This is a genomic window from Streptomyces gobitricini, assembly GCF_039532985.1.
GTDB lineage: Bacteria > Actinomycetota > Actinomycetes > Streptomycetales > Streptomycetaceae > Streptomyces > Streptomyces gobitricini.
This window is the reverse complement of sequence record NZ_BAAASR010000002.1, coordinates 527,655-584,392: the sequence shown is the minus strand read 5'-3', so window position 1 is coordinate 584,392 and position 56,738 is coordinate 527,655. Positions and strand designations below refer to the sequence as shown.

Genomic DNA, 56,738 nt, shown 5'->3' with positions numbered 1-56,738 from the left:
GTGGTCGCCCTGCAGACCACCCCGCCCACCCCGCGGCAGCGCCTGCGCGGAGCCCTCCTGTACGCGGGCCCCGACACCCTCCTCACCGGCCCGGCCGCCCTCGCTCTGTACGGCGTGGCCTCCCTGCCCACCACCCCGAAGGCCGACGTCCTGGTCCCCCACCGCGCCGGCCCGCGCGGCCACGCCTACGTCCGCGTCCACCCCACCGTCCGCCCCGCGCGCCGCGTCCCGGTCGAGGGGCTGGCCTGCGCGCCGCTGCCGCGAGCGGTCATGGACACGGTCCCGTACCTCGAAACCGAGGCCGCGGCCACCGCCCTGCTCACGGAGATCACCGAACGGGGCCTGTGCCACCCCGACGAACTGGCGGCGGAGGCCGCGCAACTGCCAAGCGGCCCGTGGGCGCTCGCGCTCCTAAGCGGTGTGGCAGACCGCTGAAGTGCCCCTGCTCAGACCTCGATGGAGCGCCCGCTCTCCTGAGACCACCCGAGGAAGACACGCCACGCCTCACCCGACACCGCCACGGACGGGCCACCTCGGCCCTTGGAGTCACGCACGAGCATCCCGTGACCGGTGCGTGCGCACTCCACGCACTCGCCCCCGGAGCCATTGCTGTACGAGGACGTGAACCACCGCGAGTCTGCTGTGGTTATCGGGTGAGAACTGCTCATCTCGCGTATTCCTTCACCACGGACTTGATCAACTGGGCGGAGTGCCGAGGGCTCGCCGCTGCGGCCCTCAGCTTGTCGAACGCTCGTGCGTACTCACGCACATCGTCCTCCCCCTCCAGGTAGATGGCATCGGTGATGCCGTCCCGGTACACGATGTCCGGGTCTTCGGGATCGGGAAAGCCCAACATGGTGAAGGAACCCGTCGCGGGATACGAACCGGCGTTGAACGGCAGCACTTGAAGCGTCACGGTGGGCAGCTCCATGGAGTCCAGCATCCGTTCCAACTGCTCCCGCATCAATGCCTCGTCACCGATGACGTTGCGCAGGGTGCTCTCGTGCACGATGAACCAGGCGTCCGGAGCGTCCGGACGGGCGAGCATCGCCTGGCGCTCCATCCGTACCCGCACGGCCCGCTCGACGTCCTCGGCCGACAGCTGATTGGTCGCGTGATGCAGTTCGGCGGCGTAGGCGAAGGTCTGCATCAGGCCGGGCAGAAACTCGCACTGGTACTGCCGGAACGTGGAGATGTCCTGCTCCAGCCCGATGTAGACGGAGAACCACGACGGCACGCCGGTGCCGGGGACCTGCCACCATCCGCGAGTCTTGGCCTGCCGGGCCAGCGTCTTCAGGAACTCGCGCAGTTCGTCGTCGGTCTTGTAGAACCGGCACAGGGCGTCGACGTCCGACGGCTGCACACGCCCCTGGCCCGTCTCCATACGGTTGACCTTGGATCCGCTCCAGTCCAGCGCCTCACCCACCTGCGCGCAGGTGAACCCGTGGCCCTCGCGGAGCTTCTTCAGCTCGATGGACAGGCGGCGACGCCGAGCTGTGGGGGACCCTGCCATCTCAACCCTCTTCTCCGTAGCCGGCGTTCAGTCTGGGCGCCAGACCGCCCCGTTGCCAATCACTCATTGGTGGGAATCCCTCGGTGCACATTGCAGGACGGGATGGGTAGGGCCTCATCCTGGTCACTGTGACGCACCGCCTGCTGTGTGCGGAGGCGCGCTGTGAAAGGGGCCGGACATGATTCACCAAGCCTGCATGTCGAGGAAGCCGTGGGAGTTGCCCTTCTTGGCCGAGCCACAGGAGACGGCTGGGATTCGGAACGTCATCAGAACCCACTTGCGAGCGTGGGGACTTGGCGAGCAAGTGGAAGCGGCACAGCTGTGTGCCAGCGAGCTGGTCGCGAATGTGATCAACCACGTCGGCGTCGGCACGCCCACCACGCTGGCGGTGTCCATGAGTGGCACATACCTGCGCATCGAGGTACACGACCCCGACACCCGGGCGCTGCCCACCCTCCTCCAGGCCGGCCCGGACTCCGAGGGTGGTCGAGGAATGGCGCTCGTGGACGCCGTGGCCGATCGTTGGGGCGTGCAACTCCGTGCTGACCGCAAGGTGACCTGGTGCGAGATCGCGACCGGGCTCATGTCCGCGGATGGACACAGTGGTGGCCCTCGGGTAACCCGGGCCGAGGCGATGCTTGCCCTGTACGAAGCAGCCAGGCTGCCTCGGGCGGCTACTCCCAGCCTGCTGAGTGTGGCCATGGCGGAGGAGGTGGCCATCGACGTGATCGCCGATCTCCTCCACTGGCTACGGGCCCACGGCCGCGACGCTGACGAGGTGTTGGACCAGGCGCAGACGCACTTCGAGGCTGAGACCGAGACCGAGGTCTACGCCTAACTCGCAGCGATCGCCGCGTAGCTGTACACGTCGGCCGGGATCTGATGCTGGAGCCGCCACGTGACGGCCATCGGCTTGCTGCCTTTGTGCTCCACGTACGTGGCCGGTCCGAGCAGCATCCACGGCTGGGCTCCGCCTATGTCCGTGCTTTTGTAGCGGCGGACGAAGAGGAGCACATGGCTACCGTCGGCGGCGTGACGTTGGTAGCGCAGGCCGGTAGGTGACGTGTCGGAAGTTTGGTTCTGTGACTCCCAGTGGAAGAGCGACTCGCTCAAGGCATAGTCGTGATAGCGCGTCTGTGGGGAGAAGTCCTTTTCATCCTTCTCTAGGGTGATGAGCAGCGCGTCGGTCTTGATGGAGTCGCACCACTTCACGCCCTCACGGAAGTCGCCTGGCATAAATCCGCCAATGAAGGATTGGCCAAGAGCAGGCAGGATCTCCTCGCGACTGTACGACGCATGCACAGTCAACGGGAGAGCGGCGTGATCACCCGCGAGCGAGATGGGGAGGTGCTCTGTGCGTGTCGAGTTGTACGCCAGAACCTGTCGCAGTTCCTTCCGGAAGGCATGCTGATCCCGGAGGGCGGTGAAACCCTCGTCGTAGGTCGCGAAGCCCTTACGGGTGATTCCGCCCAGCGGCCACAGCTGGAAGAACAGCATGCGGGCGTACGCCTGCCCCAGTGCGTCAAGTTCGCCGAACTGTGGTGCGTCGTCTTCAAGGAGGCGGGTGTAGGCAGCGACTCGGATTGGGTCGTCGACGTGTAGGAACGACGGTACGCGCCTGAGCAGTGCGGCCTCCCCCTCCGGGGCGTCAGACTTCAGCAATCCGGCCCGCCGGAGCAGCCCGGTCCAAGAGTTCCCGTCACCCCGGTAGAGCTCCTTGAGCTCGCGGCCGCTCTCTGTGAGGTAGTGGCTGAGCTCGGGGATGGCGTAGTCGGCCACCTCCCGGGCCAGCGCGGTGACGTTGACGCCGATCTGTTCTTTGATGTTCGCGATGATCGTCTTCTTGGCCTTCTCCTCCAGGAGGATCTGACATCCGGATGGCAACTGGGGGAAGTCGTGCTCGATGTTGGCCAAGAGCCGTTTACGCGTGAGATTCGTCAGCGCCCGGAATTGGTTCTCGAATCGGAACTCTTTGCGGTGCTGGCCGATGAAGTCCAGTACCGTCAGCACGGCCTTGTCCTCGCTGCGCCGCAGGCCACGCCCTAGTTGCTGGAGGAAGACGGTGGCGCTGGAGGTAGGGCGCAGGAGAAGCAAGGTGTCCACGTCTGGGATGTCGAGCCCTTCATTGAAGAGATCGACCGAGAAGATCACTTGAAGGGTGCCGGCCCTGAGGTCAGCCAAGGCTTGGTTGCGCTGCTCCGCGGGTGTCTCACCGGATAGTGCGGCAGCGTTCAGGCCGGCGGCGCGGAAGAACTCAGCCATGAAGTGTGCGTGGGCGACGGTCACACAGAAGCCGAGAGCCCGCATCGTGGACGGATTGGCGACCTTCTCCCTCACGGCCTTCACGACGAGTCGTGCGCGGGCGTGGTTACCGGTGAACACGTTACCGAGGTCGGTCGCGTCGTAACCTCCACGCTTCCATCGCAGGGTGCTTAGGTCCGTGTTGTCGGTTATGCCGAAGTAGTGGAAGGGGCTTAGGAGGTCGTTCTCCAGGGCTTCCCAGAGGCGCATCTCAGCGGCGATATACCCATCGAAGAACTCGTCCTGGATATTCTTACCGTCCATCCGCTCTGGGGTGGCCGTCAGGCCGAGCAGCTCGCTCGGCTCGAAATGATCGATGATCTTTCGGTATGTGGGTGACGTGCCGTGGTGGAACTCATCAATCACGATCACGTCAAAATGGTCGCGCGCTAGTTGGTCGAGAGCTCGGGTGCTCAGGGATTGTACGCTGGCGAACACGTGCGTCCAGCGCTTTGGGATATCACCGCTATGCAGGTGCTCTCCAAAGTTCGCATCAGTTAGCACGTCTTGATACGTCCGCATGGACTGTTGCAAGATTTCCCGCCGATGTGCGACGAAGAGCAGCCGAAGGTCCCGCCCGTGCCGCTTACGGAGCTGCTTGTAGTCGAGGGCGGCCATCACCGTCTTTCCCGTCCCCGTCGCGGCTACGAGGAGATTGTGGTGACGGCCGTGAACAGTCCTCTCCACCTCGAGACGCTCCAGCATGTCGCGCTGGTGGGGGTACGGCCGTACCTCCAGACCGGAGAGCGTGATGTGACGGGACGAGGAGGCCGGCGAGGGACCACCCGCGATGGTGAGAGCCTCATCGAGGCGGCTCCCGTCCCGCTCTGGGTCGTACGACTCGAAGGACGGGTCACTCCAGTACGCGTCAAAGGTGCCCTCGAACTTTCGGAGGACGTCTGGCGTTGCCACGGATGAGAGGCGGACATTCCACTCCACTCCGTCCAGCAGCGCCGCTTTGGAAAGGTTCGAGCTACCCACGTACGCCGTGTCGTACCCGGTGTCCCGGCGGAACAGCCAGGCTTTGGCGTGGAGGCGGGTGGAGCGAGTCTCGTAGTTGACCTTCACCTCCGCGCCGAACTCCTCGACCAGCCGGTCGAGCGCTCGTCGTTCCGTCGCACCGATGTATGTGGTCGTGATGACCCGTATCGGCACCCCCCGCTCAACGGCGGTCTTGAGGGACTGCTCGATGATGCGCAGTCCATGCCACTTCACGAAGGCGCAGAGAAGGTCGACGCGGTCGGCGGTGGCGATCTCGGAGCGGAGTTCGAAGCCAAGGTTCGGGTCATCGGGCGCGTTGGTGATGAGCGCGGTGTCCGAGAGGGGGGTCGCTGGACGAATCGCGTACACACCGGGAGCTTCCTGCCTGGCAAGCGCGAGCAGTTCGCGTGGTCCGTCAGCCACCAGATCCACCCACTCCCGAGCACCCTCCAGTGTGCTGATGGACTCCAGGATGTGGTTCGCGGCGTGGACCCGCTCTTCGGCGGGGAGGCCGTGAAGTACGCGACGCACCGTCTCGGCGACGTGCCTCGCCAGAACGTGAGGGACCGACTCCGACCCAATGGCGTCACTGATCTGATGCCAGCCCTGTTCGGTGATCTCTGTCAGCCGCTGCTGGAGGCGCATGGTGATGAGCTGCTCGTACAGCCCCGCTGGCAGGGCGGATGAATCGCTGCCGATCTGAGGCATGGCTCGCTCCCGGTGTACGTGATCGTTGGGGTTCGTTCTACCAAGGGCCGCCGACAGCGCGGTTCCTTACGGTTGGATCAAGCCTCAAGACATGGTTGAAGCGATCAGAAGTTGACAATTGGGTGGCTCAAGATGATCGATTCGAGCTAGTTTCTGTGAATGTCTCTTCGTGACCTGCTGATACGTGTCGCCAGGACCTATGAACCCGATGGCATGGCGACCAGCGAGCTGCCTGGGCACGCTCTGCTATGGGCGGTGGAAGATCGAACGGACCTTCCTTGGCCCACGGGGTGCTTCGCGATCGGCTACGGAGGCCAGGGCAAGGCGAGTTTGACCCCCTGGATCGGCGTCTTCGACCGGACTATCAATGGGAACCCGCATGATGGCCTCTACGTCGCCTACATCTTCGACTACCCCCGTACCACCGTCACCCTGACGCTGCAACAGGGTGTGACCAAGCTCAGCAAGACGTACGGGAAGGGCGGCAAGCTTCACCGCTATCTAACGGCCCAGGCGAAGACGCTGCGAGGAGCGCTGCGGCCGGAGCTGGCCGAGCAGTGGCGGGACTCGATGGATCTGCTCGTCGGCCCACAACACTGGCGCCCACGCTCGTACGAGAAGTCCAATGTGGCAGCCCGACGGTACCGGGTGGAGGACCTGCCGACGGATGAAGCGCTGGCCAGTGACCTGGAGGAGGCTGTGCAACTCCTCAGGGACGCCGCCGCGGTGGATCGGTTCTGGCTCCAGGCGCCGAAGGGCGACGACCCCGTCTTCGAGTACCCAGACCGTGAGCATGGCGAAGACCCGATGAGCGGGTTCCGGGCCAAGAGCAGCGAAAGTTACTACGTCGACGTCCAGGGCGGCAGGCAAGAACGAACCAAGGAACACGAGGCACTACTGCTGCGGTTCGCCCAGCATGCCGTCGCCTGCGGGTACATCCCGATCACCGAGGGAATGCACCCGCGCGACGTCGTCCTACGCCACCCCCGTTCTCCTCACCGGGAGTGGCTGGTTGAGGGCAAGACGGTGCAGCCTGGGAAGGAGTACCGAGCCGTACGTGAAGCCGTGGGCCAGTTGTACGAGTATCGGTACTTCTACTACGAGAAGAAGGAGCGGCAAGCTCCGCATCTCGTAGCCCTTTTCACCCATGACATCGGGGACTACGCCGACTACCTGGCCACGCTCGGCATCGTGGCCATGTGGGAGCACCCCGGTGGCTGGGGCGGCTCCCAGCAAGCCATCGACCTGCGGCTGGCCGACTGAAGTCGCGAAGCGGGCTTAGCCGTTGTCGCAGCCGACGCCGTCGTTGTCGCGGTCGAGGTGGCGGGCGTAGCCGGGGTCGCCTCGGTGGACGGGGGCGGCGCCGGCGGCGCGGGCGGCGGAGCAGTTGGCGTAGTAGACGCTGCCACCGCCGGTGTCCGCATCGTCGTTGGCCGAGTCGTCGTTGGCCGCAGCCGGGGCGGCCTGGCGGGTGACCGTAGCCGTGGCCGTGATGGTTTCGGTGACCGTGACCGTGACCGCCGGGGCCGGGGCCGGGGCGGCGGCGGCGGTCGCGGTGGCTGTGGCGGTGGCTGTGGCGGTCACGGTGACGGCCGGGGCGGCTTTGGCCACGGGCTTGGGGGCGTCCTCGGAGCCGAGCGCCCCGCAGCCCGTGCCGATCGTCAGGAGCAGCAGGCCGCCCGCCCAGACGCGCTTCATGCGGTACAGGGGGCGGGCGGCGGACGGCTGCTGGTACGCGTTGCTCACGGGCACACGTCTCCCTCACACAGGGACTGGGACTGTGTGGGGGAACAGGGCGCCAGTCGACGGCAGTAGTCAATCGTGAAAATACTGCACGGGTCAGGTGAAGAGGAGGGGAACGATCCAATTCCCGGACGGTCAGATACGCGCGGTCCCGTGGCACTCCCCGTACGCCGTGCCCGAGCCGCACCAGCACGGGGCCGTGCGGGCCGGGGGCCAGGGAGTGGCGCGGCCGCGGGCGGCGAGGGTGGTGGCGTACTGGGGGAGGAGCGAGGCGTTGGAGGGGGCGGTCGACTCCGAGGCGGCGAAGGCCTCGTAGGAGGGGACCGTGCCCTGGACGATGCCCAGGTTCGGGGTGCCCGCGGAGGCGAGTTCGCGCAGGGAGGCCTCCAGGTCGGTGAGGTGGGCCTCGTGCGTGGGGTACTCCGACTCCAGCTCCGGATAGGCCGCGAGCAGCTCGGTCAGCTCGTCGGCCGGCCAGAGCAGGACCGCGACCGGGAAGGGGCGGGAGAGGGCCGTGCGGTAGGAGCCGAGCTCGCTGCGCAGGCGGGTGATCTCCGCCTGGAGCTCGGCCGGGTCGGAGGAGCCGAGGGACCACAGGCGCTTCGGGTCGTGCAGCTCGTCCAGCGGGACGGAGCCGGTGTGGAGGCGGTCCGCCAGGACGTCCCAGTCGTCGTGGCGCAGCCCCAGCAGGCGGCGCACGCGGTGCCGGCCCATGAGGAGCGACTGGGCCGGGTACGGGACCTCGTCGTCGGGTGAGGGGACGAGGGCCGTCACCGCCGCGGTGAAGGCCGCCTCGGAGGGCTCCAGCTCGTCGTGGGCCTCCAGCGTCTCCGCGACGATCTCCCACGCGGCGGCGTCCGACGGGGGCGTCGCGCGGATACCGTCGATGATGATCCGGGCCTCGGCCTCGTGGCCGTACTCCCACAGGTTGGCCGCCTTCAGGGCCTTGACCAGCTGCGGGTGCTCCGGGGGCGGTGTCGCGGCCAGGAGGTCGTCGTACAGCGTCGTCGCGCGCGTGCGGGCGCCGGCCAGCTCCAGATGGGCGGCCGCCCGGAGGAGCAGCGGTTCGCGGTCCTCGGGGTACTGCGCCGCGGTGCGCAGCAGACGCTCGGCTTCGGTGATGTGATCGGCAGGCGTGTCGGGGCGCATGGGGGACACCGTACTGCCGTGCGGCGGGTCCGGTGGGGTCACGGGTCGGCACCCATTGTGCCGTCGTACGCGAGCCGAACCGGGGGTGGTGCGGCGGTGGTGGGGCCGGTGACGCGTGGTGGTCTCTGGCCGTGCGGCTGCTCCTCGCCGTCCGCCGGCTCCGGTGGGCCCCAGCAGGCCCGTTCCGGCACAGCGGCGGGCCCACGCGCCGGAACGGTGCCGGACCGGCGGGGCGGCCGGGAGGCAGCCCCCGCCCGGAAGTCCGGTGGCGCTTCCCGGCGGCCGCCGAGCACCGGAAGCCGCCGGAGCCCCCCGGCGCCGCCCGCCGGCAACCGCGTCACCCCGCCGTACGGCAGGAACCCGCGTAGGCCGACCGTCATGCCCGCGCGGGCCCCGCCGCGACGACACCCCCGAGTACAGTTCTGCCTACCGGCTCGTCCCGTGGGGCAACCCCGTTCGACGCGGCCGCGTCAGCAGGGGAGGAGGGGGGCGAGCATGAACGGTCTTGTCGCGCGGCTGGCGCGCTGTGGTCTGCTCGGCTTCCTGCTGTTCCTCTTCTCCGAGGGCCTGTACGCCGAGGGCGGCGCCCTCTCCGCGGCCGTGGCGCTCGCCGCCGTCGGCTCCAGGCTCGTCGCGTGCGCGGTCGTCGCCGCGCGCTGCGCGCCCGCCGTACCGCCGACACGGGTCCGCACGGCCATCCGCGACCGCGAGCAACGCACGGCGTTCCTGCCCCAGCGCGATCCCGACGCCTCCGGGCGCCGGCGACCCCGAGCGCCCGGCCGTCTCCTTCCGACGGCCGCGTAGGGGCCCGCACGACTCCGGGTACGCCCCGTGCCCCGGGCACGCCCCGTACCCGGAGCACGCCCGGTACGCCCGGTACTCCCGGTACTCCCGGTGCTCCCGGTGGTGCTCCAGGGGTTCCTCTCTGCGCGGTTCCGTCATGCCGAGATCCAGTCTTCCGGTACGACGAGACCCTCGGAGGGTTCCTTCCCATGTCCGTTTTCGCCTCGCTGGTCGAGCAGCTCGCCGGCCTGCTCCAACCTCTGTTCCACGGCTCGGCCACCGCCGCCGCCATCGTCGTGTTCACCCTGTGCGTACGGCTCGCCGTGCACCCGCTGTCCCGGGCCGCCGCACGCGGGCAGAAGGCGCGTACGCGGCTGGCGCCGCAGGTCGCGAAGTTGCGCGAGAAGCACGGCGAGGACCCCGAGCGACTGCGGCGGGCCGTGCTGGAGCTGCACGCCGAGGAGAAGGTGTCACCGCTGGCCGGCTGCCTGCCGAGCCTGCTGCAGGCACCCGCCTTCTTGCTGATGTACCACCTGTTCTCGGGCGGGACGATGGAGGGGCACTCCCTGCTCGCCGCGCCCCTCGTCGGGCGCTGGACGGACGCCCTGGCGGACGGTGGCGTCTTCGGGGCCGCCGGGCTGGTGTACGTGGCGCTGTTCGTGATCGTCGCCGCCGTCGCCACGTACACCTACCGGCGTACGAAGGGGCAGATGGCGGAGATGGGCGACGGCATGGCGGGGGGCCTGGGCGCCGGCGTGGGCAAGGTGGTGCCGCTGCTGTCCTTCGCCACCCTCGTCACCGTCGCCGTCGTGCCGCTCGCCGCCGCGCTCTATGTGGTCACGAGCACGGCGTGGACCGCCGCCGAGCGCGCGTACCTGTACCGCGAGCCGTCCACGGTGTGAACGGGGTCTTGCGGGGTGATCCGATGTCTTGGAGGATCGACCAATCCTCCGATGGCCGCACTCCATCGGCCGGGGCCTACCTCGACCACAAGGAGAAGACCATGAAGCTGCTGCGCGTCGGTACGGCGGGCGCCGAGCGCCCCGCGCTGCTCGACCAGGACGGCACCCTGCGTGACCTGTCCGCGATCGTTCCGGACATCGACGGGGGCCTGCTCTCCGACGCGTCCGCGCTCGACCGGGTCCGGGCCGCGGCCGGCGCCGGTGTGCTGCCCGCGCTGGACCCGACGGGGCTGCGGATAGGCCCCCCGGTCGGGCGGATAGGCAAGGTCGTGTGCATCGGGCTGAACTACCACGGCCACGCCGCCGAGACGGGCCAGGCGACCCCCACCGAGCCGGTCGTCTTCCTCAAGGCGGCCGACACGGTCGTCGGGCCGGACGACACCGTGCTCGTACCGCGCCGCAGCCGCAAGACCGACTGGGAGGTCGAGCTCGCGGTAGTCATCGGACGTACCGCCCGCTATGTGGACACCGCCGAGGCCGCGCTGACGCACGTCGCCGGGTACGCGGTCGCCCACGACGTCTCCGAGCGCGAGTTCCAGATCGAGCGCGGCGGCACCTGGGACAAGGGCAAGAACTGCGAGACGTTCAACCCGCTGGGCCCCTGGCTCGTGACGGCCGACGAGGTGCCGGACCCGCAGGCACTGTCGCTGAAGCTCTGGGTCAACGGCGAGCTGAAGCAGGACGGCTCCACGTCCGACCAGATCTTCCCTGTGGGAGAGGTGGTCCGGTACGTCAGCCAGTTCATGACCCTGCACCCCGGCGACGTCATCAACACCGGTACGCCGGCGGGCGTGGCCATGGGACAGCCGGAGCCGAAACCGTTCCTGCGCGCCGGGGACGTCGTCGAGCTGGAGGTCGAGGGCCTCGGGAGGCAGCGGCAGGAGCTCAAGGACGCCTGACGCCTCCCGGCGCCGGGGGAAGGCGGGCCACCCCCCGGGGGAAAGGGGCGGCCCGCCGGCTCATGCGGTGGCGACGAGGCGCTCCAGGGCCTCCACCACCAGTGCGTGGTCCTCCAGCTGCGGCAGGCCCGAGACGGTGACCGAGCCGATGACGCCCGCGCCCGTGACCGTGATCGGGAACGAACCGCCGTGCGCCGCGTAGACGTCCGGGTCCAGGCGGGAATCGGTGTCGAAGGACTTGCCCTTGGCGCGGAACCGGGTGCCGACCAGCAGGGAGCTCTCGGCGTACCGCTCGACGACCCGGCGCTTGCGGTCGATCCAGGCGTCGTTGTCCGCGCTCGAACCGGGCAGTGCGGCGTGGAAGAGCTGCTGGCCGCCGCGCCGGATGTCGACGGCCACCGGGGCGTTCCGCTCGCGGGCCAGGCCGACCAGCAGGGTGCCGAGCGTCCAGGCGTCGTCGTACGTGAAGCGGGGGAGGGCGAGGCGGATCTGCTGCTCCTCCAGCTCCGCGACGGCGGGGGCGGTGGGCGCGGGCGGCGAGACGGTCTCGGGGCTGTCGGGGCTGTCGGGGCTCTTGGGGCTCTCGGTGGTCGCGGGGGTCTTGGCGGTCTCGGTGGTCCTGGCGGTCACAGGGTCACCGCCACACCGTCGCGGGCCGAGCGGCGCGCCGCCTCCAGGACGTCCAGCGCCGCCGCCGCCTCCCGGGCGGTGACCGGTGGGGGCGTGCCGTCGCGCAGGGCGGTGGCGATCAAGGCGTAGTAGGCCGGGTAGTCACCCGGGAGGGACGGCACCGGGGTGCCGCCGCCCGTCAGCGGCGACTCGCCGGCGCCGAGCGCACCCCACATGCCCTCCGGCTCGACGCCCCACCCGGGGCCGGGGCGCTCGCCCTCGCGGAGGGCGGCCTCCTGCGGGTCCAGGCCGTACTTGACGTACCCGGCCCGCGAGCCCAGCACCCGGAAGCGGGGGCCCAGCTGGGCGGCGGTGGCGCTGACGTACAGGTGGGAGCGGACGCCCCCGGCGTGCGTGATCGCGATGAACGTGTCGTCGTCGGCCTCGGCGCCCTCACGGCGTACGTCGGCCTCGGCGTACACCCGCGTGGCGGGGCCGAACAGCACCAGCGCCTGGTCGACGACGTGGCTGCCCAGGTCGTACAGCAGCCCGCCGAACTCCTCCGGCGCGCCCGACTCGCGCCATCCGCCCTTGAGCCGCGGCCGCCAGCGCTCGAAGCGGGACTCGAAGCGCTGTACGTCGCCGAGCTCGCCGCGCTCGATCAGCGAGCGGAGGGTGCGGAAGTCGTTGTCCCAGCGGCGGTTCTGGAAGACGGAGAGGAGCAGGCCGCGCTCCTCCGCGAGAGCGGCGAGGCCGCGAGCCTCCGCCGCCGTCCCGGCGACCGGCTTGTCGACGACGACCGGCAGACCGGCGTCGAGCGCGGCGGTCGCGAGCGGCACATGCGTCTTGTTGGGGGAGGCGATCACGATCAGGTCCAGCTCGCCGGCCCGGGCCCACAGCTCGTCCGGGGAGGCGGCGCAACGGACGTCCGGGAACGCGTCGCGGGCCTGCTGCTGCCGCTCCGGGTCGGAGGTGACGACCGTGTCGAGGACCAAGCCCTCGGTCGCGGCGATCAGCGGGGCGTGGAAGGCGGAGCCCGCCAGGCCGTAGCCGACGAGTCCGACGCGCAGCGATCCAGTCATGCCCGCCACTTAAGCAACGCTGTTGCCAAAGTGCAAGCGGGCGCGACAATGGGGCGGTGAACAGCGATACGGGTGTGAACCTGCCGGCCCTCCGCAACCACAACGCGGCGCTCGTGCTCGAGCTGCTCCGTACGGCCGGCGAGGACGGGGCCAGCCGGCTGGAGCTGGCGGAGCGGACCGGCCTCACCCCGCAGGCGGTCAGCAAGATCACCGCCCGGCTCCGGGAGGAGGGGCTCGCGGCCGACGCGGGGCGCCGCGCGTCCACGGGCGGCAAGCCGCGCACCGTCCTGCGGCTCGTCCCCGGCGCCGCCCACGCCGTGGGCCTGTACCTGGACCGGGACGAGCTCACCGCGGTCCTGGTCGACCTGTCGGGCGTGGTCGTGGCGGCGAACGTCGTCCCGCTGGACCTGGGGGCCGGGACCGAGGTGGTCATGGAGGTGGCCGCCGGCGAGGTCGCCGCGCTCCCCTCGCGGCCGCTGCTCGGGGTCGGCGTCGCCATGCCGGGGCCGCTCGACCACGCGGCGGGCGTCCCGCACCGGGTGACCGGCTTCCCCGAGTGGGACGGCTTCCCGCTGCGCGACGCGCTCGCGCGGCGGCTCGGGCTGCCCGTGGTGCTCGACAAGGACACGAACGCGGCGGCGCTGAGCATCGCCCTGAGCGGGGCGGGCGGCGACTCGTTCGGGTACCTCCATCTCGGTACGGGGCTGGGCGCGGGGTTGGTCCTCGGCGGTGCCGTGTACCGGGGCGCGCGGACGGGGGCGGGGGAGTTCGGCCACCAGACCGTCCAGCTGGACGGCCCGGCCTGCGGGTGCGGCGGGCGCGGGTGCCTGGAGGCGCTGTGCCTGGCGGCCGTCGCGCGCGGCGACCTCGACGAAGCGGCCAGGGTGCTGGGCGCCGGGGCCGCGAACCTGGCCAAGCTGCTCGACATCGACCGCGTGCTGCTCGGCGGCCGGGTGGTGACCGGCACGGCGGAACCGTTCGTACGGGGCGTCCGCGCCGTACTGGAGGAGCGGGCCCGGCGCGCGGGCGAACCGCCCGTGCCGGTCACCCTCGCCGACGGCTCCGCCCACCCGGTGGCCGAAGGCGCGGCGCAGCTGGTGCTGGCCCCGGTGTTCGGCCGCTGACCGCCGCTGGTGGTGCTCGTGACGCTGGTGGTGCTCGTGGTGCCGGCGGGGCCGCCCGAGCGCCCACCGCGGAGGTGGCTCAGCGTGCCGGTCCCCTGGCCCCCGGACCCTCGGGGGCGGGGTTCCTGACCCACCCGGCCACCGCGACGGCCGGCGCCCGAGCGCGGTGCGGTGCCCGCCGACGGGTGGTGGGGCGCGCACATGGCCGGGCACCCGGAGCCACCCGCCCCCACCGGTCCGGCGGCCACCGCGCCCCACCGGTCCGGCGCCCGAACGCCTGCGCCCCGTACGGCCCGGCTGTCAGGAACCGTTCCGCGCACCGAAGCGGCCCGGCTCCGGGCGCCCGTCACCGTTGCGCCGAACGGGCGCTTGTGCGCCCCCGTACGGCGGGAGGTCACCGGCCCGCCGGTGCGTCGGCGTGCCCGCGTGGGAGCTTCTCGGGGCACGACTGTCCACCGGCCGCCGAAGGTTTCCCATGCGACTGCGCAACGTCACCGCCCTGGGCGCCACCGCCGCCGTCGCCGTGCTCACGCTCACCGCGGCGGCACCGGCGGCACCGGCGGCACCGGCGGCACCTGCGGACGGCACCGCGGCCTTCGAGGCCGCCGCTCCCGACCGGCAGCCCACCTGCGGCACCCCCTCGGCCGCCGACTTCCCCATCCGCACGCGCATCAGCGGCGGCCCCACCGCCTACCGGCCCGGCGGCGGCTTCCACACCTGGACCGTGGAGCTGACCAACACCACCGCCGAGCCCTGCGGCAACATCCACCCCGTCATCGTCTTCACCGACCGCACCCGCGCTCTGAAGCCCGGTCAGATCCAGCTGGAGTTCTACGAGGGCGACGGTGGCGGGGACGGCAGCGGCCGCCGCCAGCACCCCGTCACCATCGAGAAGACCGACGAGAGCGAACTCGTCGGCGTCCTCGACGACGGCGCGGGGGGCGACCCCGGAGGCGGTGACGGTGACGGCGACGGCGACCGTTTCCGCGGCTTCGTCGTCCCGCCCGGCCGGACCATCACGGTGCCCGTCCGTCTCGCCTTCACCTCGGACGCCCGGCCCGACACGATCACCGTGAACGCCGCGATCGTCCAGCGCAGGGGTGGTGACGGCGACTGGGTGGGCGAGTCCGCCGACTACCGGTTCGTCCTCGTGGACGAGGAACCGGCCAGCGAGTTCGCCGAGGAGCTGCCCCGGACCGGCCGGAACGTCCTGATCGTCGCCGGTGCCTCGGTCCTCGCCTTCCTCCTCGGCGCCGGGACGCTCACCCTGGCGGGCCGGCTGCGGGACCGCCGGGGCTGACGGGCCGCACGGCACGCCGCCCACCCGGCCACCGCCGCGAGCCGGCCGCCGCCGCGACGTCGGGAACCGAGAGGCCGGCGCCCGCGCCCAAGACGCACATCGCCGTCCCGGCGCACGCCGTCCCGGGCGTACACCGGCACCCCCGCGTACACCGGCACCCCCGCGTACAACACCCGCCGCGTACACCCCCACCGCGTACAACACTCGCGCCGTGTACGGCGGTCCGGCGGCGGGCGGTCTGGGCGAGGGGCTCTCCGGAGACGGCGTCGGCTTCCGCCGCACCGGGTCCGGCACCGGTACCGGACGATCGACCGGGTGAAGATCGCCGCCTCCTGATTAGGCTGGGGGCGTCGCCACAGCGCTGTCGCGGCGTCCCCAGCACGCATGCACGTATCTGTACGGCAGGAGTCCCGCCCCATGGCAGAGCGCAAGCCGATCGAATCCTGGCTGACCGACATGGACGGCGTCCTCATCCACGAGGGCGTTCCCATCCCCGGCGCCGACGCCTTCATCAAGAAGCTGCGGGATACGGAGAGGCCCTTCCTGGTCCTCACCAACAACTCCATCTACACCGCTCGCGACCTGCACGCCCGTCTCGCCCGCATGGGGCTGGACGTGCCCGTGGAGAACATCTGGACCTCCGCCCTGGCCACCGCCCGGTTCCTCGACGACCAGCGGCCCGGCGGCACGGCGTACGTCATCGGCGAGGCGGGGCTCACCACCGCGCTGCACGACATCGGCTACATCCTCACCGACCACGACCCCGACTACGTGGTCCTCGGCGAGACCCGCACGTACAGTTTCGAGTCCCTCACCAAGGCGATCCGGCTCATCAACGGTGGCGCCCGGTTCATCTGCACCAACCCCGACGAGACCGGCCCCTCCGCCGAGGGCCCACTGCCCGCCACCGGCTCGGTCGCCGCGTTGATCACCAAGGCCACCGGCAAGGACCCGTACTTCGCGGGCAAGCCGAACCCGCTGATGATGCGCACCGGCCTGAACGCCATCGGCGCCCACTCGGAGTCCAGCGCCATGATCGGTGACCGGATGGACACCGACGTGCTCGCCGGGCTGGAAGCGGGTATGGAGACGTTCCTGGTCCTGACCGGACTCACCACCCCGGCCGACGTGGACCGCTACCCCTTCCGGCCCTCGACCGTCGTCGACTCGATCGCCGATCTGGTGGAGCGCGTCTGACCTACTTGGGGGTGCCATCGGGCCAGGTCAGCGACGTCCGACCGGGTGAACGCCGTTTCCCTGCGGATGCGGAAGCCGCCGAACGGGGTGAATCTTCAGTGCAGGAGGTTCACGATGCGTTCAGCTCTGTTTGCTCTCCGTGCCGCGGGGACGGTCACCGTCCTGGCGCTGGCGGCGGGGCCCGCGTACGCCGGTGACGGCGAGGAGCACCGGGACGGCGAGAAGCCCCGGGAGAAGGTGACGGCCCTGGTCGTCCCGGCCACCACCAAGCCCGGCGAGGACGTGGACATCCAGGTCCACGGCTGCCGCGGCAAGCACGGCACGGTGAGGTCCAAGGCGTTCGTCGCGGACGCCGAGCTGTCCGGCCGCGAGGGCAAGGGCGGGCCGCTGTACGGCGACACCACCGTCAAGTCCCACCTGGACACCGGTACGTACCCGCTCACCGTCCACTGCGACGGGCGGGACCACCATGACGCCGGCACCCTCCACGTCACCCACCGCACCCCGCCCAGCCCCGTCGCGCCGGTCAGGGCCGGCGGCGGGGGAGCGGCGCTGCTGGCCGCCGACGCGCCCCGGGGCGGCGTCGAGGAGCAGGGGCCCGGTACCCCGCACACCGTGATCGGCCTGGTGCTGGCGGGCGTCGCGGCGGTGGCCGTCGCGCTGCGCAGCAGCACGCGCCGCCGTCGCCGTACCCGCGCGGACTGACCGTGTCCTCGGCACCGCACCCCGCCGGACACGGCCGGCTGCTCACCGGCGTGGCCTGGGCCCTGTTGCTGCTGGGCCTGTGGCTGTGGGGCAAGGACATCACGGCCGGCCCCGGCGGCCTGTCCGCCCCCACCACAGGTGACGTCGCCGCCGTCGGCCGCCCCCTGGGCGTCCCGCTGCCGCCGGCCCGCCCGCCGATGGAGCCCGCCGTGCCCGAGAGCCTGGCGGTCCCGTCGCTCGGGATCACCGCCCCGGTCGCCCCCCGGGGCCTGGACGGGGCCGGCGCGATAGATCCGCCCCCGTACCAGGAGGCCCACACCGTCGGCTGGTTCGGCGGCGGGGCGAAGCCGGGCACGGACGGGGCCGCGCTCTTCGTCGGCCACGTCGACACCGAGACGAAGCCGGCCGTCTTCTACGGTCTGAGCTCCGCCCGCCCCGGCGAGCGGGTCGAGGTGACCCGGACGGACGGCTCGGTCGCCGAGTTCACCATCGACGACGTGCGGGTCTTCGCCCGGCACGAGTTCGACCCCAAGAAGGCGTACGGGCAGCGGCAGCCGGGCCGCGCCGAACTGCGCCTGATCACCTGCGGTGGCACCTTCGACCGCGCGGCGGGTGTGTACACGGCGAACGTCGTCGTCTCCGCCTACCTGACGGGCGGCCGTGCCGCACCGGGCGCGTGACGGGCCGCCCGGACCGGCCGACGGGCCTTCCCCCCCGGCGCTACCGGGACTTCTCCCCCCACGGGCCGTCGACGGGACCGCTCCTCGCCCGCGAGTCACAGAGCCGCGAGTCACAGAGCCGCGCGTTTCAGGGCCGCGCGTTCCTGGCCTGTGCGTTTCTGGGCCGCGCGATCCCAGGCCGCGTTCCTGGCCCGTGTGTTCCTGGCCCCTGCGTTCCTCGTCCGCGCGAGGAGCCCGGCGTCGGGCGGGAGGCCGGGACCGGTCCGGCGGCTTCCCCTTCACGGTGGGACGCGGCCGGGGCCCGGTCCAGGTGCCGTCCGGCACGGCGTCGCGACCGGGGCGGGGTGGCTGGGGCCCGGGTGGCGGGGGCCCGGCGGGGCGGATGGCCGCCCTCGTGGCTGTCCGGGCCCGTGTGTCAGGATGGATTGGACCGGGTTGTCCGGGAGGGGCGCCTGGGGGGCGGCCCCGCGCAGAGTGCACCCGAGGGGGAGTGGATGTACGGCAGTTGCACCGGGCGGGCCCGCGTGAGGGCGACCGCGATGGGGGCGGTGGGCGCCGTGGCGGCATTGCTGCTGGCGGGCTGTAGCTCCCCCGACGCCGGCGCCGGCGGGGGCAAGGAGCCGGAGACCGCGCCGGTCGTGAGCCAGCAGCCGAAGGCGACCGATCCCTTCTGGGTCAATCCCGGCAGCAAGGCGGCCCAGCAGGTGGCCAGTTACCTGCGCGACGGCAAGAAGGAAGACGCCGAGCTCATCAAGAGGATCGCCTCCCAGCCGGTGGGCGAGTGGGTCGGCACGGAGCAGCCCGAGGAGGACGCCCGCAGCATCACCGAGGCCGCCGCGAAGGCGGACCGGGACGCCGTGCTGGTCCTCTACAACATCCCGCACCGCGATTGCGGCCAGCACTCCGCGGGCGGCGCCGCCGACGGTGACGCGTACCGCGCGTGGCTGGACAAGGTCGCCAAGGGCATCGGTGACCGGCGGGCCACGGTGATCGTGGAGCCCGACGCCGTGATGCACATGGTGGACGGCTGCACCGAGGAGCAGTACCACGAGGAGCGGTACGACCTGCTGAAGGGCGCGGTCAAGCGCCTGAAGCAGCTGCCGGGCACCAAGGTGTACCTGGACGCGGGCAACGCGGGCTGGGGCAAGCCGGACCAGATCTTCGAGCCGCTGAAGTGGGCGGGCGTCGCCGAGGCGGACGGCTTCGCGGTGAACGTGGCCAACTTCCAGACGACCGCCGCCAGCAAGGAGTACGGCAGGAAGGTCTCGAAGAAGGTCGGCGGCAAGCCGTTCGTCATCGACACCAGCCGCAACGGCAACGGTCCCTACACCGGGGGCGACCCCGCCGAGAACTGGTGCAACCCGCCGGGCCGCGCTCTCGGTGAGACGCCCACCACCGAGACGGGCGACCCGCTGGTCGACGCCTACCTGTGGATCAAGCGTCCGGGAGAGTCGGACGGCGACTGCAAGGGCGGCCCCAAGGCGGGCGACTGGTTCCCGGAGTACGCCCTCGACCTGGCCCGCAACACCGAGTAGGACCCCGCGACACGCGTGAGGGGCGCCCCCGCCGGGGGGCGCCCCTTCGTCGTCGTACCGCTTGGCCGTACCGCGTCGTGGCCGTACCGCCCCCGTCGCGCACCGTCCCCGTCGCGTACCGCGTCCTCGCCGTACCGCGGGACCTACGGGACCTCGACCCACACCGCTTCGGACGGTGTGCCCTTGTCGTCGGTGACGAAGAGCATGTACCAGCCGGAGGGGACCAGGGCGCGGTTCTTCGGGACGGTGACCTGGACGCCGTCGGCGGTCTTCTTCATCTCCAGGGCGATCGAGCGCTGGTCGACGTCGGTGACGTGGGTGACGGCACTGGGCCGCAGCAGCTTCGCCGTCTTGATCCTCGCGGCGTCCGGCGTCCTGAAGACACCGCTCCCGCCGCGCTCGATCTTCTCCGGGCCGCCGGTGACCTCGGGCCTGGAGTCCCGGAAGAGGTAGGGCGGGGTGTAGATCTCGATGCGCTGCTCGAAGACGCCAGGCTTGGTGTTGGCCTTGTCGGCGAAGAGCGAGTCCGATCCGAAGATCATGACGCGGCCGTCGGGCAGGAGCACCGAGCCGGAGTGGTAGTTGCGCCCCACCTTCGGGTCGGCGACGCGGGTGAACGTGCCGGTCTTCGGATCGTACGTCCGCGCCTCCAGCACGTTGGAGTCGCTGCGGCCCCGGTAGTCCTCGGAGCCTCCGGTGACCAGGACGGTGTCGTCCGGCATCAGTGAGGCGCTCGGGTAGCGGGTGCCCTTGTCGAGGGAGGCGCCGTCCTCGAAGCGGGGGCTGGGGTCCTTCAGGTCGACCAGCCGGGACTTCTCGCTGGACTCCTGGGACTCGCCGACCCCGCCGCCGCCGATGACCATGAACCTCTGGTCCTGGGCGGGCGGCAGCATGACGGTCGCGGACGTCTCCATCCGGTCCGCGTCGCTCAGGCCCGGTATCTTCTCGAACTTGTTGGTCTCCAGGTCCCAGACGCCCGGGTCGCGGCCGACGTCGGCGGGCCCGTACCCGGCGTTGGAGCCGGAGTAGAACAGCTTGCCGTTGTCCATCAGGAAGATGGCCGGGTACGTCGGGAAGCGCCGCTCGATCCCGGTGTACTTCCACGTCTTGGTCTTGGGATCGTAGATCTCGTCCTTGCCGGGGACGATCTGCCCGATCTCGTCGAGGCCGGACAGGGCGAGGACCTTGCCGTCCTTCAGCGTGGTCAGCGTGGGGTACCAGCGCGCCTCGTTCATCGGGTCGACCTTGATGTACTTCTCGGCGACCGGATCGAACTCGAAGGCGTCCTTGATGCCCTGGAAGTCCTTCTTGTCGAGGGCGAGCTTCTGCGCCATGCCGTAGATGTTGCGGGCGTCGGTGCCCTTGAGACCCTCGACCTCGTAGTTGTCCTCGGTGCCGGTCTCGAACTCCTTGCCCGACTCCTCGGCCTCGACGTAGATCCGGCCCAGCCCCGGCTGGGTGCGCAGGAAGCGGCCGGTGGTCTTGTCGAAGATCTTCTCGGCCTTCTCCACCAGGATGGGGTCCTTGGAGACGAACGTCTTCCCGTTGGCCCTGCCGGTGAACTTCGTCCCGGCGGGCAGGGTGATGGGCTTGTCCGGGTCCTCGTTGTGAACGATCATCAGGCCACCGGCCTTGGTGACGTCGCCCTTGAGCTTCTCGTACCGTTTCGTGCCGCCGGCGATCAGCAGTTTCCCGTCGGGCAGCTGCGTGTGCCCGGCGCAGAACATGTCCTTCGGCGTGGGGATCATCTTGAACTTGTTCGTCTTCGGGTCCCACAGGACCGACTCGAACTTGTTCGCGTCGAAGTTCTTCTGGTTGTTGCCGGAGCCCGCGACCAGCAGCACCTTTCCGGTGTGGAGCAGCGCCGCGTGGATGGTGTTGATCCGGAACTCGGACGGGACGTCGAGGAAGTCCCAGTGGCCGTTGGCGGCCTTGTACTCCGGCTTGTTGATCTCGTAGTCGTGGTACTTCTCCGAGCCGTACCGGTACAGGGCCGGCCCGTTGAACCCGGCGACCACAGCAACCACCGCCGTGCCTATCAGGATGCGACGGGCGCGGTTCCTCCGGTGGTTCGGCCGGACGGGCAGGCTGCTCATTTGTTACGTCCCCCAAGGGCGATCTGCATGGTGTCGTTCTGCTCGGCCCAGCTCGGCCCGGTCTGCGGCGCCCGCTCCACGGCCGGCGCGGGCGGCTGCGGCGACTGCGGCGGCTGTCCGTGCCTGCCGGGGCGTTTCTTCTTCTCCTGCCGCAGCATGTGCCGCCAGACGAGGATCGGCGTCGCGGTGATCAGCGTGGCGAACGACGCCCAGATGATCATCGCGGGGTGGGAGTTCCCCAGGACGAGACCGGCGACCATGGAACCGCCGAAGATCCCGATGAAATACCAGTGGTACCGGAAGGTGCCGAACCACCTGTCCGGGCTCGCCGAGTCGCCCTTGGGGGTGACCACGAACTTGCTCTTGCGGCGCAGGGCGGAGTCGATCAGCGCCTTGGCGTAGAGCGGCGCCGAGAGCGCGGACATGAGCATGCCGGCCACACCGCCGGAGCCCTCCGGCTCGTGCGGGGAGACGTTGTGGCGGCGGTTCCAGACGTAGAGGCCGATCTGCAGCGCGGAGGCGTTGCCGTAGAGCATCAGCCACACCGTCGGGTCGATGTTCACGCCCGAGGCACCCAGGCCCAGGAACAGCGCGCAACTCAGCGCCGCGAGGATCCAGTTCAGGGCGGACATCGGATAGAAGATGATCATCATCGTGTAGTTGAAGAGCTTGCTCGGCGGAAGCGAGTACCAGCCCTTCCAGTACTGCTTGAGGATCGTCTCGTAGGTGCCGCGCGACCAGCGCATCTGCTGGGTGAAGAAGTCCGTCCAGGCGCTGGGGCCCTCACCGACGGCGAGTACGTCCGGGGTGTAGACCGAGCGCCACTTGTTCCCCGTCACCGGGTTCTTGTGGCGGTGGATCTCGAAGCCGGTCGCCATGTCCTCGGTGATCGAGTCGTACAGGCCGCCGATCTGCTTGAGCGCCCTGATGCGCACGGCGTTCGAGGTGCCGACGAACATCGGCGCGCCGTAGCGGTTGCCGGCGCGCTGGATCAGCGCGTGGAAGAGGAACTGCTGCGATTCGGCGGCCTTGGTGACGAAGTTGTCGTAGTTGCCGTAGACCTGCGGACCGATGACGAAGCCGACGTCGGGGTCCCGGAAATAGCCGAGCATGCGCTCCAGGTAGTTCTGGAGCGGCACGTGGTCGGTGTCGACGGAGGCGAAGAAGTCGTAGTTGTCGCCGTGCGCGTCCAGCCAGGCGTTGTAGTTGCCGTGCTTGGTCTTGGCGCGGTGGGCACCGGTGGGCTGGTTCCACTTCGCGATGCCCTTGCGGGAGAAGTGGCGCACGCCCAGGCGCTCGCAGACGGCCTTGACCTCGGGGTCGTCGCCCTCGTCGAGCAGCCAGACGTGCATCAGGCCCCGGTGCCGGATCCTGACGGCCGCCTCCAGCGTCTTCGTCACCATCTCCAGGGGCTCCTTGCCCGGGACGAAGGAGGTGAGGAAGGCGACGCGGGTGCCGGACTCCGGCACGACCGGGACCGGGTCGCGGGCGACCAGGGTCGCGTGGGCGTTCGACAGCACGTTCATGCAGCGGAAGAGCTCGATCAGACCGATCGAGACGAGCATCACGATGTCGAGGGCCGGCAGCCAGCCGAACGCGGGGTAGTCACGCTCGGTCCAGTGCGACGGCTGCAGCAGCCACACCAGCAGCACCAGCGACAGCACCGGGGCGGCGGCGAGCATCAGCGCGACCCGGATGCGGTGCGGCTCCTGCGAGAGCAGGGAGCGGTACTGAACCCGGTACGGCTTGTCGGCGGAAGGCTGGGTGAGGGGGCCGGCGAGCCTGCTGTAGTGCTCGTAGTCGTAGCGCGGCAGCGGCTTGGCGGCGCCACGCTGCCGGGGCCCGCCGGTCCGCAGCTGCGGGGGTATCCGCAGCTGGGTGGTCCGGGATGGGTCGTTGTCCTGCCCGCCGCCGGTCGGCGTCGACGTCATGAGTCATCCCCCCGCACGCATGCTGGCTGCGTGATTGGTCGTGTTCGTATCCGTCCGGAGCGCGCGGTCTCCCCCAAGACCGGCGTGCCCCGGCACATCAGTGGCCGGCCACCATCCCCGAAGACAGGGAAATCGACCTTCCGGTTGCATGATGCCTGTCACCGCGTTCCCGCCCGCACGGGGCCCCCACCCCGTGGTTCCAGGAACCGGGGCACCCCCCGAAACTGCCGCCCATCGCACGAACCCGTGTCCCGTGAGGGACACCGGCACCAGGATAGGGTCTTCGGCCGTCTCATTTGATCGCAAGGGCGAAACGGATCGTTTATCGGGCATACGCGTGCTTTGGGGGTGACTCGGGAGCGGTGCCATGACTGAGGCCCCCTCACCGGTGGTGAGAGGGCCTCGGCCTCGCGTGCGCCGCCAGGGACTCGAACCCCGGACCCGCTGATTAAGAGTCAGCTGCTCTAACCAACTGAGCTAGCGGCGCCTGCTGACCTGCACAACTCTACCCGATGCGCGGTGGTGGTCCGGACCGGCGGGGGTGCCGCGTGCCGATGAATGGGGCGGCCCCGGCCTGTCGGCTGGCCGATTTTTCCCTTTCAACCGTCAAAATGCGATATGTCGGGTCAGTTGAGACACTGACGCCCGTACCGCAGCACCGGAAGAACGTGGAGGGGAAGCGTATGGCCGCCGTACCGGTCTTCGAGGAGTACGAGCCCGCCCCCGACTGCCCCTGCGCCGGCTGCCGCCGGCACCGGCGCGAGACTGCCCTCCGTCCGGCCGTACGGGCCGGCGGCCACCCCGCCGCCCACGGCGCGCGGCGCGCCCTGGTCCTGTTCACCGCCGCCGGGGTCGCCCTCGGCGGCGGGGCCGGGGCGGGCGGCGCGGCCACCCCCGCCCACCCGGCGGGCCCCGCGGGCCCGGGCCGCGCGAAGGACGACCCGGACGTCTCCACCCCGCAGGGCGGCGCCGGCCCACTGCACGGGCGGCCGCACGCGGGGCCGACCGGCGGGCACGTCTCCGTGTCCTCGCTGCGCCGGTCCACCCGCGCCGAGATCATCAACCGGGCCAAGCGGTGGGTCGCCGCGAAGGTGCCGTACTCCATGGAGAAGTACTGGACGGACGGCTACCGCCAGGACTGCTCGGGTTTCGTCTCGATGGCCTGGAACCTCGCCGGCAACGAATGGACCGGCTCCCTCGACCGGTTCGGCACCCGGCTCGACCGCTCCGAGCTCCAGCCCGGCGACATCCTGCTCTTCCACAACCCCACCGACCCGAACCGGGGCTCGCACGTCACCATCTTCGGTGGCTGGACCGACTACACGCACACCTCCTACACGGCCTACGAGCAGACCAGGCCGCACGCCCGCAGGCAGGCCACCCCGATGGCGTACTGGGACAACTCCAGCCGCTACGTCGCCTACCGCTACAAGGGGCTGAGCGGTGGGACCCCCGGCAACCCCGGCGGCCCGGGCACCTCCGCCGCCTACCCGGGCCCGTCGTCCTTCGGGCCGGGCGCGAACAACCGCCACGTCACCCGGCTCGGGCGGATGCTCGTGGAGCGGGGCGGCAAGCGGTTCTACCGCTCCGGGCCCGGGCCGCGCTGGGGCGAGGCGGACCGGCGGGCGACGCAGGCGTTCCAGCGGGCGCAGGGCTGGAGCGGGCGGGAGGCGGACGGGCTGCCGGGGCCGGACACCTGGCGGCTGCTCGTCAACGGCCAGGGCCGCGACATCCGCTCCGGCTCCGGTACGGCCACCTCGACGCCCCCGTTCCCCGGCCGCGCGTACTTCCGGCCCGGCCAGTCCAACAAGCACGTCGAGCAGCTCGGGCACCGGCTGGTCCGGCGCGGCTTCGGCGACCACTACCGCTCCGGGCCGGGGCCGCGCTGGGGCGAGGCGGACCGGCGCAACGTCGAGGCGTTCCAGCGCGCGCAGGGATGGCGGGGCGCCGCCGCCAACGGCTACCCGGGTCCCGAGACCTGGCGGCGGCTGTTCCGATGACCGACCACGAGGAGGCAGGGTTGAGCACGGCGATGCCGGAGGGCGGCGGGACGGCGAGTGGCCGGCGGGTCCCCGTCATCGGGAACGAGACCACCGGGTCGATCCCGGTGCACCTGCTGTTCCGGGACGACGAGAAGACCGGTCCGGGGTCGGTGGCCACCGGACCGGTCACGGTCGTCCCGGAGCGGGCGGCCGGCGGTGCGCGTCCCACCGGACCGGCCGCACCGCCACCGGCCGCGACGGGCGTCGGCGTGCCCGCCCCGGCGCGGCGGACCGTGCCGGCCGGCCTCGAACCGGCGGAGCGGCCCGGCCCGGTGCTGCCCGGCTGGGCCGGTGCGGTGGCCGGGGTGGCCGCGCTGGCCGGGTGCGCCGCGCCGCTGTGGTGGACCGGGGCGGTGCCGCCGTCGGTCACCGGCATGCTCGGGCTGCCGTCCCGCCCGTACCACGGCATCGGGATCGGCGTCTGGGCGGTGCTGACGCTGGGTGTGCTGATGGTGCTCTTCAGCTTCGGCGGGCTGTGCCGGGGGAGGGTCGGATACGCGTGGGTCCTCACTCTCTTCGGTGACTACCGGGGCAGCGTGCGGCGCACGGGGCTGATGTGGGTGAGCCCGCTGCTGCTGCGGCGCCGTGTCGACGTACGGCTGCGGCACTGGCGCAGCGAGCCGCTCCCGGCCGTCGACGCGAACGGCACCGCGCTGCGGGTGGTGGTGCTGGTGGTGTGGCGGATGCGGGACACGGCGCGGGCCGTCCTGGGGGTGGCGGACCACGAGCAGTACCTGCGGGAGCAGGTGGAGTCGGCGATGGCCCGGGTGCTGTCGCGGCTGCCCGCCGACGCTCCTTCTGCCTTCGGCCGGGCGACGCCCCTCCATGAGGACGCCCTGACCCTGCGGGACGCGGAGGTGGTGGGGGAGTCGCTGACGCGGCTGCTGTCGGCGGAGTGCGCCCCGGTCGGCATCGACGTCTTCTCGGCGCAGCCGACCCGGATCGAGTACGCGCCGGAGATCGCGGCCGCCATGCAGCGGCGCCGGGTCGCGGCGATCGACGCCAGGCACCGGGACGCGGTGCTCACGTCCGTGGTGGACGCGGTCGACGACATGGTCCACCGGCTGACCACGCGTGGTCTGGTCGAGCTGGACGACTACGACCGCAAGGCGCTGGTCAAGGACCTGACGGTGGCCTTCTACACGGGCCGGAGTGGTCCGGTCGAAGGCCCGTGATTGGTATGGACATGTTCAACTAACGTCCATACATTGGAACTTGGTCTAGACCGGATCGCCAGCACTGGCACCACCCGTACCACCCCCGCACGCGTGCAGCACGGCTCATCGAACTCCCCCACGTTCTGTCAGGAGCGACAGCATGCGACACAAGATAGGCGCGGCCGTGGTGGCCCTCGGCGTCGCCGGGGTCTCCCTCGTGGCCACCGGCAGCGCCAGCAGCCACGGCTACACCGACTCACCCATCAGCCGCCAGAAGCTCTGCGCCAACGGCACCGTGACGAACTGCGGCAACATCCAGTGGGAGCCGCAGTCGGTCGAGGGGCCCAAGGGCTTCCCGGCCGGTGGCCCCGCCGACGGCCTGATCTGCGCCGGTGGCAACGGGCAGTTCGCCCAGCTCGACGACCCCCGGGGGGGAAACTGGCCCGCGACCAGGGTGACCGGCGGTCAGAGCTTCAGCTTCCGCTGGCAGTTCACCGCCCGGCACCGCACCACCGACTTCAAGTACTACATCACCAAGAACGGCTGGAACCGGAGCGCGCCGCTCACCCGTGCGGCCCTGGACCCCCAGCCGTTCCTGACCGTCCCCTACAACGCGCAGCAGCCGCCGTCCACGCTCAGCCACCAGGGCACCATTCCGAGCGGGAAGACCGGAAAGCACCTGATCCTGGCCGTCTGGACGGTCGCGGACACGACGAACGCCTTCTACGCCTGTTCCGACGTGCAGTTCTGACGGCCGCCGGCGGACCGTCGCCGCGCGGGTGGCAGGGCCTGCCGCACCCCGCGTACACCCGCGGGGGCCATGACGGCGCCGTGAGCCCGGCGCCCACCGTGGTCCCATGGATCCCCGTACGCCCCGGCACGCCCTGACCAGCGGTGACCGCCCGCGCGGCGGCGGCTCCGGCGGTCCGTCGTGTCCGTCGTGTCCGCCGTGTCCGTCGAGCGGCGTGCTCGTCGGACGGCCCCCGGTCGGCCGTCGCGCTGACGGCCGCCTTCCCGCCGGGGGCCCGTCGGCGTACCGCCGCTGCTCGTCGGCTCGCCGGCTCGCCGTCGACGGCGTCGAGCGGCGGCGGCTCGTCGGCGCCGGGCCGGCCACGGGTCGCACCGGGTACCGGCCGGGCCAAGGAGTTCCCGGACGGTCCGACCGGGGTCTGCGCGGGCGGCGTGGCCGTCATCCCCGCATGAGCGCGGGGACGGGCCGCGGGCACGAAAAAGCCCCTCGCTTCCGCGAGGGGCTTTTTCCGTCTGTGCGCCGCCAGGGACTCGAACCCCGGACCCGCTGATTAAGAGTCAGCTGCTCTAACCAACTGAGCTAGCGGCGCCTGCTGACAGCGTTAATACTACCTGGTCCGAGGGGTGCCCCTGACCAATTGGCTGTGAGCTGGATCACAATCGGACGCCGGAAGGTTTAGAGCGCCAGCGAGAGCACCACCGGTGCGGCCTTGCGGTTCAGTGCGTCCGCCGCCGAGCGGAGCCGGTGCGCGTGCTCGATGGGGAGCGAGAGGGCGAGGCAGCCGACCGCCGATCCGGCCGTCAGCGGCACCGCAGCGCAGACCGTGCCCACGGCGTACTCCTGGAGGTCCAGGACCGGGACGGTCGGCGGCTGGCTGTCCAGCTTGGAGAAGAGGACCTTCTCGCTGGTGATCGTCCGCGAGGTGAGCCGCGCGATCTTGTGGCGGGAGAGGTGGTCCCGGCGGCCGTTCTGGTCGAGCTGGGTGAGCAGGCACTTGCCGACCGCGCTGGCGTGGGCCGCCGAGCGGAAGTCGACCCATTCGTTGACCTTGGGTGTGTGCGGCCCGTCCGCCATCTGCGTGATCTTGACCTCGCCGTCGATGTACCGGCTGATGTAGACGGCGGCGCCGACCGAGTCGCGCAGCTCGGTGAGGGTCTCCTGAAGCTTGCTCTCCAGGGCCTCGCGCCGGGTGGCGCCGGAGCCCAGCAGGACCAGGGAGTCGCCCACCACATAGGCACCGTCGCTGACCTGCTCGACGTATCCCTCACGGCGCAGCATGAGCAGCAGCGGGGTCAGGTGGCCGGCCGGGAGCCCCGTCTCGCGTGCGATCTGGACGTCGGTCACCCCGCCGCCGTGCCTGGAGATCGTTTCGAGCACACGCAGGGCGTACTGCACCGAGTGGAACGGCGCGGTCGGCTCGGGCTTCAGCGCCACGGTTTCCCCCTACCAGGTTGTGACCGCAAGCTTCCGTACCACGATAGCGGCCAAGAGCCGTTTCGTGGGCTCCTGTTGACAAGAATCTGTCCCGCCCCACGCGCATACGCTGGGGCGGGACATGCTGGCATATGACGGCAGCACGCGTACGGCCGGTAAGGGAAGGTCAGAGCACCGCGCCGAGGAAGTCGCGGGTCCGCTCGTGCTCCGGCGCGGAGAAGATTTTCTCCGGTGAGCCGGACTCGATCACCTTCCCGGCGTCGAACATGAGCACCTCGTCGGAGATGTCTCGGGCGAAGTTCATCTCGTGGGTGACGCAGAGCATGGTGACGTCCGTGCTCCCGGCGATGTCCCGCAGCAGGTCCAGCACCCCGGCGACCAGCTCCGGATCGAGCGCGGAGGTCACCTCGTCCAGCAGCAGCACCCGCGGCCGCATCGCCAGCGCACGGGCGATCGCCACCCGCTGCTGCTGCCCGCCCGACAGCTGGGCCGGTCTGGCGTCGCGCTTCTCGGTCAGCCCCACCAGTTCCAGCAGGTCGCGGGCGCGCTGTTCGGCCTCGTCCTTGTCCAGGCCCAGGACGCGCACCGGGGCCTCCGTGAGGTTGCGCAGCACGGACATGTTCGGGAACAGGTTGAACTGCTGGAAGACCATCCCGATCTGCTTGCGCACCTCGCGCCGCTGCTTCTCGTCGGCCGGGAAGAGCCGGCCGCCGCCGACCTGGATGGTTCCCGAGTCGGGGCGTTCCAGGGTCATCAGCATGCGCAGGATCGTGGTCTTGCCCGACCCGGACGGCCCGATGAGCGTGACGTGCTTGCCCTCCTCGACCGAGAAGCACAGGTCGTCCAGGACGGTGTTCTCGCCGTAGCGCTTGCTGACGTTCTCGAAACGGATCAGTTCACTTGACAAGGCGGCGCTCCAGGGACCGTACGAACAGGGAAGCCGGGTAGGCGATGAGGATGAAGGCGACACCGACGACCGTGAGCGGCTCGGTGTACTGGAAGGTCGACGCGCTCTCCAGCCGGGACTGCTGGAGCAGCTCCAGCACGCTGATTCCGGCCAGCAGCGGCGTGTCCTTCAGCATCGCGATGACGTAGTTGCCGAGCGCGGGCGCGATCCGGCGCAGCGCCTGCGGCAGGATCACCGCGAACCAGGTCCGGTGGGCGGGCAGGCTCAGCGCGGTGGCCGCCTCCCACTGCCCGACGGGTACGGCGTCGATGCCGGCCCGGTAGACCTGCGCGGTGTACGTCGAGTAGTGCAGCCCGATCGCGACCGTGCCGGTGGTGAGGGCCGAGAACTGCACCCCCCACTCCGGCAGGACGAAGAAGAGGAAGAACAACTGCACCAGCAGCGGCGTGTTGCGGATGAACTCGGTCACCACGTTGACCGGCCACCGCACGAAGCGGCTCGGCGCCCGGAAACCGGCCGCCCACACGAGCCCCAGGGTGAAGGAGATCAGCGAGCCGAGCACCAGCACCTGGAGGGTGACGAGCAGCCCGTCCCAGAAGCGCGGCATGAAGTCCACGACCGCGGACCAGTCCCAGTTCACTTGACCATCACCCCCAGGTTCGCCTTGGTCCTGCGCTCGAGGGCCTTCATGGAGCGGGTGATGACGAATGCGATCACGAAGTAGATCACCAGGATGAGGGAGTAGATCTGCGCGCTCTCCTGGGTGGCCAGGCGCACCAGATACGCGGCGAAGGACACGTCGCCGACACCCAGCAGGGACACCAGCGCCGTGCCCTTGAGCAGTTCGACGAGCAGGTTGCAGAAGCTCGGGATCATCTCGGGCACCGCCTGCGGCAGTACCACCAGCCGCATCCGCTGCCAGGGCGTGAAGCTGAGCGCGATGCCCGCCTCCCGCTGTGCCTTCGGTACGGAGTTGAGGGCGCCGCGCACGATCTCGGCGCCGTACGCCCCGTACGACAGGCCCAGCGCGAGTACCGCCGCCCACATCGGTACCAGCTGCCAGCCCAGCAGCGGCGGCAGCACGAAGAACAGCCAGAACATCAGGATCAGCGCCGACGTGCCGCGGAAGATCTCCGTGTACGCGCCCGCGACGAAGCGGACGAACAGGGAGCGGTGGGTGCGGGCCATGCCCACGGTGAAGGCGACCAGCGCACCGAGCGCGGCGCTGTAGACGAGGAGCTGGATGGTGATCCAGATGCCGGGGAGCACCCAGTTCTGCCAGAGTCCGGCGGTCATCGGCACAGCTCCTCGGCGGTGAGGGTGGTCATCTCGGCCTTCGTGAAGCCGAAGGGCCGCAGGATGCGGAAGAGCTCACCGCTCTTCTTCATCTTGTGGATCTCGGCGTTGAAGGCGTCGCGGAGGTCGGTGTCGGTGGGGCGGAAGGCGAAGCCACCACCGTCGATCTTCCTCTCACCGTCGACGATCGCGGCGAAGGGCGGGGTCGCCTCGGCCTTGCCGCTCTTCTTCACGACCTCACGGACCGTCAGGGCCGTGCCGGCGAAGACGTCGACACGCCCCGACTCGACGGCGTTCAGCCCGGCCACCTGATCCTGGAGAATGACGATGTCCTTCTCGGGGTACCCGGCGGCTATGGCGTAGTCGATCTCCGCGTACCCGGTGCCGGTGGCGAACCTGGCCTTGGTGCGCACCACGTCCTCGTACGACCGGAGGTTCTTGGGGTTGCCCTTGCGGACGATGAAGGAGTCGAGCATCTGGTACTCGGGGTCGGAGAAGATGACCTGCTCGCAGCGCTCCTTGTTGATGTACATCCCGGCCGAGACGACGTCGAACTGCTGGGAGTTCAGGCCCGGGATCAGGGAGGCGAAGTCGGTGGCGACCGGCTGGACGCTTCCGACGCCGAGCCGCTGGAAGACCACTTTGGCCAGTTCGGGCGCCTCGCCGGTGAATTCGCCCTGGGCGTCGACGTACCCGTAGGGCACTTCCCCGGCGATGCCGAGGCGGACGGTGCCCTGGGATCTGAGTCGGTCGAGCGCGTTGCCGGAGGCGACCCGGCTGCATCCGGTGGCCGCGGTGGCGCCCAGGGCGGCCGCGGCCGAGCCGAGCAGCAGGGCACGCCGCCGTAGGGGGCCTGTTCTGTATCGATGAGCTGTTCGAGCCATGGGCGCGCCGCTACCCGAGTCCCGGCCGGGTATGCCTGGGGGGTGGCCGACCGATACCTGACCGTGTCCCTGGAGGGGCGCGCGGTGCGACGGGCCGCGAAACCGCTGGGCGGGCAGGCGCCGTTGGGCCGTGCGGCCGGGTGCGGGCGGGACGGCGCTGTCACTGGGCGGCGCCGGGGCGGGCCGTGCGGACCGCGTCCGAGGTGAAGCCCTCCACCGGACGGACGCCGGCGGCTCGGCGGCTCGGCGGTCGGCGGCTCGGTGCGGGGGCGCCCTCGTCGGCGTACCGGACGGGGATCCGGTCGGCCGGTCGGTCGGCCGGGGAGGGCAATCGGCGGCCACGGTGGCACCCGGACCGGCGGTCGTCAGCGGGGCCCCGCCCCGTCTCCCAGGTCCCGCACCCGAGGGTTTCGCATCCCGTGGGCGTCCACCGGCCTCGAGCCGTACGGCGGGTAATGCATGGGGGCGGCGGGCGGCGGAGGACTATCCGCGGCATGTGGGGGCAGCCGTGACGAGGTGGGCCGACCTTGGGCGCCGGCCCTGGGCGCGGCCTCTGGGAGCGGTCCCCGGGGCGCTGTCCCCGGCGAAGGACAGGAGGGCATGACATGACGACGGTGGGCCTGCTCTATCCCGGGCACTCCGCGGAGGACGACTACCCCCGGATCGAGACGCTGCTGACGGGCGTCAATGTGCCGATCGTCCACACCCGGACCGGTGACGGCGCGCGCCGGGTCGACGCGCTGCTGGAGGTGGGGTCGGCGGAGCGGCTGGCCGCGGGGATGGAGGAGCTGCGCCTGTCGGGCGCCGAAGCGGTGGTGTGGGCGTCCACGAGCGGCTCCTTCGTGCACGGGTGGGAGGGAGCCCAGCAGCAGGTACGCGGTCTCGCGGTGGCGGCCGGGCTCCCGGCGTCGAGCACCTCGTTCGGGTTCGTCCACGCGCTGCGGGAGGTGGGCGCCCGGCGGGTGGCGGTGGCGGCCACGTACCCGGACGACGTCACCGAGCTGTTCGCCGGTTTCCTGAAGGCGGCCGGTACCGAGGTCGTCGCGGCGGGGGCGGCCGGGGCCGTCACGGCGGCCGAGGTGGCGGCCTGGGGCCCGGAGCGGGTGCTGGAGCTGGTGCGGGCGGCGGACCATCCCGGCGCGGAGGCCGTCCTCGTACCGGACACGGCGCTGCACACGGTGGCGTGCCTGCCGGAGCTGGAGGCCGCGGTGGGCAAGCCCGTGCTCACGGCGAACCAGGTCACGGTGTGGGAGGGGCTGCGCCTGGCGGAGCGGCGCGGGGCGTGGTCGACGGATCTGGGAGCGCTGTTCGCGCGCAAGCGGGAGGACGGGACGGGGTAGCGCGGCCGGGCGGGAGCGCGCGGGCGCCGGTCCGGCCGGGGGAGCCGCCGGGCGGGAGAGTTCCGGCCGGGGGAGCCCCCGGCGGGGGAGCCCGGGCGGGTGCCGGCGCGGGGACGGCGGGAATAACCGGAGAGCCCCTCCTGTTCTGCTGGCTGAACGTATTCCCACGCAGGAGGGTCCCACCGGTGAGCGACGACGCGATTCGAGGCACGGCGAGCGGAACCGCCCCCGTACCCCTGTCCGTACTGGACCTGGTCACCGTCGGCAGCGGTCGCACCGCCACGCAGGCCCTCGGGACCAGCGTCGCCCTCGCGCGGCTGGCCGAGCGGCGTGGCTACCACCGCCACTGGGTCGCCGAGCACCACTCCATGCCCGGGGTCGCCTCGTCGTCGCCGGCCGTGATCCTCGCGCACCTCGCCGCCCACACGTCGCGGATACGGCTGGGGTCCGGCGGCGTCATGCTGCCCAACCACGCGCCGCTCGTCATCGCCGAGCAGTTCGGCACGCTGGAGGCGATGGCGCCGGGGCGGATCGACCTCGGTCTGGGCCGCGCCCCCGGCACGGACGGCGCCACCGCCGCCGCGCTGCGCCGCACCGACCGGCTGAGCGAGGGCGCCGACGAGTTCCCGGAGCAGCTCGCCGAACTGGTGCGCTTCCTGGACGACGACTTCCCCGACGGTCACCCCTACGCGCGGATCCACGCCGTGCCCGGACCGGTGCAGGGCCCGAAGGGGCGGCCGCCGGTGTGGCTGCTGGGCTCGTCGGGGTTCAGCGCGCGGCTCGCCGGGATGCTGGGGCTGCCGTTCGCGTTCGCCCACCACTTCTCGGCGCGCAACACCATCCCGGCGCTGGAGCTGTACCGCGACTCCTTCCGGCCCTCGGCCGTGCTGGACGCGCCCTACGCGCTGATCGGCGTCTCGGCGCTGGCCGCGGACGACGAGCGCGAGGCGCGGCGGCAGGTGCTGACGGGCGCGCTGTCGATGCTCCGGCTGCGCACCGGGCGGCCCGGCCTGATCCCGACGCCGGAGGAGGCGGAGGCGTACGGGTTCGGCGCCGCCGAGCGCGACTTCGTCGACGGCTGGCTGGCCAACGTGGTGCACGGCACGCCGGACGTGGTCCGGGAGGGCCTGGACGGGCTGCTGAAGCGGACGGGCGCCGACGAGCTGATGATCACGGCCAACGCGCACGGGGCGGAGGCGCGGCTGCGGTCGTACGAGCTGATCGCGGACGCCTACGACCTGCCGGCGGACGCCCACGACCTGCAGGCGGACGCCCCGCGGGGATGACCCGCGGACCCCGCCCCCGGCCGGTGGCCGGGGGCGGGCCGGGTGGCCGGGTGCGGGGCGGTGGGGCGGCGGGGTGGTTCTCGCTCGGGAACGGCCGCACAAGATTCCTAAGCCAGACTTAAAGCGCTTGTCACCGGGTGGTGGCAGGCGCTTTCTCGGCTCGCTGCAGCGGTGTGACGAGGGGCTTTGTCGACGGATTGGTCTAGTCCTCGTTTGGTCCGGACCATTGACGCGGTGTTCTGGCGGCGGCTATCACTGCTCCAACCGCCGTACCGCACACCCCTCCCGGAGGCCGCACGTGCACCACCGCAAACCCCTCATCGCCGCGCTCACGAGCGTGGTGCTCGCCGCCGGGGCGCTGGCCGCCGTGGGCGGCACGGCCACCGCGCAGCCCGCCGCGTCCTCCTCCGGCGGGGTGAAGATCGCGTACTACGACCAGTGGAGCGTGTACGGGAACGCCTTCTACCCCAAGCACCTGGACACCCGGGGGATCGCCGGCAAGCTCGACGTCATCAACTACTCGTTCGGCAACATCCACCCGACCGAGCTGACCTGCTTCCAGGCCAACAAGGCGGCGGGTGACGACAACAACCCCAACGCCGGTGACGGGGCGGGCGACTCGTACGCCGATTACCAGCGGTCCTTCTCGGCGGCCGACAGTGTCGACGGGGTGGCCGACAAGTGGGACCAGCCGATCGTGGGCGTCTTCAACCAGTTCAAGGAGCTGAAGGCCAAGTACCCGAAGCTCAAGATCAACATCTCGCTCGGGGGCTGGACGTACTCCAAGTACTTCCACGACGCGGCCAGGACCGAAGAGAGCCGCAAGAAGTTCGTGGCCTCGTGCGTCAAGCAGTACATCGCGGGTGACCTGCCCGTCGAGGGCGGTTACGGCGGGCCCGGCACGGCCGCCGGGATCTTCGACGGCATCGACGTCGACTGGGAGTACCCGGGTTCGCCCGACGGGCACCTCGGCAACCACTACGGGCCCGAGGACAAGCGGAACTTCACGCTGCTGCTCGCCGAGTTCCGCAAGCAGCTCGACGCGTACGGGGCGGCCAACGGCGGGAAGAAGTACCTGCTGACCGCCGCCCTGCCGGCCGGACAGGACAAGATCAAGCACATCGAGACCGACAAGATCGGCGCGTACCTCGACTACGCGAACATCATGACGTACGACATGCACGGCGCCTGGGACGGCGACGGGCCCACGTACCACCAGTCGCCGCTGTACTCCGGCGCGGGCGATCCGACCGATCCGATCAAGCCGGGCACCGAGAAGTACTCGATCGACAACGCCATCGACGCCTGGATCGACGGCGCGCCGGCGTACGGGATCGCGGGCGGCTTCCCGGCGAACAAGCTGACACTCGGCTACGAGTTCTACTACCGGGGCTGGAAGGGCGTGCCAGCGGGTACGGAGAACGGCCTCGCGCAGCCGGCGACGGGCGCCTCCGCCGCCCGGCCGGTCAGCCAGCAGGCCGGGATCGCGCACTACAAGGAGCTCGGCGGCATCGTCGACAACCCGGCGACCACCTTCTGGGACGACGAGGCGAAGGCCGCGTACTTCTACAAGGACGGCGAGTTCTTCACGGGACTGGACAAGCGCGCCATCCAGGCCCGTGCGGACTACGCCCACAACCGGGGCCTGGCGGGCGCGATGATGTACTCGCTGCTCGGGCTCGACGAGAAGACCACGCTGCTGAACGACATCGTGGCGGCGGTGGGTTCCTCGCCGTCGACCCCGGACCCGACCCCCACTCCGACCCCCACCCCCACTCCGACCCCCACCACCCCGACGCCGACGCCCACCCCGACGCCGACGGACCCGCCGGCCGGTTGTGCGGCGGCGGCCTGGTCGCCGGCCGCGGAGTACACCGGTGGCGCGCAGGTCTCCCACGGGGGGCACACCTGGAAGGCCAAGTGGTGGACGAAGGGCGAGGAGCCCGGCACCACCGGTGAGTGGGGCGTCTGGCAGGACCTCGGTTCCTGCTGACGGGTCACCGCACGCCGCCGCCCCCCGCCCGGACCTCCCCCGGGCGGGGGGCGGCGGCCGTCACCGTCCGGGCGATGCCCACCAGTACGTCGAAGAACTCGTCCACGGCGGCCCGGCCGGCCGTGCCGTGCCGTGCCGTGCCGCGTCTCGGCGGCGCGGCGGCGCCCGGTCCCGTGACGGCGACGCCCGGCCGCTGTGCGGGACTCCGTGCGGGACTCCTTGCGGGACTCCTTGCGGGGTGCGACCGGGAGCGGCGGGGAGGGCGCCACGCGGGTCAGCCGGGGTTGACGACAATCAGCTCCGCGATGCGTTCCGCGGTGACCGCGCGGGAGTAGAGCCAGCCCTGGCCCGTGTCGCAACCGATGCGGCGCAGCCGGGCGGCCTGTCCGGAGGTCTCCACGCACTCGGCGGTGACGGTCAGGCCGAGCCGGTGGGCCAGCTGCACCAGCGCCTCGACGATCACCTCGTCGGCCGGGTTCGGGTGCTCCTCGTCCTGGAACCCCCGGACGAAGGAACCGTCCAGTTTGAGGACGGAGACGGGCAGGCGGCTGAGGTAGGCGAGGTTGGAGTAACCCGTGCCGAAGTCGTCGATGGCGATCCGTACACCCATGTCGCTGAGCGCCTGGAGGGCTTGCAGCGGCCGGCCGGCCGAGCCCATGACCGCCGACTCGGTCAGTTCCAGCTGCAACAGGTGCGGGGCGAGGCCGGTCTCGGCGAGGATCTCGGCGACGTCCGCGACGAGGTCGGAGTCCCACACCTGGCGCACGGCGACGTTGACGCTCACGAACAGCGGCCGCTCACCGGGGTGGTCGAGCTGCCACTGCCGGGCCTGCCGGCAGGCCGTGCGCAGCACCCAGCGGCCCAGCTGGACGATCGACCCGTCCTCTTCGGCGATTCCGATGAACCGATTCGGCGCCAGGGGGCCGAACTGCGGGTGGTTCCAGCGGACGAGCGCCTCCACCCCCCGTACACTCCCGTCCGCCATTCCCACGAGCGGCTGGTACTCCAGCGCGAACTCGCCCCGTTCGACGGCCGGTCGGAGGGTGGAGGAGAGCGACTGCCGCGTCATCCGGTGCGCGTTGCGCTCCGGGTCGAACAGCGTCCAGCGTGCCTTGCCGTCGGCCTTGGCCCAGTACAGCGTGGTGTCGGCGGCCTGCATCAGACCGTTGACGGTGGTGCCGGCGGCGGTCCGTTCGACGACCCCGATGGACGCCGAGACCGACAGGCGCTGCCCGGCCAGGTCGAACGGCCGCTGCACGGTGGCGAGTACGGAGCGGGCGAGGTCGGCGAGCTGCTCCGTACCGGTGGAGTCCTCCACCAGGATCGCGAACTCGTCCCCGCCGAGGCGGGCCACGAGGTGGCCGCCGCCACGGCTGTGGCCGTCGCCGTCGGCGCACTCGGTGAGCCGGGCCGCCACGGCCGCCAGCAGCCGGTCGCCGACACGGTGCCCGAGGGTGTCGTTGACCGCCTTGAACCCGTCGAGGTCGAGGTAGCACAGGCCGATGCGGCCGGTACCGCCGTCGTCGTACGAGGAGTTCTCCAGCGCCGAGGTCAGCCGCTCGAAGAACAGGGTGCGGTTGGGGAGCCGGGTCACCGGGTCGTGCATCTGGAGGTGCCGCAGCCGCGCCTGGAGCTGGCGCCGGTCGCTGATGTCCGCGATCGACAGCAGGACGCCCCGGCTGGGCGTCACCGGCGCGACGGTCACCTCGGCCCACAGGGAGCGCCCGTCGGGGTGTTTGAGACGGCGCGTGCAGCGGAACCGGGATCTGCGGCCGCGCAGCACCTCGCGGTACGCGTGCCAGGTGCGGCTGTCGGAGGCCAGGTCCACGAGGTCGGCGGCGGCCTGCTCGCTGAGGGAGGCGGCGTCGGTGCCGAGCAGCGCGGCGAGTGCGTCGTTCGCGGTCACCACCAGCCCCTCGGGGTCCACCACCGCCATGGCGAGGTGGGCGGCGTTGAAGGCGGCGCGGTAGTCGTCCGGGACGTGCGCGCCGTGCGCGCCGTGCGTCTCTGCCGGGACGCGGGCGACGACGGTCGAGGGGCGCGGTTCACCGACAGTTTCATTACTCTCTGTGATCGGCCGCATGGCGGTTCCGGTCGATGAGACTGCCGCAGCTCCCGGTCCTTCGGAGGTTCCGTTCACGGCTCGCTCCCGCAAGGCAGTTGTGGCGTACAGATGTGGTCGGGATGGGTCGGCCAGGAAAGTGTGCCGATCATAGAGGCTCTCGCGGCGGTCGTTCCAGCGCCGCCACCGCGTGAGACGCATGGGGTTGGTGTGAGGAATTCACCGTCCACAGGCGGCCGATCGTTTCTGCACGGGTGTGGCGCGGCCCGGTTCTGCCATGACCGGATGTGACTGTCGGTGAACTTCCTGGACCGGTGCGGCGCGTCGCCCACTCACCCGAGTGGGGCAGTGGAACAGGGCGTAACACCACAAATCGGCACAGGGTGGTGAGACGTCCCGTATGCCGCACCGGAGGTCGACGTGGAGGGTCAGCAGCCACCCGACGGAGTGGAACGCCGTCGCCTGCGTTCCACCGCCGCGAGCCTCTTCGCTCTCTGCTCGCTCGCCGCCACCGGCCTCGTCGCCGGCCCCGCGAGCGCCGCCTCCGCGGCGGGCCCGTGCGCCCTGCCGCGCACCGAGGCCCATCACTCGCTCGGTCTGGACACCTGGAACCCGGCCTATCCGCGGCCCGTCCGCGAGCTCGACGCCCTCATGGTCTTCCTGTCGTTCCCCGACTCCGCGCCGCTGACAACCCCGGACATGCTCGCCGCCGACTACTTCCCCGCCACCAGCCACTTCTTCCAGCGCGCCTCGTACGGGAAGTTCACCCTGCGCCCGCACCCGCGGCGCGAGTGGACCCCGATGCCGCGCGCCTCCACCTCGTACGCCATACGGCGCGACTGGGAGCCCGGGCGGCGCGCCGCCTATCTCCGCGACGCGCTCGCCGCGGTCGATCCGGTGGTCGACTTCTCGCGGTACGACATCGTCTACCTGGTCGCCGACCCGGACGCGCCCGGCGTGGACTCCGACGCGACGAAGGTCGTCAACTTCGACACCCCGCTGTACGCCGACGGCGCGGCGATCAGGCGGGTGGTCACCGTCTTCGAGCGGCACCCTCCGGACCGGAACGTCCTCGCCCACGAGACCGGGCACGTCTTCGACCTGCCGGACCTGTACCACCGCCCCACGGACGGCAAGGGCGACTGGGACACCCATGTGGGTGACTGGGACGTCATGGGCAGCCAGTTCGCCCTCGCGCCGGAACTCTTCGGCTGGCACAAGTGGAAGCTGGGCTGGCTGAACCGGCGCCAGGTGCGCTGCGTGGGCGAGCCGGGTGGCAGCCGCTTCACCCTGGAGCCCCTGGCGGCGGCACCCGAACGGGGCGCCTCGGTCGGCACGCGCCTGGCGGTCGTCAGGACCGGCGGCAACAGCGCGCTGGCGATCGAGGCGCGCGGGGCCACCGGGAACGATCACGGCACCTGCACCGAGGGCGTACTGATCTACCGGGTCCGTACGGACGCGGTGTCGGGCGCCGGTCCCGTCGAGGTGGTCGACACCCACCCGTCGACCGGCGCCTGCTGGGACCGGTCGGTCTACCCGCCCCTGGCGGACGCGCCGCTGCGCGTGGGGGAGACGTTCACGGTGCCGGGGGAGAACGTCCGGGTCGAGGTCGCCGACCGGACGCGGGCGGGAACCTGGACGGTGCGGGTGACCACGCCATGAGACGTGCGGGTGCCGTCATGGCCGTGGGGCGGTGCGGGAGGCCGCGCCGCGACATGAGTCCGTGACGTACGGCGGCGCCGTCAGGGCCGTGGGCGTACGAAGCCGTGGGCGTACGAAAAAGCCCCTCGCGACCGCGAGGGGCTTTTCCCGTCTGTGCGCCGCCAGGGACTCGAACCCCGGACCCGCTGATTAAGAGTCAGCTGCTCTAACCAACTGAGCTAGCGGCGCCTGCTGACGTCGTAGACATTAGCACCCTGGTCGGCGGGAGGAAAAATCGAAACCTTCACGCCTGCGGCGACCCCCGCGCGAGCCGCCCGGACACAGGCCCAGAGGACCACCTCCGGCCCCGGCAGCCAGGGGTGCCGGGCGTCCGGCGCCACCAGCCAGCGCGGCGCGCCGCCGTCCGCGGCCCCCGGAGTCAGCGAGGGCACCGTGACCGCGTCCCCGGTGCCGTGGCAGAGCAGGGGCGGCACGGCCTGCCCCCACTCCTCCCAGCGCAGCAGCGACGGCAGCCGGTGGGCCGTCCCCGGGGCGGTGAACAGCAGCAGCCGTCCGCGGTGGACGGCGACCGGACCGGACCCGGGGCCCTCGTCCCACAGCCGGTCGAGCATGCGGCGCCCGAAGACCGACTCCACGCTCACGACGTCGAAGACCGAGCCGCACGGCAGAACCGCCGGCGCGGTGGGCCGGGACTCCCACAGGGCGAGCGTGGAGCGGGGGTACGCGGCCGCCGACGCCAGCCAGTCAGCGCCGTCCGCGGTGACCTGCGCGGTGTGATGACGTCCCTCGTCGCGCAGGAAGCGGAAGATGTCGGAGCGGCTCTCGTCGGTGACGTCGTGGGCCGGGCTCAGGGGGGTCTCGTCTCGCAGCCAGGTACTCATGTCAACCAGATTTACCCCCGGTGATGGTTCCGCTCCGGCGAGTTGCGGGAAATCGGGACGGGAACGGGTGGGAGGGAGTATCTTGCCGCCCGGCATATGCCACAGCGACTGGCCGGAGGCAGGCCGACGGGCCCGGCCCACCACACGCCCGCGAGGGCGCACCGGTGAGCCGGTGCGCCCTCGCGGTGACCGGACCGGTCACGTGTTGTTGCCGCAGGTCCACACCCACTTGTGCGAAGCGGCGTCGTCGTGCACCACCCGCATGTGGCCGTCCCTGTAGGCGCCCGTCCAGGAGAACACCTGGGTCCTCTCGCGCAGGTTCCACTGGGAGCCCTGGCCCAGGCAGGCGTACGCGCTCGCGTAGTTCTCGTTGTAGTAGATGTTCACCTGGGCGGGGGCGCCGCCGGTGCCCAGGTTCTGCACCCAGTCGACCTTGTTCTGTATGGTGTCGGGCCAGTTGGGGCTGCTGTTCGGGGTGCGGTACGTCTGGCCGTGCTCGTCGGAGTAGGCGCAGAACTCGCCGGCGTTGCAGCCGCCGTCGGCCTGGGCGATGCCCGGTGCGGCGAGCACGGCGGTGGCGGCCATGGCGGCGCCGAGGAGAGCGGTGCGGATCTTTGCCATGGTGGCGTCATTCCCTTTCATTGGCGTTATGCAGGTGCGAATGGTGCCGAGCGGTGTGCCCGGCACTGCCGGTAGGTGCGGTCTCACACGCGATGTCAGCCCCGGCCGACCACATCGCGAGCTGTGGGCAGGGCGTCCCGCTGCATGCGCCGCGCCGTGTCGAACGCGGAGCGGTGCTCGCCGTACAGGACTTTCCTGTGGTGCTCGTCCAGCCGCTCGGCGGTCGCGGCGAGCCCGCTGGTCCGGGCGCACCGGGCCTCCGCCGTGGCGGCGGCGACATCCGCCGCCGCGGCTCCGGCGCCGGTGTCGAGCAGCCGGACCCGGCGCAGTTCCGGGGGGTTCTCGGCGGGGTGGCCGCTCTTCTTCATGCAGCTCCGCCATGCCGCCAGGCCGGCCTGGAACTCCGGCTCCTCCGCGACCCGTCCCACCCGGATGCCGGGCAGGCTGTTCACCATCTGGTACGAGCGGTACCAGGTGTGGACGTCGCCGTAGAGGCGGCGCCAGGCGTCCGCGGCGCACCCCTGGTCGCTGTGGGTGAAGGTCCCGCCCATGGCGACCTCGGCCCTGAGCGGAGTCGTGTCCGCGCTCGATCCGAAGAGGGCCGCGGTGTACGCCGTCCTACGGGCCTTCGGGAGGCCGTCCAGGTACCGCTTCCCCTCGCTGCTCCTCCACCGCCGCTCATGGCCGCGCTCGATCTCCCGGCCGTAGCCGTGCTTCGCGGCCCACCTCTCGTCGTCCACCACATAGGGGAACTCGCGGTACTCCGCCGAGGGCAGTCGCGGCGCGGGCCAGTAGCGGAAGCCCTGCCCGGCCATGCAGTCCCGGATCAGCAGTTGTTCGGCCCGGTGCAGAAGGTCCTTCTCCTCGGTGCTCGGGCTCGGTGGCGCGGCCGGGGCCGCCTTCGCCGGCTTCCCCGCCGCCGCGGGGCCGGAGGGCGAGCCCTGGGCCGCCACGGTCAGGGCTGCCGCGGTCAGCAGCCCCGCGCCCACCACGGCGGCCAGCAGCCACCTCAGTCCTCTGATCGCCATACCGCTTTCCCCGTGTCCTCTCAGCCCGTCTGTTCCGGGGTGTCAGCACTGGCGGGTGACGCCGCCGGTCGCGTCGCCCTTGAGGTAGATGGCGCTGACGTAACCGACCCCGCCCGCGTTGAGGGGGAGCTCGACCCACTTGTCGCTGGTGTAGCCCTCGGCCGTGACGGTCTGGCCGGTCTTCCAGCAGTTCGCGGGGTAGGACTGGCCGGCGTACACCTTGCTGACGATGGCGCAGCCGGTCGACGCGCAGGAACGCACGTTCGCCTCCGCCCACGCCGTCACCGTCGTCCGCCCGCTGCCACCGCCCGGGGTGCACGGCAGGCTCACGCCCCGGTCCCGCAGGTAGGGCACCGGGTCGATGCCCCGGACCGTGGTGGAGGTGCCGACGCGGACCCGCAGGTGCAGATGGGGCCCGGACGACTGGCCCTCGCTGCCCATCAGCGCGATGCGCTGGCCCGCCGTGACGTGCTGCCCCACGGAGACGTCACGGTGGTACATGTGGCCGTACTCGGTCACCGTCCCGTCGGAGTGCAGGATGCGGATCCACTGGCCGTACCCGCTCGCCGGCCCGGAGGCGATCACCTCGCCGGACCCGACGGCGTAGATCGGGGTGCCGACGGCGTTGGCGATGTCGACGCCGTCATGGGTGGCGCTGTACCACTGGCTGACGGTGCCGGCGGCCGGGCACGAGGCCGCGAAGGAAGCGGCGGCAGGGGCCGGCGCCGCCACGGTGGCCGAGGAGGCCGAGGAGGCCGGGGAGGCCGGGGCCGCGTGCCCGGCGGGCGCCCCCAGGAGGGGCAGGAACAGAGCGGCGACGGCCGCGAGGCCGGCACGTGAGGTGAAGCCGGACAGACCAAGACGCACGAGTGCTTCCTTCCCTGTGGTCCCTGACGCGGGCCCCTGTGATCCCTGAGCTGAGCCGCTGGTCCAGCGGTAGCGCCGGTCGGTACGAGTGCCGGGCCGTCGCGCCCGGCGTCGTCCCCGACCAGCGGCACGGAACGTACGCGGGGGGCGGCGGCCGCCGGCACCCGGGACGTTCCGGAGGGACAGCGGGAGCGGGGCTCGGATAGGGCTGTGCCGTCCGTACCGCGAACGACCGCCGGGGAGAGCCCGCATGAGAGCCACCGTCCGAAGACTGATCACCGGCCTTTGCGTCCTGCTGGTGGCGGCGACCGTGCCACCGGCCGCCGCCACCACGCGCACGGCCGCCGAAGCCGCGGCCGACCGGCCGGTCCGCAGCAGTTGGCGGATCGACCTGACCAGCGAGAAGAGCGACCAGACCAACATCGCGCACCGCGCGGGCGGCATCACCGTCGACGACGCCCGTACGCGGACGCCCTCCGAGCCCCGTCACTCCTTCGCCGTCTACACCTCGCCCAGCAGGAGCCTCGGCCGCCAGGCGACGGCCTTCACCGTCCGCGAGAAGGCCGTTGTCCCGGCCGGGACCCGGCTGCTGACCGAGGTGCGCGGCAGCGGCCACCCCGGCGACTGGACGCAGTGGCGCACCGCGGGGCCGGGCGGGAAGGTCCGGCTGCCGGAAGCGGTGTCCGTGCTCCAGGTCCGGCTCACGCTCCTGGGCCACCGGGACGGCGGCGGCGCCCCTGCCGTCTCGGACCTCGTCGTCCACGCCGACGCGGAGCAGCCCGAGCCACCGGTGACCGCCGCCGGGGCCGCCGGCGCCACCGCCGTCACCTACCGCCTGTTCGCCACCCGTGAGGGCCTCGTCGGGCACACCACCGCCAACGGCCACGTCATAAAGCCGCGCGACCACTTCGTCGCGCTGCCCTCACGGCGCATGCTGGCGAGCAAGGGAGGCCAGGAGTACCGGGTCAGGCTGTGCTACAAGGGCCGCTGCGAGACGGCACCGGTGTGGGACGTCGGGCCGTGGAACACCAGGGACGACTACTGGAACCCGCCGGCCCAGCGCGAGATGTGGCGCGACCTGCCCCAGGGCATGCCCGAGGCCCAGGCGGCGTACCAGAACGGCTACAACGGGGGCCTGGACGAGTTCGGCCGCCGGGTCGCCAACCCCGCCGGCATCGACGTCGCCGACGGCACCTTCTGGGACGGCCTCGGCATGACCGGCAACGACTGGGTGGACGTCACCTTCCAGCCCACGGACGGCGGGGGGACGACGGTGACGGCGTGGGCGGAGGCGAACGTGCGTTCCTGCGCGTCGACCGGCTGCGCCATCGTCAGCAAGGTGTACGCCGGCCAGTCCTACCCCGCGAACTGCTGGAAGACCGGCCAGACCGTCACGGCCGAGGGCTACACCAGCGACAAGTGGGTCGAGCTCCCCCTCAACGCGGGCGGGGTCGGTTACGTCAGCGCCATCTACCTCAAGGGCGACGCGACCGGCGGCGTCACCCGCCAGTGCTGACACCCCGGAACACGCGGGGGTCCGCCGCGCACCACCCCTGCGGCACGGTACGGAGGAACCGCCGGCACGGTGCCGCGCGGACAAGGAGGACCCCATGCATCTCCGCTGGAGGCGTCCGCTCCGGCCGCCGGTGCCCGCGCCCCTCGTCGCCGTCCTGACGGCGCTCACGGTGCTCGGGCTCTGGCTGGCGGGTCCGGCGGCACCCCCCGCGGCCGCCGCCGCGCGGCCCGACTTCCGGTTGCCCTTCGCCTGCGGGCAGACCTGGCAGCTCCAGACGTACCGGGGTCACACGCCCGAGGACAAGAAACTCGACATGTACCGCGTCGGTGGCGACACGCTCGGCGCGGAGGTCGCCGCCTCGGCGGCCGGCACGGTCACCGAGTTCTTCGCACCGGGCGGCCTGGAGATCAACCACGGTGGCGGGTGGTTCACGGTCTACCTGCACCTGGACCGCATCGACGTACGGCTCGGACAGCAGGTCGCCTCGGGGACGCCCCTGGGACGGCTGGGCCTGATCGGGACGACCTCGGCGCACCTGCACTACGAGCAGCTGTACGACACCAACGGGGACAACGACGGCGAGACGGACGAGATGGTCCACCCGGTGATCCAGGGCACCGAGTACCGGCTCTCGCCCGCAGGGCCGTTCCCCCGTGTCACCAGTACCAACGCCTGCGGCGGCGGAGGCGGGGACCCGGTGAGGGTGTGGGTCGACACCTTCGCCGACGCCACCGGCTACGCGGCGGTCGACTGCGTCGGCGACGGCAGCCCGCGCTGCGCCCCCCAGGGCAGGTTGCTGAAGGGCACCAACTACGTCCTGTGCAAGAAGTGGGGCGACGAGGTGCGGGTGGGCGACTCGTACAACCACTGGTGGCTGCTCACCGACCTGGACGAGGTCGCACCCGGCGGCACGGGCCGCGCCTATGTCTCCGCGTACTACCTCCAGCGCTGGGGCAACGACGAGGCGAAGGACAACGACGGGCGGGACATCCGGTTGTGCTGACGTCGGTCCGCGGAGGGCGGGCTGACGCCGGCGCGAAATAGGGGGGCGCTGACATCAGCCCGCAGAGGGTGCGCCGACGTCAGCCCGGAGGACGGGCTGACGCCGGTCCGGAGGACGGGCTGACGCCGGTCCGTTGACGGCGGGCCGACGTCGGTCCGCCGGGGGTGCGCTGACGTCAGCCCGCCGAGGGTGAGCAGCCCGCGGAGGGTGCTGGTGACGTCAGCTCGCGGAGGGCCGTCCCGGGCACTCCGGGAGCGCGGGACGGTCCTTCGCCCGCACGGCGGGCAGCCACGCCGTGCTCCTGCCCTCCCCGGCCGGGAGCCGGACCCGGAACCACTGGGTGGACCGCGCCCCCGCTTCGTCGGCGATCGGCACCCCCTGCGGGACCTGACAGTCGGCGACCATCGTGTCCCCGTGCCAGACACGGGTCGCCACGACGTTGTCGAGGGTGTACGGCTCCATGGGGTCGATCGCCAGACCGAGGCTGCACATCGGGTCCCGGTTGCCGCCCTGGCGGCACGGCTCCTCGGCGTTGAACACCTCGACGCGCGCGGTCCGTTCGCCGGCCACCGTGCGCCCCGGCCCCTCGGAAGGGCCGCCGGTACGCGGGGTCCGGTCCTCACCGCCGAGGAAGGCCCAGCCGACGGCGGCAGCGCCGCCCGCCACGGTGGCCACGGCGGCGGCGAGCAGCGCGGCGCGTCCCCGCCGTCCCGCCCGGAGCGGCGCCACGTCCCGTTCCCGCCCCTGCTGCCGCCCCTGCTCCTGTTCGGCGCGGATGCGGGCCAGCAGACTGCTCGCGGTGTGCGCGGCGCGCTCGTCGGGGGAGGGGATGAGGCAGTCGGCCGCCAGCTCCCGCCAGAAGGGCGGTACGCGCAGGTCCATGCGGAGCGACGCCCGGCCTTCGGCGTACTCCTGGGCGGCGGCCCCGCGAGCCATCGGTGTGGCGCCCGCGAACGGGGACGCTCCTCCGGTGAACACCTGGTGGATCATGATCCCCAGGGCCCAGATGTCGGTGCTCGGCCGCACCTGCACGCCGCGTTCGCCGAGCGGTGCCCGCCAGCGCTCCGGCGGCAGGTAGTCGGGGGTGCCCAGGGGCGGGATGTAGCCGTGGGTGCCGTTCAGCTCCACGGCCAGGCCGAAGTCGGAGAGCCGTACGGAGCCGTCCGCCACGATCAGGACATTGTCGGGCTTGAGGTCACCGTGCACCCAGCCCAGGCTGTGCAGGTGCGCCAGACCCTCGCAGATCTCGGTGAGCAACCGCGCTCCCTCCGCCGCCGACAGCGGCGGCTGCGCGGGCGGACCGGAGGACCCGGCGCCGGACGGCGAGGGGGCCGCCGAGCCGTCGGCGGACGGGGTGTGCAACCGCTCACGCAGGCTGTGCCGGGCCCGTTCCATCACGAGCACCACCGCCCCGTCGAGTACGGGATTCTCGGGTTCGCTGAGCGTGAGGGAGTCGAGCAGCCGGATCAGCCGTGGGTGCTGGGCCCGCCGGCCGAGTTCGATCTCGCGCCGGGCGGTCTCCATCAGGCCCCGCGCCTGGCGAGGAGCGAGCCCCGCGGTGGGGAGGAACTTGAGCGCGACCTCCGCCGCGCCGCCCGGTCCCGCGCCCGGCTCCGCTTCCGGGCCCGGTCCCGTTCCCGCCCCCGGCTCTGCCTCCGGTCCCGGCTCCGCTCCCGCTCCTGGGCGCGGTCCCGGGCGCGGTCCCGGGGCGCCGCCGTCCTCCCCGGCCTCTCCCTGGCCGCCGACGTACCGGGCGGCGTACACCGTGCCCCACCCGCCGGCCCCGATCGGTTCGGTCACCTCCCACTCGCCGACCCGGTAGCCGGAGGGCACCATTTCCGACGGTCCGCCGCTCACCGGTCCGCCGCTCACCGGTCCGTCACCTTCACCCGGTGCCGGGAGGGGGTCCGGGGCGGCAGCAGCGCCAGGTGCTCCTCGCGCACCAGCCCGAAGCGCAGGGCGAGGCCCACCACCGCCTCCCGCTTGCCGTTGCGCCGGGCGCCCTGCCGGGGGTCGGCCGCCGCCGGGGCGCTGATCCGCAGCTTCTCCTCCGCGAGGTAGTCGATGTGGGAGCTGACCGCCCGGGCGGTCAGCCGGGCGCAGTCCGGGTGGCTGCGCAACCGCTCCACGATCTGGGGGGTCGTCGCCACGGCCACCGTCGACTCGTCGCGCAGCCGTGGTTCGCACAGCGCCACCAGGACCAGGAAGTAGGTGGCCGTCTCGTCGAGCGAGAAGGCGGTGAGCGTCCGCGTGCCCCGGCCGTCCATGCCGCCCGGGTCGAGGTACACGTGGTCGGGGGCGAACACCTGGAAGCTCACCGTCGAGCCGCGGGCGGGCAGGATGACGCGCGCGAACTCGAAGGGTATGGGGGCGCCGGCCCGCCGGGGCGGCACCCGGAAGTACTCGCCGGCTCCTTCCGGGTTCTCCACCAGGTAACTGTGGGTGGTACTGAGGTTGCTGAGCTGCCAGTGGTCGTCCGTCACACGGATCTCCCCGGCGAGCCGGGACACCGCCGGGTTGGCCAGCCGCAGCTCGACGGGCGTGGACGCGGAGCCCCGCCCGAAGCGGGCCACGCTGCCCGGACCGAGCCGCAGGGTCACCGGCCCGGAGGCGGGTACGGCCCCCGCCTCCGGGCCGGCGGCCGTCTCCGGGCCGGCGGTCGTCGCGGCCCCCTCGTCCGACGGTAGGTGGATCAGTACGCCGCTCATCGTTCCCCCTTGGAATCCCATGGCCGTCGCCCTCGCGGGCGCGGCGCCGATTCCCGTGGCCCCCCGCCCGTCAGGCGCAAGTATGACCCGGCTCCGGGGCGGTAGTCCCGCGTTCAACCTCCCGTCCGGTACGCCCCTCCGACCGCTGGCAAGGGGTGACGGCGGCCGGGGTCGCGGAGTACGGCCTCCACCTGCGCGGCAGCCGGAGGGCCCGCGACGCGGCCCCGAAACGCGGCCGGAGCGCGGCCGGAACGCGGCCGGAACGAGGACGCCGGAGGAGGGGACTCCGGAAGGACGGGGCGCCGGAAGGAGATCCGGCGAGCGCGGTCCCGGGAGGGGCTACGTCCCCTCCGCGCGGCCGCCGGTACGCAGCAGGTCCCGGCCGAACTCGATCATCTTCTTGGCGTAGTCCTCGGTCCAGTCGGCGCGCTCGGCGATGTCCCCCGCCGTCAGCCGGTCGAACCGCCTGGGGTCGGCGAGCTGGGCGGCCGCGACCGCCTGGAACTCCACCGCCCGGTCCGTCGCCGCGCGGAACGCGAGCGCCAGCTCCGTGGACCGGACGAGCAGCTCCCTGGGGTCCTCCATCGACTCCAGGTCGAAGAAGTGCTCCGGGTCGGCCGCGGCCTCCGCCGGCTCGAAGAGCAGGGGGGCGGGCCGCAGCCGCCGTTCGCTCCGCTCGGTCTCCGCCATGAACCTCTCCTCTTCGCACGACGAGCTTCCCCCACCCGCGGGGACGTCCCCGTCGTGATGGACCACCTTCCATTCTCCCGCCCGGCGCAAGTGCGCCCCTTCCCCCGGGCGGCCGGACCCTAGGGCGACCACGGGATCCGGTGCTCGGAGAGGTGCGAGAGCACCGCGTGATTGGCCTCCCAGCCGTCCGGGAACTTCACCGTGACGCCCAGCCGCACCGGCTCCGTCGAGGGATGCTCGTCCAGCAGGTCCGCCACGCCCGCCCGGCACACCACGACGCAGGCGTGGCGGTGGCGGGAGGCCAGGACACACAGGCGCCCCGTCTCCAGGTGGAACGCCGTCGCGTCCGGGCGGCCCGACAGCGGGTGGAGGACGACCGTCACGTCGTACTCCCGCCCCTGGAGACGGTTGGCCGTGTCGACGGTGACCCCCGCGACGCCCAGGTCGGCCAGGGCCGCCCGTACCGCCGCCGCCTGGTCGCGGTGGGCCGTGCCGACCGCGACACGGTCCGCGGTGAGGGGCACGGGGTCCGCCGACCGCTCCGACACGGCCGCGCCGCCCCGGTCCAGCAGCCGCCGCACCACCAGCGCCACCGCCCGTACCGCCTCCGGGTCGGTGCGCGGGGTGAGCCGGGCGGGCAGCTCCAGCAGGCCCCAGCCCGACTCGGCCGCCTCGTCCAGCACCCGGTCCGGGCCCGAACCGTCCGACGGCACCCCGAAGGACAGCTGCCGGTCACCGGCCCCCGTCCCGCTGCGGAACGGCGTGTACGGGTAGAACGCGGCGGAGACGAGCGGCGCGGCGGATGCCGGGAGCCGCCAGGAGACCGGCAACCGGTGCTGCGGCAGATCCGGATTGTGGGCCAACAGGGTCGACACGGCGCTCGCGGACGGGTCGTACGACAGCCCCGCCCACTGGTCCGCGCCGACCACGCTGAACGGGTCCAGCTGCCCCGGGTCGCCCACGAACAGCGCCCGCTCGAACAGCCCGGCCACCGCCAGCAGCGCGTCCGACCGCATCTGGTACGCCTCGTCGACGATGGCGTGCCCCCACGGCTCGACGCCCTTCACATGGGCCCACTTCGCCGCCGTCGAGACGACCACGTCCAGCCCGGCCAGGTCCGCCGCCTTCGCCGACTTCCGTACGTGGTCGAGGTCGTCGAGCGCCTTGTCGTACGGGTCGGAGTCATTGCTGTGCAGCCGCCCCACCGGCAGCCCGGGCTCCTTCTCGGCGAGGCGCAGCACCAGGTCGTCGACCTGCGCGTTGGTCTGGGCGACCACCATCAGGGGCCGGCCGGCCGCCGCGAGCTCCAGCGCGGCGCGCACGACGAGCGTGGACTTCCCCGCGCCCGGCGGCGAGTCCACGACGACGCCCCGGGCGTCCCCGTGCAGCGTGTCGTCGAGGATCTCCCGGGTGGCCCGGGAGGCCGCGGCGGCAGGGTCGAAGGCGACGGACGTCACAGCAGGTCCTCCGGCGTCACGGCGTCGGGTGCTTCCACGGCGTCCACCCGCGGCGGACCGCCGTGCGTCCACGGCGTCTCCTCGGGGTCCGGCAGCTTCGCGCCGACCCGCTGGTCGTGCTCGAACAGCGTCCACACCAGACGGTCGCCCTTCCGCGGCACCGAGCCCTGTGCCGGTTCCTTGCCCCGGCCCATCCGGTCCAGGACGCGCAGCACCAGCGACCCGTCCTCCTCGTACCGCACGAACTCCACCGCCTGCGGTTTGCCCTCCAGCGAACGGTAGGCCTTCACCGCCTCGCCCAGGTGCGGCCGGTCGTCCGTGCGCACGGTCAGCAGCGGGCGCGGTGCCGGCCGCCTGGACTCCGACCACGCCATCGTCACTTCCACCACCTCCGCCACGAACGCCTCGCCCGTCAGCCGTCGTTCGGCCATCACCAGCGGGTCGTCCAGCGCCTCCTGCGCCTCCAGCTGTGCCTGCGCGCTCTCCCGCGCCGCCAGCTTGTTGGCCGCCGTGACGGCGTCGTCCCGGCGCGGCTGCGGCGGCTCGCCCGCCCGCACCCGGTCCCGGTGGCCGGTGAACGACCAGCGGTCGCGGGTCCACCGGTCCGCCACCCGGGAGCCCGGCGGCAGCTCGCGCACCAGCTCGACCGCCCGCCACACGGCGTGCCACGTCGGCCGCAGCTGGGTGAGGATCAGCCGCCGGATCTCCCGCTCCGCCCGGTGCAGGTCACCCAGCCGCTCGTCGGCGGCCTCCGCGTCCTCGGCCGACGCCAGGGCCTGCCGGGCCCGGTCGTACCGCTCGACGGCCGGCGCCAGCAGCCGGTTGTCGAACGCCGGGTCGGTGGCCGGACCGGCCGGCGGGCACAGCAGTTGGCCGTCCCGGTCACGGCCCAGCTCCGCCCGGAGAGCCTCCTGCGCGCCGGAGCCGCCGCCGGGCGGGTCGACCCAGGCGAGCAACGCCCCCAGATGCTGGTCCTCCAGCGACGACTGGCCGGTGGCCCAGTGCCGGTTCAGCAGGTCGGTCGCCGCCAGCAGCAGCGACGAACCCGGCACCCGCGCCCGCTCCCCGTAGTGCGTCAGCCACCGCCCCAGCAGCGGGACGCGCGGCGGCGCCGGGAACGGCGTCTCCGGGTCCTGCTCGGCCGTGCGCCGGAACCGCGTGGACCGGCCCAGCAGCCGGACGTACTCGACGCCCGCGCGGCTCGGCACGATCAGCTGCGGCGCGTCCGCGCACAGCTCCACCTCGACCTTGACCTTCTTCCCGGTCTCCGGGTCCGTCTCACTCCGCTCGGCGGCCTCGACGTCGTCCGCGTACCCCTCGACGTACGGCAGGACCGCCTCGGCGAGGTCCGCGAGGAACGCGAACCGCAGGTCCCGGTCCCGCGGCTGCGGCACGACCAGCAACCGGGGCTGCTCCGGGTCCGTCCCGACCAGCGCCCCCAGCGGCGCGCCCGCCTCACCGGCGGTCGTCAGCGGTACGAGGACGAGCGGCCGCTCCGCCACATGCCGGTGCCGCACGGTGGCCAGCGGCTGGGCGCGCCCCGACTCGACGGCCTCCAGGCGCGCCAGCGTGGAGATCAGAGACACGCGCCCGCCTCCTCCGAGGACTCCGCCAAGGACTCCGCCCGCAGGGCGGCCGCCCGTCGCAGCGCGGACACCGCCGGGTCGTCCGGGTCACCCGCCTGTCCGCGCGCCGCCGCCAGCACCGCGCCGACCGTCGTCAGCCCGCCCAGCTCGCCCCGCACCGAGCGGCCCAGCGCCTCCACCGCGCCCGCCTCCCGGGCCCGGCCCCGGCAGTGGAAGGCCAGCTCGCACGCGGCCAGGCACTCCGGCGCGTAGGCGTAAGGAACCGCCTCCACCGCGGCGGTCAGCTGTTCCGCCGAACACGCCTCCACGTCGAACGAGACCCCTTCGGGCAGGGCAGCCGCGATGTCCTCCACGCGGGTCAGCCGGGCCAGCTGCCGCCGTGTCACCGACAGCTGCTTGCGTACGTCGACGACCGAGCCGGCCGGCTGGTTGGAGAAGTCCTTCGGACACACCAGCAGCACCGAGTGCGCCACCGACGCGCCCTCGGTCACCGTCGCGGTCCGCTCCAGCGCCAACACGTACACCGCGGCCTGCCGGGCCGCCGCGCCTACCTTCGCCGCGTCAGCGGAACCGTCGATCATGGGGAACGACTTGATCTCGACGACCGTCCACCGCCCGTCGGGGTGCACCACCACCGCGTCCGGCTCCAGGTACGCGGGCGAACCGGCCACCTCCAGGGCGAGCATCGGGTGGTCGAGCAGCGACCACGCCCCGGCCGCGGTCGCCTCGCGCAGCGCCAGGGCCGTGCGCGCCGCACGGCCCTGGGGGCCGGCCGCCGCCAGGTCGGGGACCCGGACGTCCTCCGGCTCGGCCACACCCAGCAGCCGCATCAGCTCCGTACCGCCGCCGGCCTTCACCTTGGCCTCGAAGGCGTTCCCGCGCATGAACGCGAACTGCGACTGTCCGAAGCCGGACGGCGCCCCGAGCGCCGACGCCAGCGCGGCCTTGTCGACCCCGGCACCGTCCAGCAGCGCCCGCCGCCGGCAGCCGGGGTTGGCCGCCAGCGCCGCCAGCGCTCGGGCGTCCAGCGGATGCGGCGGGGACGCCGGGCCGCGCAGCTCGGCGAGCCGGTGCCGGAGTGTCGTCTGCGGACGCCGAACCGGTCCGCTGCCCAGGGATTCGCTCACCCGGGGAAGTCTCGCATCCGGCACTGACAATCGGGGCCCGGACGCCCACTGTCCACGTCGGCGGGGGCCGTGCGCGATGATGGACGGACACCCAAGCGAGACTTCAGGAGAGCCCTCATGGCACCGCGGATCCTGCTCGCCCGGCACGGTCAGACCGAATGGTCGCTGCTGGGCAAGCACACCGGCAGGACGGACATACCGCTGCTCGAGGAGGGCCGCCGGGGCGCCAAGCTGCTCGGTGAACGGCTCCACCGGAGCCCCTGGGACGGCCTGGACGGCTTCGAGGTCCGTACCAGTCCGCTGGCACGCGCGCGTGAGACCTGTGAACTGGCCGGTTTCGGCGACCGCGCCGAGACCTGGGACACCCTGATGGAGTGGGACTACGGCGCGTACGAGGGCATGACGCCGCCCGAGATCAAGGCGGACCGCCCGGACTGGTTCATCTGGCGCGACGGCGTGCCGGAGGGGGAGACCCTGGCGCAGCTGTCCGACCGCGCGGACCAGGTCGTCGCCTGGGCGCGCTCGGCCGACCGCGACGTCCTGGTCTTCGCGCACGGCCACATCCTGCGCTCGATCGCCGCGCGCTGGCTGGGCGAGCCCGTCTCCTTCGCGGCCCGCGTCCGCCTCGACCCCACGAGCCTGTCCGCCCTCGGCTGGGCCTACGGCGCCCCGGCGCTCGAGCGCTGGAACGACACGGGGCACCTGGAGGGCTGAGCCCCCGGAGGCCCCGGCACGAGGGAGGCCCCTCCGCCCACATGGGGCGGGAGGGCCTTCCTCCTCGGTGGCCCGTCGACGCGCGACGGCGCGTCGCGAGCGGGCGCGACCAGCCCGTTCTGCCGCTGCTGTCCGCCTCCCTCCCCAGTACGGGCCAGGTCCGCCCCGCAGTCCCTGTGCTTCGCACGAGGTGCCGGGGCGGAGCGGGCGGTGCGGCGCGGCGGTCAGGCCTCCCGCACCGCCGCGCGGCGGGCGAGGAACGACGACACCGCCGCGCCACCGGCGTACGGGGCGAGCAGGTGGGCCGTCTCGGTCAGCATCGCGTGGATGCGGCTCGACTGGACCTGGCCCAGCAGGTCCAGCACCCGTTCACCGGTCGCCGCGGCCTCCTCCGGCGCGCCGCCGCGGGCCAGGTCGGTCGCCAGCTGCGCCCGGTAGAGCGCCAGGTTGCGGGTGAAGTGCGGATTCTGCAGGGCCACCGCGCGGTGCGCGTGCCGGGCGGCGCGCGGCCAGTCGCCCAGGGCGGACCAGCACTGCGCCTCCAGCAGCTCCAGCTCCGGTTCGCCGAAGAACGACATCCACTCCGGGTCCGCGTCGCTCGGCCCGCGCCCGAACAGCTTGTGCGCCCGGCCCAGGGCCTCCTCGCACGCCACCCGGTCGCCGAGCCCCGCCCAGCCGCCCGCCTCCCGGAGCGTCAGCAGGGCCAGCAGCCGCGGCGAGGGCAGGTGCCTGCCGGCCCGCTGTCCGGCCTGCGCCGCCCGTACCGCCTCGCGGTACCGGCCCAAGTCCCTGGCCAGGAAGGACGTGTTGGAGAAGGCGTGGGCCTCCAGTGCCGGATCACCCGCCACGCGCGCGGTGGCCAGGGCTTCCGCGTAGTGGGAGCGGGCGTCGTCCAGGCGGCCGGAGTCGTGCGCCAGCCACCCCACCGAGAGCGCCAGCTCACCGGCGCCCGCGTGCATCCGGTCGGTCGTCGACCGGCGGCCCGCCGTGCCGGCGTCGAGCAGCGCGTACGTGGTACGCAGCGGCTCGGCGGCCATCCGGTACAGCCGGTCCGCGCCGTGCCGGTCGTCGAGCAGGCGGATCCGTCGTACGGCCTCCTCGACGGCGGTCACCTCGGCCTCGCCGAACCTGCCCCCGGCGCGCGGCGCGGGGACGGTGGCACCGAGGCCGAGCGAGGCGGCCGCCACCGTGGCGGTGCCGCTCGTCATGAATGCGCGACGCAGCACGTCGCTCTCCTCATCGTTCCGGATGGTGATCTGTGGCGCCGGCGCACGGGTGGCCGCCGCGGTACGCGCCCGTCGGCCGCGCACCTGTTCCCGGGCGGCGAACCCCAGGTCCGTCAGGGACAGGCCCGGGAACATGTGCAGGAACACCCGTTCGTACGCGTAGTTGGGGCAGCGGATCTCACCCGACTCCACACGTCCGATGTAACGGGCGTCGCACGCGACCTGTTCGCCGATCTCCCGGGCGGCCCGGCGGACCGCGGCCGCGAACTCCCCGGGGGAGCGCTGCCCGCGCAGGCGGCGGAAGACCAGATTGGGAACTGCCCGTGACGTCGCCATGGCCGAGCCCTCTCCTGCGTACTGCGCTGCCGTTGTTCCGGCGGAGCAAGAAAGTACCTGCTGTGACGGCCCGGGCACGCAGAGTTTGGCTACAAATCGGATATCCCCTTCGTGATCCGCCATGAACTGCCATCCTTTGCGGCGGCGTGCCGCCGTAGCTGTTGACGCCCGGGGGCGTTGAACCATGTGGAGAGACGCAACGTGTCTCCACACGGGGACTCGAGCGAGGAGGGGATCCCTTGTTGGAGGTCGGCATGCAGGTGGACCCGCAGCCCGGCGGTGCGTCACAGCCCGCCGCGGAGCACTGGCCGACACCGGACGCGAGCGAACCGCCCGAGGAGGGCGAGGCCTGCGATCTGGTGACCGTCCCGGCCCGGCAGGGCCTGGAGGCCGTCGACATCCTGCGGCGCGGTGGCGCTCCGCTGGTCGGACCGGTGCTGCACGACGGGTCGTGCGACACCCTCGGTTTCCTGGTGCCGCCAGGCACCGCCGCCGGCTGGGACATGCCGGGCAGCGCCTGCACCCGGACCTCCGGGCGCGGTCTGCGGATCCCGCCCTTCCCCGGCGCGCAGCCGGAGCCTCCGGTCACCGGCACCGGCTGGCTGCTCCCGCCGGGCGACACCGGCCCGGTCACCGACCCCGTGGTGCTCCGCGAAGCCCTCGGCGAGGCCGCCCGACTGATCGAGGCCGCCGACAACTGCCGATAGCGCCCGCGCGCACGCGCCGCCCGGCGCTCCCGCCCCCGGACCCAGGCCTCCGGGGGCCGCCCACGTCTCGGCCGCCTCGGCCCCCGTACGCCCGCGCCCCGGCCGCCCGGCCACCGCCCCACCAGCCGGGCGCCGGCCCGAGCCGCCGCCCGGCCCCCG

The 56,738-nt window shown here is 72.2% G+C and carries 49 protein-coding genes and 3 tRNA genes (1 of these 52 only partly in view); 23 read left to right on the top strand and 29 right to left on the bottom strand.

Annotated features, from left to right (window positions below; translation table 11 throughout):
* On the top strand, positions 1–435 hold the 3' portion of the coding sequence (locus ABD347_RS03510; RefSeq protein ID WP_344356149.1) for a hypothetical protein. It extends 162 nt beyond the left edge of the window; only the last 435 of its 597 coding nucleotides appear in the window; its start codon lies beyond the left edge, outside the window; it ends in the stop codon at positions 433–435.
* Between the two features lie 11 nt (positions 436–446).
* Here the strand turns inward: ABD347_RS03510 and ABD347_RS03505 are convergent, their stop codons facing one another.
* Positions 447–668 carry a DUF397 domain-containing protein gene (locus ABD347_RS03505; protein ID WP_344356146.1) on the bottom strand — a complete coding sequence of 74 codons (222 nt, stop codon included), beginning with the start codon at positions 666–668 and terminating at the stop codon, positions 447–449.
* On the bottom strand, positions 665–1,513 hold the full coding sequence (locus ABD347_RS03500) for a helix-turn-helix domain-containing protein (RefSeq protein ID WP_344356143.1): 849 nt from the start codon (positions 1,511–1,513) through the stop codon (positions 665–667). Before ABD347_RS03500 ends, ABD347_RS03505 begins: the two co-directional genes overlap by 4 nt.
* A 196-nt stretch (positions 1,514–1,709) precedes the next feature.
* Here ABD347_RS03500 and ABD347_RS03495 point away from each other — a divergent pair, with 196 nt between their 5' ends.
* On the top strand, positions 1,710–2,351 hold the full coding sequence (locus tag ABD347_RS03495) for an ATP-binding protein (RefSeq protein ID WP_344356140.1): 642 nt from the start codon (positions 1,710–1,712) through the stop codon (positions 2,349–2,351).
* Here the strand turns inward: ABD347_RS03495 and ABD347_RS03490 are convergent.
* The gene (locus tag ABD347_RS03490) at positions 2,348–5,503 is read right to left on the bottom strand and encodes a DEAD/DEAH box helicase (RefSeq protein ID WP_344356138.1); all 3,156 of its coding nucleotides are present in this window, start codon (positions 5,501–5,503) and stop codon (positions 2,348–2,350) included. The genes ABD347_RS03495 and ABD347_RS03490 overlap by 4 nt on opposite strands.
* 159 nt (positions 5,504–5,662) lie before the next feature.
* Between ABD347_RS03490 and ABD347_RS03485 the strand changes: the two genes are divergently transcribed.
* A complete protein-coding gene (locus ABD347_RS03485) occupies positions 5,663–6,766 on the top strand; it encodes an MrcB family domain-containing protein (protein ID WP_344356136.1) in 1,104 nt (367 codons plus the stop codon).
* Positions 6,767–6,781: 15 nt separating this feature from the next.
* Here the strand turns inward: ABD347_RS03485 and ABD347_RS03480 are convergent, their stop codons facing one another.
* On the bottom strand, positions 6,782–7,249 hold the full coding sequence (locus ABD347_RS03480; protein WP_425575562.1) for an excalibur calcium-binding domain-containing protein: 468 nt from the start codon (positions 7,247–7,249) through the stop codon (positions 6,782–6,784).
* 132 nt (positions 7,250–7,381) lie between these two features.
* On the bottom strand, positions 7,382–8,395 hold the full coding sequence (locus ABD347_RS03475) for an SEC-C metal-binding domain-containing protein (protein ID WP_344356134.1): 1,014 nt from the start codon (positions 8,393–8,395) through the stop codon (positions 7,382–7,384).
* Between the two features lie 495 nt (positions 8,396–8,890).
* Here ABD347_RS03475 and ABD347_RS03470 point away from each other — a divergent pair, with 495 nt between their 5' ends.
* The 3 genes from ABD347_RS03470 (at position 8,891) to ABD347_RS03460 (ending at position 11,039) form a co-directional block, all read left to right on the top strand.
* Entirely contained in the window at positions 8,891–9,199 is a 309-nt protein-coding gene (locus ABD347_RS03470) for a DUF6412 domain-containing protein (RefSeq protein WP_344356132.1), read from the top strand.
* Positions 9,200–9,387: 188 nt separating this feature from the next.
* Positions 9,388–10,080: a YidC/Oxa1 family membrane protein insertase gene (locus tag ABD347_RS03465; RefSeq protein ID WP_344356129.1), complete on the top strand. Its 693-nt coding sequence runs from the start codon at positions 9,388–9,390 to the stop codon at positions 10,078–10,080.
* Between the two features lie 101 nt (positions 10,081–10,181).
* Entirely contained in the window at positions 10,182–11,039 is an 858-nt protein-coding gene (locus ABD347_RS03460; RefSeq protein ID WP_344356126.1) for a fumarylacetoacetate hydrolase family protein, read from the top strand.
* A gap of 60 nt (positions 11,040–11,099) precedes the next feature.
* Here ABD347_RS03460 and ABD347_RS03455 read toward each other — a convergent pair whose 3' ends face one another.
* Positions 11,100–11,543: a heme-degrading domain-containing protein gene (locus tag ABD347_RS03455; protein WP_344356375.1), complete on the bottom strand. Its 444-nt coding sequence runs from the start codon at positions 11,541–11,543 to the stop codon at positions 11,100–11,102.
* Positions 11,544–11,665: 122 nt separating this feature from the next.
* Positions 11,666–12,730, bottom strand: a complete 1,065-nt coding sequence (locus ABD347_RS03450; RefSeq protein ID WP_344356125.1) for a Gfo/Idh/MocA family protein — start codon at positions 12,728–12,730, stop codon at positions 11,666–11,668.
* A 56-nt stretch (positions 12,731–12,786) separates the two neighbouring features.
* On the opposite strand from ABD347_RS03450, the gene ABD347_RS03445 reads away from it, so the two are divergent.
* The 6 genes from ABD347_RS03445 to ABD347_RS03420 all read left to right on the top strand — a co-directional run bounded on the left by ABD347_RS03445 (position 12,787) and on the right by ABD347_RS03420 (position 19,271).
* Positions 12,787–13,854 carry an ROK family transcriptional regulator gene (locus ABD347_RS03445; RefSeq protein WP_344356123.1) on the top strand — a complete coding sequence of 356 codons (1,068 nt, stop codon included), beginning with the start codon at positions 12,787–12,789 and terminating at the stop codon, positions 13,852–13,854.
* 475 nt (positions 13,855–14,329) lie between these two features.
* On the top strand, positions 14,330–15,154 hold the full coding sequence (locus ABD347_RS03440; protein ID WP_344356120.1) for a hypothetical protein: 825 nt from the start codon (positions 14,330–14,332) through the stop codon (positions 15,152–15,154).
* Between the two features lie 417 nt (positions 15,155–15,571).
* The gene (locus tag ABD347_RS03435; protein WP_344356118.1) at positions 15,572–16,351 is read left to right on the top strand and encodes an HAD-IIA family hydrolase; all 780 of its coding nucleotides are present in this window, start codon (positions 15,572–15,574) and stop codon (positions 16,349–16,351) included.
* 114 nt (positions 16,352–16,465) lie between these two features.
* The gene (locus ABD347_RS03430) at positions 16,466–17,056 is read left to right on the top strand and encodes a hypothetical protein (protein WP_344356116.1); all 591 of its coding nucleotides are present in this window, start codon (positions 16,466–16,468) and stop codon (positions 17,054–17,056) included.
* Positions 17,053–17,736: a class F sortase gene (locus tag ABD347_RS03425; RefSeq protein WP_425575572.1), complete on the top strand. Its 684-nt coding sequence runs from the start codon at positions 17,053–17,055 to the stop codon at positions 17,734–17,736. Before ABD347_RS03430 ends, ABD347_RS03425 begins: the two co-directional genes overlap by 4 nt.
* A 494-nt stretch (positions 17,737–18,230) precedes the next feature.
* Positions 18,231–19,271, top strand: coding sequence for a glycoside hydrolase family 6 protein (locus ABD347_RS03420; RefSeq protein WP_344356111.1), 1,041 nt, complete (start codon positions 18,231–18,233; stop codon positions 19,269–19,271).
* A 143-nt stretch (positions 19,272–19,414) separates the two neighbouring features.
* Here the strand turns inward: ABD347_RS03420 and glxA are convergent, their stop codons facing one another.
* From glxA to ABD347_RS03405, 3 genes are all read right to left on the bottom strand, one after another.
* Entirely contained in the window at positions 19,415–21,367 is a 1,953-nt protein-coding gene (glxA, locus tag ABD347_RS03415; RefSeq protein ID WP_344356109.1) for a radical copper oxidase GlxA, read from the bottom strand.
* The gene (locus tag ABD347_RS03410; protein ID WP_344356106.1) at positions 21,364–23,298 is read right to left on the bottom strand and encodes a glycosyltransferase family 2 protein; all 1,935 of its coding nucleotides are present in this window, start codon (positions 23,296–23,298) and stop codon (positions 21,364–21,366) included. Before ABD347_RS03410 ends, glxA begins: the two co-directional genes overlap by 4 nt.
* A 413-nt stretch (positions 23,299–23,711) precedes the next feature.
* Positions 23,712–23,785 (bottom strand) — tRNA-Lys (locus tag ABD347_RS03405).
* Positions 23,786–23,981: 196 nt separating this feature from the next.
* Between ABD347_RS03405 and ABD347_RS03400 the strand changes: the two genes are divergently transcribed.
* The 3 genes from ABD347_RS03400 to ABD347_RS03390 all read left to right on the top strand — a co-directional run bounded on the left by ABD347_RS03400 (position 23,982) and on the right by ABD347_RS03390 (position 27,248).
* Positions 23,982–25,298 (top strand): peptidoglycan-binding protein, encoded by a 1,317-nt coding sequence (locus tag ABD347_RS03400; protein ID WP_344356104.1) that lies wholly within the window; start codon positions 23,982–23,984, stop codon positions 25,296–25,298.
* Between the two features lie 20 nt (positions 25,299–25,318).
* A complete protein-coding gene (locus ABD347_RS03395; protein ID WP_425575561.1) occupies positions 25,319–26,515 on the top strand; it encodes an SPFH domain-containing protein in 1,197 nt (398 codons plus the stop codon).
* 142 nt (positions 26,516–26,657) lie between these two features.
* A complete protein-coding gene (locus tag ABD347_RS03390) occupies positions 26,658–27,248 on the top strand; it encodes a lytic polysaccharide monooxygenase auxiliary activity family 9 protein (RefSeq protein ID WP_344356101.1) in 591 nt (196 codons plus the stop codon).
* Positions 27,249–27,763: 515 nt separating this feature from the next.
* Here ABD347_RS03390 and ABD347_RS03385 read toward each other — a convergent pair.
* The 6 genes from ABD347_RS03385 to ehuB all read right to left on the bottom strand — a co-directional run bounded on the left by ABD347_RS03385 (position 27,764) and on the right by ehuB (position 31,769).
* Positions 27,764–27,837, bottom strand: a tRNA-Lys gene (locus ABD347_RS03385).
* A gap of 86 nt (positions 27,838–27,923) precedes the next feature.
* Positions 27,924–28,682, bottom strand: a complete 759-nt coding sequence (locus ABD347_RS03380) for an IclR family transcriptional regulator (protein ID WP_344356100.1) — start codon at positions 28,680–28,682, stop codon at positions 27,924–27,926.
* A gap of 166 nt (positions 28,683–28,848) precedes the next feature.
* Positions 28,849–29,589 (bottom strand): ectoine/hydroxyectoine ABC transporter ATP-binding protein EhuA, encoded by a 741-nt coding sequence (gene ehuA / locus ABD347_RS03375; RefSeq protein WP_344356097.1) that lies wholly within the window; start codon positions 29,587–29,589, stop codon positions 28,849–28,851.
* Positions 29,579–30,229 carry an ectoine/hydroxyectoine ABC transporter permease subunit EhuD gene (gene ehuD, locus ABD347_RS03370; RefSeq protein ID WP_344356095.1) on the bottom strand — a complete coding sequence of 217 codons (651 nt, stop codon included), beginning with the start codon at positions 30,227–30,229 and terminating at the stop codon, positions 29,579–29,581. Before ehuD ends, ehuA begins: the two co-directional genes overlap by 11 nt.
* On the bottom strand, positions 30,226–30,885 hold the full coding sequence (ehuC, locus tag ABD347_RS03365; RefSeq protein WP_344356093.1) for an ectoine/hydroxyectoine ABC transporter permease subunit EhuC: 660 nt from the start codon (positions 30,883–30,885) through the stop codon (positions 30,226–30,228). Before ehuC ends, ehuD begins: the two co-directional genes overlap by 4 nt.
* The gene (gene ehuB / locus ABD347_RS03360) at positions 30,882–31,769 is read right to left on the bottom strand and encodes an ectoine/hydroxyectoine ABC transporter substrate-binding protein EhuB (RefSeq protein WP_344356092.1); all 888 of its coding nucleotides are present in this window, start codon (positions 31,767–31,769) and stop codon (positions 30,882–30,884) included. Before ehuB ends, ehuC begins: the two co-directional genes overlap by 4 nt.
* A gap of 605 nt (positions 31,770–32,374) precedes the next feature.
* On the opposite strand from ehuB, the gene ABD347_RS03355 reads away from it, so the two are divergent.
* The 3 genes from ABD347_RS03355 to ABD347_RS03345 all read left to right on the top strand — a co-directional run bounded on the left by ABD347_RS03355 (position 32,375) and on the right by ABD347_RS03345 (position 36,388).
* Positions 32,375–33,109: a maleate cis-trans isomerase family protein gene (locus ABD347_RS03355; RefSeq protein WP_344356089.1), complete on the top strand. Its 735-nt coding sequence runs from the start codon at positions 32,375–32,377 to the stop codon at positions 33,107–33,109.
* A gap of 185 nt (positions 33,110–33,294) precedes the next feature.
* Positions 33,295–34,395 carry an LLM class flavin-dependent oxidoreductase gene (locus ABD347_RS03350; RefSeq protein ID WP_344356086.1) on the top strand — a complete coding sequence of 367 codons (1,101 nt, stop codon included), beginning with the start codon at positions 33,295–33,297 and terminating at the stop codon, positions 34,393–34,395.
* A gap of 298 nt (positions 34,396–34,693) precedes the next feature.
* Complete coding sequence (locus ABD347_RS03345; RefSeq protein WP_344356085.1) at positions 34,694–36,388, top strand: glycosyl hydrolase family 18 protein; 1,695 nt, start codon at positions 34,694–34,696, stop codon at positions 36,386–36,388.
* Between the two features lie 274 nt (positions 36,389–36,662).
* On the opposite strand, the gene ABD347_RS03340 is transcribed toward ABD347_RS03345, so the two are convergent.
* A complete protein-coding gene (locus ABD347_RS03340) occupies positions 36,663–38,471 on the bottom strand; it encodes a putative bifunctional diguanylate cyclase/phosphodiesterase (RefSeq protein ID WP_425575560.1) in 1,809 nt (602 codons plus the stop codon).
* 399 nt (positions 38,472–38,870) lie between these two features.
* Here ABD347_RS03340 and ABD347_RS03335 point away from each other — a divergent pair, with 399 nt between their 5' ends.
* Positions 38,871–40,112 carry a M6 family metalloprotease domain-containing protein gene (locus ABD347_RS03335; protein WP_344356083.1) on the top strand — a complete coding sequence of 414 codons (1,242 nt, stop codon included), beginning with the start codon at positions 38,871–38,873 and terminating at the stop codon, positions 40,110–40,112.
* A gap of 154 nt (positions 40,113–40,266) precedes the next feature.
* Here the strand turns inward: ABD347_RS03335 and ABD347_RS03330 are convergent.
* From ABD347_RS03330 to ABD347_RS03310, 5 genes are all read right to left on the bottom strand, one after another.
* A tRNA-Lys gene (locus tag ABD347_RS03330) sits at positions 40,267–40,340 on the bottom strand.
* A complete protein-coding gene (locus ABD347_RS03325) occupies positions 40,331–40,993 on the bottom strand; it encodes a bifunctional DNA primase/polymerase (RefSeq protein WP_344356081.1) in 663 nt (220 codons plus the stop codon). The genes ABD347_RS03330 and ABD347_RS03325 overlap by 10 nt, the downstream gene beginning before the upstream one ends.
* 198 nt (positions 40,994–41,191) lie before the next feature.
* Positions 41,192–41,614, bottom strand: a complete 423-nt coding sequence (locus tag ABD347_RS03320; RefSeq protein ID WP_344356080.1) for a hypothetical protein — start codon at positions 41,612–41,614, stop codon at positions 41,192–41,194.
* Positions 41,615–41,709: 95 nt separating this feature from the next.
* Positions 41,710–42,642 carry a hypothetical protein gene (locus ABD347_RS03315; protein WP_344356078.1) on the bottom strand — a complete coding sequence of 311 codons (933 nt, stop codon included), beginning with the start codon at positions 42,640–42,642 and terminating at the stop codon, positions 41,710–41,712.
* Between the two features lie 42 nt (positions 42,643–42,684).
* Positions 42,685–43,509, bottom strand: coding sequence for a peptidoglycan DD-metalloendopeptidase family protein (locus ABD347_RS03310; RefSeq protein ID WP_344356076.1), 825 nt, complete (start codon positions 43,507–43,509; stop codon positions 42,685–42,687).
* A 250-nt stretch (positions 43,510–43,759) separates the two neighbouring features.
* Here ABD347_RS03310 and ABD347_RS03305 point away from each other — a divergent pair, with 250 nt between their 5' ends.
* A complete protein-coding gene (locus tag ABD347_RS03305) occupies positions 43,760–45,025 on the top strand; it encodes an SH3 domain-containing protein (protein WP_344356074.1) in 1,266 nt (421 codons plus the stop codon).
* Positions 45,026–45,119: 94 nt separating this feature from the next.
* Positions 45,120–46,028: a M23 family metallopeptidase gene (locus ABD347_RS03300; RefSeq protein ID WP_344356072.1), complete on the top strand. Its 909-nt coding sequence runs from the start codon at positions 45,120–45,122 to the stop codon at positions 46,026–46,028.
* 219 nt (positions 46,029–46,247) lie between these two features.
* On the opposite strand, the gene ABD347_RS03295 is transcribed toward ABD347_RS03300, so the two are convergent.
* The 6 genes from ABD347_RS03295 to ABD347_RS03270 all read right to left on the bottom strand — a co-directional run bounded on the left by ABD347_RS03295 (position 46,248) and on the right by ABD347_RS03270 (position 53,596).
* The gene (locus tag ABD347_RS03295) at positions 46,248–47,864 is read right to left on the bottom strand and encodes a serine/threonine-protein kinase (protein WP_344356373.1); all 1,617 of its coding nucleotides are present in this window, start codon (positions 47,862–47,864) and stop codon (positions 46,248–46,250) included.
* A gap of 32 nt (positions 47,865–47,896) precedes the next feature.
* Positions 47,897–48,736 (bottom strand): FHA domain-containing protein, encoded by an 840-nt coding sequence (locus ABD347_RS03290; protein ID WP_344356070.1) that lies wholly within the window; start codon positions 48,734–48,736, stop codon positions 47,897–47,899.
* Positions 48,737–49,075: 339 nt separating this feature from the next.
* Complete coding sequence (locus ABD347_RS03285; protein WP_344356068.1) at positions 49,076–49,426, bottom strand: hypothetical protein; 351 nt, start codon at positions 49,424–49,426, stop codon at positions 49,076–49,078.
* Positions 49,427–49,545: 119 nt separating this feature from the next.
* Positions 49,546–50,883 carry an AAA family ATPase gene (locus ABD347_RS03280; RefSeq protein ID WP_344356066.1) on the bottom strand — a complete coding sequence of 446 codons (1,338 nt, stop codon included), beginning with the start codon at positions 50,881–50,883 and terminating at the stop codon, positions 49,546–49,548.
* On the bottom strand, positions 50,880–52,469 hold the full coding sequence (locus ABD347_RS03275; protein ID WP_344356064.1) for a hypothetical protein: 1,590 nt from the start codon (positions 52,467–52,469) through the stop codon (positions 50,880–50,882). The genes ABD347_RS03280 and ABD347_RS03275 overlap by 4 nt, the downstream gene beginning before the upstream one ends.
* Positions 52,460–53,596, bottom strand: a complete 1,137-nt coding sequence (locus ABD347_RS03270; protein ID WP_344356062.1) for a hypothetical protein — start codon at positions 53,594–53,596, stop codon at positions 52,460–52,462. The genes ABD347_RS03275 and ABD347_RS03270 overlap by 10 nt, the downstream gene beginning before the upstream one ends.
* Positions 53,597–53,713: 117 nt before the next feature.
* Between ABD347_RS03270 and ABD347_RS03265 the strand changes: the two genes are divergently transcribed.
* Positions 53,714–54,310: a histidine phosphatase family protein gene (locus tag ABD347_RS03265; RefSeq protein WP_344356060.1), complete on the top strand. Its 597-nt coding sequence runs from the start codon at positions 53,714–53,716 to the stop codon at positions 54,308–54,310.
* Between the two features lie 224 nt (positions 54,311–54,534).
* Here ABD347_RS03265 and ABD347_RS03260 read toward each other — a convergent pair whose 3' ends face one another.
* Positions 54,535–55,872 carry an NsdA family TPR-like regulatory protein gene (locus ABD347_RS03260; protein ID WP_344356059.1) on the bottom strand — a complete coding sequence of 446 codons (1,338 nt, stop codon included), beginning with the start codon at positions 55,870–55,872 and terminating at the stop codon, positions 54,535–54,537.
* 254 nt (positions 55,873–56,126) lie between these two features.
* Between ABD347_RS03260 and ABD347_RS03255 the strand changes: the two genes are divergently transcribed.
* Complete coding sequence (locus tag ABD347_RS03255) at positions 56,127–56,579, top strand: hypothetical protein (protein WP_425575571.1); 453 nt, start codon at positions 56,127–56,129, stop codon at positions 56,577–56,579.
* Positions 56,580–56,738: the final 159 nt, after the last annotated feature.

Coding starts and splice junctions, on each gene's coding strand:
- ehuB (WP_344356092.1), bottom strand. CDS start 31,769: ATGGCTCGAACAGCTCATCGATACAGAACAGGCCCCCTACGGCGGCGT.
- ABD347_RS03305 (WP_344356074.1), top strand. CDS start 43,760: ATGAGAGCCACCGTCCGAAGACTGATCACCGGCCTTTGCGTCCTGCTG.
- ABD347_RS03420 (WP_344356111.1), top strand. CDS start 18,231: ATGTACGGCAGTTGCACCGGGCGGGCCCGCGTGAGGGCGACCGCGATG.
- ABD347_RS03400 (WP_344356104.1), top strand. CDS start 23,982: ATGGCCGCCGTACCGGTCTTCGAGGAGTACGAGCCCGCCCCCGACTGC.
- ABD347_RS03470 (WP_344356132.1), top strand. CDS start 8,891: ATGAACGGTCTTGTCGCGCGGCTGGCGCGCTGTGGTCTGCTCGGCTTC.
- ABD347_RS03320 (WP_344356080.1), bottom strand. CDS start 41,614: ATGGCAAAGATCCGCACCGCTCTCCTCGGCGCCGCCATGGCCGCCACC.
- ABD347_RS03255 (WP_425575571.1), top strand. CDS start 56,127: ATGCAGGTGGACCCGCAGCCCGGCGGTGCGTCACAGCCCGCCGCGGAG.
- ABD347_RS03485 (WP_344356136.1), top strand. CDS start 5,663: ATGTCTCTTCGTGACCTGCTGATACGTGTCGCCAGGACCTATGAACCC.
- ABD347_RS03285 (WP_344356068.1), bottom strand. CDS start 49,426: ATGGCGGAGACCGAGCGGAGCGAACGGCGGCTGCGGCCCGCCCCCCTG.
- ABD347_RS03325 (WP_344356081.1), bottom strand. CDS start 40,993: ATGAGTACCTGGCTGCGAGACGAGACCCCCCTGAGCCCGGCCCACGAC.
- ABD347_RS03315 (WP_344356078.1), bottom strand. CDS start 42,642: ATGGCGATCAGAGGACTGAGGTGGCTGCTGGCCGCCGTGGTGGGCGCG.
- ABD347_RS03295 (WP_344356373.1), bottom strand. CDS start 47,864: ATGGTGCCCTCCGGCTACCGGGTCGGCGAGTGGGAGGTGACCGAACCG.
- ABD347_RS03475 (WP_344356134.1), bottom strand. CDS start 8,395: ATGCGCCCCGACACGCCTGCCGATCACATCACCGAAGCCGAGCGTCTG.
- ABD347_RS03300 (WP_344356072.1), top strand. CDS start 45,120: ATGCATCTCCGCTGGAGGCGTCCGCTCCGGCCGCCGGTGCCCGCGCCC.
- ABD347_RS03460 (WP_344356126.1), top strand. CDS start 10,182: ATGAAGCTGCTGCGCGTCGGTACGGCGGGCGCCGAGCGCCCCGCGCTG.
- ABD347_RS03340 (WP_425575560.1), bottom strand. CDS start 38,471: ATGCGGCCGATCACAGAGAGTAATGAAACTGTCGGTGAACCGCGCCCC.
- ABD347_RS03390 (WP_344356101.1), top strand. CDS start 26,658: ATGCGACACAAGATAGGCGCGGCCGTGGTGGCCCTCGGCGTCGCCGGG.
- ABD347_RS03355 (WP_344356089.1), top strand. CDS start 32,375: ATGACGACGGTGGGCCTGCTCTATCCCGGGCACTCCGCGGAGGACGAC.
- ABD347_RS03265 (WP_344356060.1), top strand. CDS start 53,714: ATGGCACCGCGGATCCTGCTCGCCCGGCACGGTCAGACCGAATGGTCG.
- ABD347_RS03430 (WP_344356116.1), top strand. CDS start 16,466: ATGCGTTCAGCTCTGTTTGCTCTCCGTGCCGCGGGGACGGTCACCGTC.
- ABD347_RS03505 (WP_344356146.1), bottom strand. CDS start 668: ATGAGCAGTTCTCACCCGATAACCACAGCAGACTCGCGGTGGTTCACG.
- ABD347_RS03290 (WP_344356070.1), bottom strand. CDS start 48,736: ATGAGCGGCGTACTGATCCACCTACCGTCGGACGAGGGGGCCGCGACG.
- ABD347_RS03465 (WP_344356129.1), top strand. CDS start 9,388: ATGTCCGTTTTCGCCTCGCTGGTCGAGCAGCTCGCCGGCCTGCTCCAA.
- ABD347_RS03450 (WP_344356125.1), bottom strand. CDS start 12,730: ATGACTGGATCGCTGCGCGTCGGACTCGTCGGCTACGGCCTGGCGGGC.
- ABD347_RS03410 (WP_344356106.1), bottom strand. CDS start 23,298: ATGACGTCGACGCCGACCGGCGGCGGGCAGGACAACGACCCATCCCGG.
- glxA (WP_344356109.1), bottom strand. CDS start 21,367: ATGAGCAGCCTGCCCGTCCGGCCGAACCACCGGAGGAACCGCGCCCGT.
- ABD347_RS03500 (WP_344356143.1), bottom strand. CDS start 1,513: ATGGCAGGGTCCCCCACAGCTCGGCGTCGCCGCCTGTCCATCGAGCTG.
- ABD347_RS03490 (WP_344356138.1), bottom strand. CDS start 5,503: ATGCCTCAGATCGGCAGCGATTCATCCGCCCTGCCAGCGGGGCTGTAC.
- ABD347_RS03440 (WP_344356120.1), top strand. CDS start 14,330: ATGCGACTGCGCAACGTCACCGCCCTGGGCGCCACCGCCGCCGTCGCC.
- ABD347_RS03260 (WP_344356059.1), bottom strand. CDS start 55,872: ATGGCGACGTCACGGGCAGTTCCCAATCTGGTCTTCCGCCGCCTGCGC.
- ehuC (WP_344356093.1), bottom strand. CDS start 30,885: ATGACCGCCGGACTCTGGCAGAACTGGGTGCTCCCCGGCATCTGGATC.
- ABD347_RS03435 (WP_344356118.1), top strand. CDS start 15,572: ATGGCAGAGCGCAAGCCGATCGAATCCTGGCTGACCGACATGGACGGC.
- ABD347_RS03495 (WP_344356140.1), top strand. CDS start 1,710: ATGTCGAGGAAGCCGTGGGAGTTGCCCTTCTTGGCCGAGCCACAGGAG.